Genomic DNA, 57,671 nt, shown 5'->3' on the forward strand with positions numbered 1-57,671 from the left:
CGACTGACCCGGGATCTCGTCCTCAAGCCGCCGTCTTGCCCGACAGGCGCTTGAGGCGCTCCAGCGCGCTCTCGCCGGCCGTTTCCGGCTGGCTGACGGACTTGCGGATCGCATCCAGTTCCGCCTGCTGGTCCAGCGGCTTCTGGCCGATGTCGGCGACGATGCGCAGGCCCGACGCTTCGTTCGTCACGGCCTGGGCGCGGCGGGTCAGCGCCGACAGCGCCGTCGAGTTGCCGCGCATGCTCGTGAGGCCATTCAGCTGTTCCTGGCGCTCGATGCGCAGTTGCTGCAGCTCTTTCTGCGCGTTGGCGGCCGCCAGCGCCTGCATCGCCTTCTTGGCCTGGGCGTCGAATTCGGCCAGCTGCTTCGACAGCGCATCGACGATCTTCTGCAGCTCGTCCATGTAGGCCTTCGCATCCGCCTCTTCCTGGATTTCCTGCGGCAGGCGGGCCTTGTTCGCTTCCAGCTCGTCGCAGAACATGGTCACGGTCGCTTCCGAGATCGTGCCGGCGGCCAGGCGCTCGGCCAGCTTCTCGGCGGCGCGTTCGTCGTTGGCGATCAGGTTCTGCAGGTTCACCACGTCGCCATGCTCCTTGTCGAACGACGCGCGCGACGTCGCCAGCAGTTGCGCCGTTTCGCGCAGCGTGGCGACCAGGCGGTCACGGTCGGCCTCGGTCGCGGTTTCGGGGTCGAAGTTGGCGATGGCCTCGGCGATGCGGTTGCCCAGTGCGCCGAAATGCTTCGTGACCAGTCGTGCGGTCAGGCCCCATCCACTAGCGTTGCTCATTGTTGTTCCTTTCTGCGGTGAAGAAAACGGTTACTACAGTTATTGGATGACGATGCGTTCCTGCTCGACGGGGATGCCGATCACGAAGTCGACGTGGATTCCCCGCCTGCCGGCGTCGCCATCGACGCTTTCCACGATCTCCGTCGTGATCAATAGATATTCGCGGCCGCCATCCGCCAGCTGGCGCACGTACGGCATGAAATACATTTCCTGGCGCAGGCCGTGCTGCCCTTGCGCATCGTCGATGCGCGTCTCGCGGCCCTTGAACGGGTTGACGAACTGCGCATCCCGCGCACCGGCATCGCGGGTGTAGTCGAGACGGTCGGATTCCCCGAACACGGTCGCCAGTTCTTGCGCCCCCACCATGTCGGCCAACTGTTCGCGCCACAGCGTGTAGCCCGCGTCGCCCAGGCCGTAGCCGGCCACGCCCGTGTACGCATCCTGGTCGTCGGCCGTCTCCGGAATCACGCGCGCCAGCTGGGTGCAGTACAGCACTTCGGCCACCTTGCCGTCGTCGCCGCAGAACACCTGCAGGAATTTCTCGTCGGCCGCGTCGTCGCCCTTGTCCAGGTACAGGCGGTACAACTCCACCGGGTTTAGCTCCATACCCGGCTGCAGGCGGATCTGCGACACGGCGAGAATGCGCGTGTCCGCGGCGGCCGGCATCGCGATCAGCGAGCCGTTCGTCTGCGCCCGGATGATCGGCGACATCTGGATCTGCACGACGCTGCCGATGCGCGCGCCCAGCGGCACGTCGTCGTCGGCGCGCGTCGCGCCCTTCGTCACACCCTTGTTGGCGGCCACCGCACGCACATAGCTGAAGACATCCTTCCAGGCCATTCTCGTCAATTCCTTTCGAACGAATAATTCGGTTTCTTTGCTTCCCGGCCGCGGCGCAGGCGACGCCACGCGAAGTACACCCCCCAGCCGATCAGCGCCAGCACGCACAAGGTCAGGAACACGCCGAGGAACGACGTGCCGCCGCCGGACGCGGACGACGCCCCGCCCGCGCTTGCGCCCCCATATCCGCCCGGATAGCCGTTGTTGTTCGCATGCGCGCCGCGCGAGGCGTTCGCGATCATGGCACCCGCGATCACGTGACCGAGGCCGCTGTCCTGGCGCACGATCACCGGCGGCTGCTGTTGCTGCACGGGCGGCGGTGCATACGTCGGCGCGCTCCCTCCCTGCTCGTATCCAGGCACCGGCCGGGTGTCCCGCGCCGCATCGGCCTGCGCCTGCCGGCGCGCGTCCAGCGTGCGCAGCGCGTTCGCTTCCGACGTGTTCCTGTCCAGCTTCCGCGACAGCGCCGAATCCGATTTCCGCGGCGTGGCCGACCCGCCCCCGAACGAGCCGAAACCGCCCGACGATCTGCCCGGTTGCGGCGCGGCGTCGGGCGGCGCCGAACGCCGGCTGAACGCGCCGAAGCTGGTGCCGCTCGACTTCGCCGACGAATACGACGGCCGCGGTGGCGACGACGAGCGCTGCGACGAAAAGCCGCTCTTGAAGGAGCTCGACGAGGACGGCTTCGCGTCGACGGCGCCGACATGCGCCAGCGGGAGCAGCAGGGCCAGCACGAGCGCGACGTTATAAGACTTCAACATGGTCATGGAAGCGATCGAAAGTTAGAATCAGCATAACGACCGCGATGGTCGCACGCACCGGTAAAATTAGCAAAGGAATACCATGACCCGCCGTTACCTCGACATGAACCAGCACGATGCCCTGTACACGGTGGCGCGCAAATACCCCGGCGGCATCGACGCGCTGGCACGCGAACTGGACATGTCCGCCAATGTCTTGCGCAACAAGCTGTCGCCCACGATCGCATCGCACTATCCGTCGTTCGAGGAGGTGTCGCAGATCGTCGAGTGCTGCCACAAGGCCGGCGTGCAGGAAGCGCACCTGCCGCTGCACGCGCTGCTGGTGCGCCACGGGATGGCGGCGTTCGTCGTGCCGCAACCGGAGCAGGCGCGCCAGGACGACTTGTCGCAAACGGTCTGCCGCGTGATGAGCGACGTGGGCGCCGTGGCCGAGGCGGTGTCGACCGCCCTGCTCGACGGCACCGTCACCCCGGTCGAGGCCGACCTGATCGAACGTAAATTCCATGCCGCGCTGTCCGCCCTGGGCGCCTGGCGCGCACGTCTGCGCCAGGAGACCGAGGCGGGCATCCGCTGATCAGGAACGCAGGCGGCGTTCGGGCGCCGCCGCCGCTTCTTCGCGGGCTGCGCCGCGCAGCGAGCGCAGGAACAGCCCGAGGCCGCCGAACGCCAGCGCGAGGATGCAGATAAGCTCAAACGCCGACATCGTGCGCAGCGACATGTTCACGGACGCGATCACGCCGAACACGAGCGCGGCGAACGCGCAGATCGCCAGCAGCCAGCCCAGCACGTTGCGCGCGTTGTAGAAGATCATGGCGATGCCGATCACGAGGGGAATGAGGACGATCCCGCCCGTGATGCCGTAGCCGACCACGCCGAACAGGCGCGTGCCGAGGCCGAAGCTGGAACTCACCACCACGCTGTTGAGGAGCAGGTAGAAGCCCCCGCACATCAGCACCAGCCCCAGGAAGAACTGGCCCGTTCCTCCGCCCGTACCGCCCGCACCGCTCATTGTGTCCTCCGTCTTGTTTTTTGTTGCGACGGCGACAACAATACCAGACTTTCCGGTCACATTGCCAGTGTGCCGGGCGGTAAAGCAACGGTTAAATTACCGGGGAGCGTCGGCGACCGGTTCGCCGAAATCCGGCATCCCGTCCGCGCGCCAGCGGATGGCCTGCGCGCGCGTGTGGCGGTTCGGGTCGTGCAGCGAATCGCCCTGGATCTCGCGGTAGTTGCGCGCGTGGTAGACCAGCACGTCGGTCTTGCCGTCCGGCGTCGTCGTGAACGCGTTGTGGCCGGGGCCCCACTGGCCGTTCTTCTCGCTGCTCCTGAAGACGGGCTCCGGCAGCTTGGTCCACGACTTCGCATCGAGCAGGTCGGCGTCCGCCGGCGCGCTGACCAAGCCGAGGCAGTAGTTCGCATCCGTGGCGCTGGCCGAGAACGTGACGAACACGCGGCCGTGGCTCACCAGCACGGCCGGGCCCTCGTCGACGGCGAACTTGACCTTCTCCCACGCGTACTCCGGCTTCGTCAGCAGCACGGCCGGACCCTTGATCGACAGCGGCGTGTCCATCTTCGCCAGGTAGATGTTGGTGCCCTTGCTGCCGTCCGGCGCGGTCTGTGTCCACACGAGGTAGCGCTGGCCGCGGTGTTCGAACGTGGTGGCGTCCAGCGAGAACGATTCCCAGCCCGTCTTGACCTGGCCGCGCTCGACCCACTCGCCCGCGAACGGATCGGCGGATGCGTTTTCCAGCGCGTACAGGCGGATTTCCCACGGATGCTCGGCGCTGCCGGCCGTGAAATAGATGTACCACTTGCCGTCGATACGGTGCATTTCCGGCGCCCAGATGTGCGCGCCCATCGCGCCGGTGGCGTGCCTGCGCCACACGGTCTTCGCCGGCGCGGCGCCCAGGTCGTCGAGGGAACGGGCGCGGCGGATCTCGATGCGGTCGTATTCCGGCACGGTCGCCGTGTAGTAGTACCAGCCGTCCGGTTGCAGGCTCACCTGCGGGTCGGCGCGCTGCTGCACGAGCGGATTGTGGAACACGGGTTCGGCGGCGTGGGCCGGCGCGAACGCGACGGCGAGGCACAGGGCCAGCGCCGGCAAGGCGCGTACGGTCAAGCGATACATCGGAGCTCCAAAAAGAACGCAGGCTGGCGGCGATGATCGGATGATAGTCGGGTGGCGTCCACCCGACCAATGAATTTTTTCGCGCCACCGATACGAATTCACCGGGTCCGGCGGCGCGGCCTGTCGTCCATCCCCGCCTCGTCCACGTCGGCCGACGTCGACCGCGAGCGCCTGTATTCCAGTTCGCCCGCTTCGTCCGGCAGCGCCGGGCCGGCGTACAGCACCGCGACGTCGGCCAGCGCACTGGCCCGGTCCGCACCGAATCCGGACAGGGGCGTCAGCCGCAGCCAGCGCGCCGTGACGGTGTGCCCGAAACGCACGGTCTGCGGATCGAACGTCGACGCGAGCGTCGGCCGGGCCACGTCGCGCCACGTCGTGCCGTCGTCGCTGGCCTGGATGGACCACTCGCGCACGTCGCCCTCGTGGTCGCGGTGATTCTGGCGCGGCATCAGCACCAGCCCGTCGAACGGCACGGCCTGCGCGAACGCGATCGTCAACACCGGCTGCGGCCGCGGCCCATCGCCCTTCACCGCGACGAGACTGACCGTATTGGGGTCGCCGTCCACGACGTTCGCCGCCTCGGGCCATCCGCTTGCTGTCGCGCCGAGTTTTTTCATCACGCGCGTGTCGAACAGGCTGGCGCGCAGCGCGGCGGGATCGACGGCCGTCGCGGGCGCGAAGCGTGGGCCGGCCATGTAGTCCAGCAGCGAGCGGCGTAACTGGCGCGCGGCCGGACGTTCGTCCAGGCGGGTCTCGAGGTCGAACGTCGCCACCATCAAGCGGCCGCCGCCCACCTTCGCCTCGAACACGGCGCCGAGACGGTAGTTGCGGTTCCAGTCGTCGATGGGCTGGACGATGGGCCGCAATCCGGCCGGCAGGCGTTCGAGATTGAACGCGCGGGCGCCGGCCACCAGGCCGCTCCACTGCCAGTCCATGTGATCGGCCGACGGGAAGCCGGCGAGCGCGGGATGCGCGCGATCGATCCACAGGCCCAGCATGCGCGACCATGCGGGATTCATCAACCGGTTCCAGAACACGGGGACGTCCGCGAGCGGCGGCGAGGTCCAGTCCAGGTCCGCCTTGCGCGGCAGATACAGCACCTTGCCGCCCTGCGCCAGCCGCGCTTCGGCTTCCGGCCACGCATGCGTCACGAGCACCCCGCCTGGAACGGCCGCGTCGACCTGGTCCGGATACAGCCAGACATTCCAGTCGTTGGCGATATCGGTTCCGCCCAGCCCCACGACGAGCCGGTAGTGCGCGGGCGCAGGCAGATGCGCGAGGTCCGCGCTGACGCGGCCCAGCGGGATGTTCTTGCCGATCGGGATATCGAGGTCGGCGAAGCGCCCTTGCAGCACCGCACGCCCGGCATCGTCCTCGATGCGCCACCACGGCCGCGCACCGGCCAGCGGCCGCGCGCCGTAGTGCGCGATCTCCACCGGCACGTCGAACGCGTCGCGCGTCGTGAACACGGAACGCGTCAGGCGGGCCAGCGGCACCGTCGCGCCGTTGAAGCGGCGGAACGCGTCGGGCGTCGCATAGCCTTTCGACGCCCAGAACGTATCGAGGATGCCGACGAGCGCCGTACCCTGGCCCAGATAGTCGTGCAGGTCCAGCAGCTGGTAGCCACTGAGGCCGCGCGTGCGCAGCGCCGCCTCGATCTCTTCCTTGTAGCACGCCAGCTGCCAGCGGCCGGACGCCAGCGCGAACTCGCGGTTGCGGTCCAATACGCCGTGACTGCGGGCGGATTCGCGGAAGATCTCGTAGTTCCCCGGCTGCAGATAGCCCGTGAACTTGTCGATGATGGAGAAATCCGGATACGCCACCCATTGGCCCACCTCGTGCGACACGACGGGCACGCGGATGCCGTCCAGCGACGCCGCGTAGTCGCGCCCGAACCAGCCCGTCTTGTTGCGCAGCGGTTTCGGGCCGATGCGCTGCACGGCCAGGTAGTCGACGTCCTTGTCGAGATCCGGTACGACCGGCTCCGTGTGGCCCGTGCCGTTCGTGTACAGGCGGCGCGGGTCTTCGGCGCGGAAGCGCGCGGTCCACTTCGCGAACACGTCCTTCCAGTGCCCCGACGGTTCGTTGCTGGGACTGAGGAGCAGGAACGACGGATGATTGCCGTACGCGCGGATCAGGCGCTCGGTCTCGTCGTACAGCGCCTGTTCGATGGGCGTGCCGGGCTCGAACCGGTTCCACATCCCCGGCTCCGGCTGCAGGTAGATACCCACTTCGTCCGCCGCCTGGAAGGCCGCTTCCGGCGGCGTGAACGAGTGGAAGCGCACGTGGTTGATGCCCCACGCCTTGTTGATGGCGAAGATCTTCTTCCAGTACGCGACGTCCGTGGGCGGATAGCCGGTGAGCGGGAAGTCGCCGCCGTGGTGCGTCCCGCGCAGGAACACGGGGCGGCCGTTGACGAGGATGTCCGTGCCGCGCGCCGCCACCTGCACGAAGCCGAACGACACGTCGCGCGCGTCGTCGGCGCCCGGCCCCGCGAGGCGCAGCTGCAGCGCTTGCAGCACCGGATGGAACTCGTCCCATGTCGCCGCCTCCTTCGGATACTGCACGCGGAATTCGGCATGGCCGCCGTCCGCCGTCCAGCGCACGGGAATGCGCCGGCCATTGGCCGCGACGGTCCCCGCCCCGGCCTTGCCGCCGCCATTGCCGACCTCGAGCTTCACGAGCACGCTGCGGCTGGCCACGTCCGGGAACACCTGCGCATCCGCGATGTAGACGGGCGACGTCGCGCGCAACTCGGCCTTGCCGACGATGCCGTTCCAGCTCATGCCCAGCGAATCGGAGATGCTGTGCGAGTCCGGCCGGTACGCCATCAGCACGCGCGAATCCACGCGCACCGTGATGCGGTGCCGGCCCGGCGCGAGGGGGCCGATGTCGTACTCGTGCGGCGCCACGAGGGAAAGGTCGGTACCCAGCGCACGGTCGTCGATCCACGCGCCGGAACCCCAGCGGGGCCGCTCCAGGTGCAGCACGACGCGCTTGCCGCGCCAGGCGGCCGGCACCTCGACGTCGCGCTGGTACCATGCCGCGCCGAGGTAGTGACGCGGCGGCTGGCTCAGGAACGGCACCTTCACCTGGCCCGGCTTCGTGAATGCCGCATAGTCCGCGCGCAGGTTCCAGTTCTTGTCGTACAGGGACAGCACCCACGGCGTCTGCACCGTGATGGCGTCGCCGTAGCCCTGTGCGTTCAGGATGCCGGGGATGCGGATGCGGTCCGCCAGCGTGCGGCTTTCCCAGTGGCCCGCCACGCCGGCGTCGTCGCGGTCGAGCGCGAAACGCCAGTCGCCGGCCAGGTCGATGGTGTCCGCCGCGCCGGCCGAAGCGGCCCAGGCCAGCGCGGCGATACCCAGCAGGTTCCTCATGCGTCAGCCGCCGAAGCGGTAGTTCGCGCCCACCATGATGCGGCGGCCGGCGTAGCTGTAGTCCAGGATGCTCGGGGTGCCGTTCTCGAACGGTACGTACGAACCCTGGCTGTTGCTGGTTGCCGCGTTGTTCAGGTTGCGTCCCTCGATGAACACGTCGAGTTCCGGCGTGATGCGGTACTGGATCTTCGCATCGACGTAGCGCGTCGCGTCCTTGAAGTTCGGCGAACCCGGGTTGTAGGCCGGCGGACGGGCGTTGCCGCTCGCGTTCGGGTAGTTGTTCAGGTAGTTGGAGGACGAACCCGCGATATTGTTGAAGTAGCTGCCCACGCCCTGCACCGCGACGCGCGCCGACAGGCGGCCGTCGTCATACCAGATCGCCCAGTTGTACTGGAACTTCGATTCGCGCAGCGGCGGCAGCGGCGTCCCGGTCAGCAGGTCGACGATGTTCTGGGTCGACGTGACCGAAGCCAGTTTCGTGTAGTTCCCGTCGAAGCCGAGGTAGCGCAGGCGCCACGGCAGGAACGTGAAGGCGGTCTTGGTATTGAATTCCCAGCCCTTGCGGGTGGTCGGGACGCCGTTCTCGTAGGTCGGGAACGAGAACGGCAGTTCCGCCAGCGATCTGCCCGTCGTCGGGTCGACCAGGGCCAGGCCCAGCGTGCCGTTCTCGGTCTGCACGATCGACGGGCCCACGATGCCGCGCTGGTTGAAGTAGGACAGCGAGAACATCGTGTCCTTGCTCGGGTAATATTCCGCACTCCAGTTCTGGTTCAGGTTCTTCTGCGCCTGCAGGGCCGGGTTGCCGACGGTCTTGGTGCAGGTCTGGGTGCCCTGCGCGTCGACGCGCTCGTCGTAGCGGCACAGGCCCGACGGCAGGAGATTGGTCACCGGCGGACGGGCGACGGTGCGGGCGCGGTTGTAGCGCACGACGAACGTGTCCGGCACGAGCCACATCGCGAGGTTATAGATCGGCAGGAAGTCGTGCGTGGTGGCGTCCACCGCCGTGTTGGTCGACACCGTGACGTCGTTGATGCCGCCGGCCGCGTTGGGGCTGGCCGGATCGAACGCGGGCGTGCGCGTGATCGACTGGAATTGCATGTTGCCGATGCCGTGGATCTTGGTGCGGATGTAGCGGTAGCCCAGGTTGCCTTCGACCTGCCAGTCGAACGGCAGCGCGCGGCCGGTGAACGGGATGCGGTCGATGTTGAAATCGCCCATCACGTACAGGGCCTCGGAACGCTCGCTCATCCTCGTCACGGGTGCTTCGTGCGGCTTGCCGTCCGTGCCCGTGCAGCTGGTGACGCAGTCCAGGTTCGCGTTCGTGATGCCGGCCAGCTGGAACACCTTCTGCACATCGATGTTCGGCCAGTTGGTCACGGCGCCGCCGAACTGGCCGTTGGCGCCGTTGAACAGCTGGGTATTGGTGATGTTCCCGTTGAGCGACTTGGCGATGATGTCCTGGAACTGCTGCGGCGTCACGGTCACGATGCCCGAGCTCTGGCTGTCCCAGCGATTGCTCTTCACATAGCCGTACTGGCACTTGTTCCCGCCCGCGCCCAGCGAACCGGCGGTGTCCTGGCAGCCCACGAGGGTGCTGCGGACAAGGCCCGGGATCGCATAGACGATCGGGTCCGTGCTCACCTGGTAGCCGTTGCCGCCGCGGGTGTCGTAGCGCGTGTCGCGGAAGTTGAAGCCGGTCTTGAAGCGGGTGAAGAACGGAATGGATTCCGGGACCTGGAACGTGAAGTCGGCCTTCGCCGTGCGTTCCTCCGTCGCCGTGATCCCCGGCGTGTAGGTCAGCTGCGGCTGCGAATACGTAAGCAGCGGCTGCTGGTTCGCCGTGTAGGCCGGCACGCTGTTGATGTAGGTGTTCCCGCTGGTGACGGCCGCCGCGGCGGCCGGCTGCACGAGGCGCGCATAGTTCGCGGGGTTGTACAGGTCGAAGGTCGACCCCTGCGGGAAGTTGTACGTCCACAGGCCGTTCGGGGTCACCGACATCTGTGCCGCCCCGTAGTAGGAACTGAACGTCGTGCGGAAGGTCTCTGTCGTGTAGTTGGATTTGGCGTCGCCGACCAGCCACTCCGCCTTCATGCCGCCGTGGTTCCATTCGCCGCCGGTCTGGAAATACTTGGTGATCGTATCGGACTTCTGGAAGATCTGGTCGACACCGGCCGCGCCGTCGCTGATGCTGAAGCTGGTCACGTGGTGGCTCGCGTCCACCGTGACGGTCGACGGGTCGACGTTCGTCACGGCGCCCTGCACGGCCGGTCCGCCGCTCAGGTAGCTCACATTACCCGGGTACAGGTAGTAGCCGGCGCCGCTCGCACCCGGCGCGACCGAACGCACGCCGCTCGCGTCCACGAACGTCTTCGCCGTATTCACGTTCATGCCGCCCAGGTTGAGGAATGACGTCTTGTTGTCGGTATGGCGCTTGGAATAGCTGCCCTTGGCGTACACCACCAGGTCCCGGTTGACCTTGAAGTCGGCGCGCAGGTCGAGGTCCTGGCGGCGGTCGATCTCGGTCTGGATCTTGTTGCGGACCAGCGAAGGCGTATAGTCGTTCCACTGGTTCAGGCAACTGATCAATTCGTTCTGGCGCTCGTTCACCGCATTCGTCCGGTTCGACGCGCTCAGGTTCTTCAGCGTCCCGTCCGTGGTGGCCAGTTGCGGGAACGCGCTGTAGCAGTCCGCCTTGGTCTGCGCCGCGGCCGACCTGGTCAGGATCTCGTACGGCGAATACGTGTTGTAATTGCCGGTGCCGTTCGTGTACGGATAGATGCCCGTGGAGCCGGCCGCGGGACCTGCAGGCGTCGTCGACGCCGGGTCCGCCATGTTCAGCGTGGACGGGTTGTACGTGAAGGTCTTCTGCGGCGAGTTGTCGAAGTCGATCAGGCGCGCGTAGCCCGCGGCCGCGCTGGTCGCGACCTGCATCTGGTGCTGCTCGTTGGCCGTCGTCGACTTCGACGCATTCAGGATCACGCCGAGGCGGTCGTCCATGAATTTGCGCGACAGGATGACGTTGGTGTCCGGCTCCCACTTCTTGTTCAGGTTATTGGTGGTGCCCGCCACGCGCACCGACGCGAACGGCTCCTTGAAATCGAGGCCCGTGCGCGTCTTGATGATGATGCCGCCGCCGAGCGAACCCTCGACCATGTCGGCCGTCGAGCCCTTGACCACGTCCACGCTCTTGATCAGGTCAGCCGAAAGCTGGCGGAATTCGCTGCCACGACCGCTGGCCGCGTTGTTGGCCGACTGCACCGCCATGCCGTCGATCTCGACACGCGTCAGGTCCGGTCCGTTGCCGCGTACGGCCACGGTGACGCCCTCGCCGAAATCGCCGCGGTCGAGCGCGATACCGGCCATGCGCGAGATCGCCTCGCCGATGTTCCGGTCCGGCAGCGAGCCCACGTCTTCCGCGACGATGGAATCGAGCGCGGTGGCCGCGTTCTTCTTGCGGGCGATCGACGATTGCTGCGATTTGCGGGTCGAGACGACGACGGTGGCGATGCCGCTCGCGATCTCCTGGTTGCCCTGCGGCGCGGCCGTTGCGGCGCTGCCCTCGCCCGCGCCGCTGGCCGGCGCCTGCGCGTTGGTGGCGCCCTGCGGCGGCGTGGCGTCCTGCGCGAACGCGGCCTGGCCCGCCATCAGGGATGCGACCGCCAGCGAGACGGCGTAGGCGAGGCGGGTGGGGCGAATGACCTGTCGGATGTCGTGCATTTTTCTGTCTCCTTGTTAGACCACTGCGCGGTCTGTTTTTGTCTGGGTCGGCTTGAAAACAGTGTAGGGTCGTGTGCAGCCGCCGTGATATATCAGCAGGAAATACTCATCCGCTTGAGCGAAGTGCGTGCGCAAACACCACACGAACCGATCAACGCCGCGATTGCGATTCCTTTTTGGCGTCGATTCGCGCATTTGCCGCATCGATGGTTATCGCAACGCGCCGCCCGCGTGCCGCCCCGGCCGAATCGCTCAATCCGGTGAGCGATTCGGCCGCGCGCGCTGCGCTATCCTTGACCTCATAACGAGGAGACTCGATGAAGCCAACCATCATCCCTGCCCTGCTCTCGGTCGCGCTGGCGTCTTCCGTCCAGGCACAGACGGACACCGTGACCGTGAACGGTCCCCGCGCGCGGGCCGGCGATCCCCATGCGATCAACGCCGCGAAGGACCGCATCCTGAACGGCCGGTCCGCGTCGTCGTGCGCGTTCATGGACCCGTACAATCCCGCCTACGATCCGGTCACGACCGCGTACATGCGCGACTTCGGCCTGGACGACAGCCTGTCGAACGACGTCCCGCGCGCTTCGGACCTGGCGCCGGACGGCGACGTGTCGAACCTGTCTTCCGCCGTCGCGCGGGTCTCCGGCTGCCGCGGCGCCGACTGGCACTTTGCGGCGGGCCGCAACCGCATCGTCCGCAACGACAGGACGCTCGCGCTGGGCTACGAAGCCTTCGACAACAAGGACTACGCGCGCGCACTGGACATGTTCGGCACCGCATGGACGAAGATCGGCTACGACGACGCGGCGCTGATGCTGGCGCGGATGCACCTGTACGGACTCGGGACGGCGAAGAATGGCGCGCAGGCTGTCGCGTGGCTGGAAAAGGTGGACCACAAGCCGTACGACCCCGCCCGCTCCGACCTGCTGGCGCCCCGCATCGACGCCGCCTTCATGCTGGCACGCATGTACGACCGCGGCATCGGCGTCGCACGCGCTCCGGACAAGGCCCGCGCGTGGTACGAAAAGGCGGCCGGCTATGGCTACGCCCCGGCGCAATACGTGCTGGGGCTCGCGTACTACACGGCCGACGGCGTCCCGCGCGACCTGAAACTGGCGGGCGCGTATTTCGAAGCGGCCGCGCGCGCCGGCATTCCCGCCGCCCTGTTCGCGGCCGGACGGATGCACGACCTGGGCGAAGGCGTGCCGGCCGATCCCGCGAAGGCCATCGTGTACTACAAGGAGGCGGCCCTGAAGGGCGACCCCGATGCCCGGTTCGCGCTCGGCACCTATTTCTACAGCGGCGAGGTCGTCGGCAAGGACCTCGCCACCGCGCGCCGCTGGTTCGCGGCGGCGGCGCGCCAGGGCCAGCCCGACGCCATGTTCAACCTGGGCGCGATGGCCGCGCACGGCGAAGGCGGCGCCAGGGATCCGGCCACCGCATACGTGATGTTCGACCTGGCACGCCAGGCCGGCCACGATCGCGCGGCGGCCGCGCTGCAGGCACTGGCGCCCACGCTGACGGCCGACGAACGCAAGCGCGCCGACACCGTGCTGCACCCGCCGCACGGTCAGGCCGGCTCGTAGTCCACCGGCAGCATCATGCAGGGGAAGCGGGCGCGCAGCACGTCCAGCGCCTGCAGGGTGCCCGCGAGGTGCTGGCGCACGGCCCGCCGGGCGCCGGCCGCGTCGCCCAGCCCGATGCAGCGCGCGATCTGGCCGTGCTGCCGCAGGATCGACCGTGCCTTGCCGTTCAACGGCAGGTGCAGGCGCCGCAGCCGATCCAGGTTGCCGCTGCAGCGGCGCATCATGGACCACAGGTCGGGCAGCTCGGACACTTCGTACATGCGCAGGTGGAAATCCATGTCGATGCGTGTGAAGCTCTCCAGGTCGTCCGCTTCGAGGCAGCCGCGCTGGCGCGCGACGAGGTCCTGCAGGGCCTTGCCCAGGTCCGGGCGGGGCTGGCGCGCCAGCACCCACGCGATTTCCAGTTCCACCGACAGGCGGAAGAAATGCGCCTGGCGCGCGGCCGCGAGGTCGATGGGCCGCACACGCGTCTGGTGCTGCGGGTAGATGTCGACGAGACGCTCTTCTTCCAGCCGCAGCAGCGCTTCGCGGATGGGGCTTTGCGACAGCTGGAAGTACTCGCACAACGCAGGCCGCGCCAGCACGGCGCCGGGTTTCAGGGCGAGGCTCACGATCTGCGCGCGCAGGTGCTCGAACACCTGCACGGTCGCGTTGCGCGAGCGGTCCAGGCGGAACGGGATGTCGAGGGCGCTCATCGCTCAGGGCCTTTCGTAGAATTCCGCCTCGACGATGGACAGCACGGCCGTCGACACGCCTTTCGTTCCCGTCGCCGTATTCGCCTGGTGGGCGACCTCCGTCAGCTTGATGCCGCCGCCCTCTTCCGCCCGGCCGGCCAGCTCGATGCGCACGGTGCGGCCCCGCACGGGTTGCAACGGCAGCGTGACATAGCCGAGGCTCTTCGGCGTCAGGCCGCTCCATGCTTCCCGGCCGTCGACATAGACCTTGAGCGGATAGCCGCGCTCGCGCCAGCCCGTCAGTTTCAGCACGACTTGCGCGAGCCGCGCGGGCCGCGCGAGCGTGTACGTGATCGCGGGCGTGGCGCCGGCCTGGCTCGTCCACGCGGTGGTCTCGTCGTCATCGTAGGACTTGATCCCGTCCGGCGCATCGCTGGCGGTCACCGGCACGGCCACGCGCGACACCGTGAACGAGGGCGTGGCGGGCGTCGGTCCGCGGTCCAGGTGAACGGGCGGCATGGGCGGCAAGGCCGCAAGGCCATCCTTCGATCTCACCGGCTTCGACTCCAGCGCCACTTCGGCCGGCGCCAGGCCTTGCGCGCGGGCCCGGACGACGATGCGCCCCGCCTGCGGTGTCGTGCGCAGCAACACCCGATTGACGCCGCCCTCCACCGGCAGCGCGCGCGCGAGAATGTAGTTGTCCGGCCCCTGGGCGATGCCGCCGCGCCATTCGGCCGGGCCCTGCACGTCGAAGTCGACCATGTCCTGCGCGAGCGGATGGCGGCGCCCCGCGGCGTCGACCACTTCCACCTGCACGAGGGCCATGTCGGCGCCGTCGGCACGCAGGCCTTGCGGCGACACGATGGGCGTCAGTTTCAACGCGACGGGCGCACCGGCGGTGGCCAGCGTCGTCTCGCACACGGGTTTGCCCTGCGCGTCGTAGCCGACCGCTTTCAGTTCGCCCGCCGCCCACGCCACCTTGTCTTGCGCGACCCGGTCGAACGTGAACAGGAAGCGCGCGCTCTGTACGGCCGGCCCGACCTCCTTCCCGTTCAGGAACAGTTTTACGTGGTCCGCACTGGAGACGACCGTGACCGGCTTGACGGTGCCCGCCGGGTAGTTCCAGTGCCCGGCGATGTGTGCGCGCGGATGCTCCACGTCGACCCAGCCGTCCCACATGACCTGGTGAGCGTAGAACGCGTCCTTCGCGATACGCATGGCGTCGACCTCGCCGCTGCGGCGGTAGTTCTCGGCGCCGCGGTGGTGCGTGTTCGAATCGGAGAACACGATGTTCACGCCGCCGCTCGACACGCGCGTGCCGGTGCCGGGACGCTCGCGCCAGTAGTCGTACCAGCGCTGGACGTCCTCGATGGCGAAGGTGTCCTGGTTGCGGTTGTAGACGCTCGCGTCCTGGCCCTTGTGCGGCGGCCCGTCGCCGTCCCTGTGGTACGGCGGAGAGAGCTCATCCCAGTACTTGCGCAGCGCCTCGTCGCGCGAATACTCCATCGCCCACATCGGCATGCCCGCGCTCTTGTTTATGTACAGCATCTCGCCGCCGTATTCCGCGACGTGCTGCAACTCCTGGCTCAGCATCTCGCGGCTGCCGGCCGCGCGGCCGCCATACGGGTCGAATTCGTCGCGCAGCGCCTTCATCGCGCGCATGTGGTCCGCACTGACGCCCTTGTTGCCGCTTTCGTAGAACACGATGCTCGGGTTGTTGCGGTTGTAGACGATGGCATCGCGCATGACGTCGAGGCGCTGCTCCCAGCGGCGGTCCTTCACGTCCCCTTCCGAGTCGCCCGCCGGCATCGCCTCCATCATCCCGAGGCGGTCGAGCGATTCCACGTCCTGCTTCCACGGCGTCACGTGCATCCAGCGGATCAGGTTCGCATTGCTGGCCAGCGCCAGGCCATTGCTGTAATCCGACAGCCACGCCGGCACGGCGCTGCCCACCGCCGGCCATTCGTTCGTCGTGCGCTGCGCATAGCCGTGAACCTGGATCACGCGGTCGTTCAATTCGATCATCCCGTTGCGGAACGCGGTCTTGCGAAAGCCCGTGCGGGTCGTGACCGCATCGAGCGGCTTGCCGTCGACCGTCAGGGTCGTCACGACGTCGTACAGGTAGCCGTAGCCCCAGCTCCAGAAATTCAGGCCCGCGACCGGCGCGCCGGCTTTCAACGTGACGGTGGCGCCGGGCGCGATCGTCTGCGCGGGCGCGCCGAAGCGCGCGACGCGCTTGCCGTCCTTGTCGCGCAGCTCGACCTCGTACGCGACCCGGTGCGCCTTCGGGGAATCGTTGCGCACCTGCGATTCGGCCGTGATGGCGGCCTTGCGGTGCGGGATGTCGAAGTCGCGCGCATACACGTATACGCCGGTCGTGCCGAGGCTCCCGTACAGGGGCAAGGTCTGGTACACGGGTTCCGTGACGTGCAGGCGCACGTTCTTCGGCAGGCCGCCGTAGTTCGCGAAGAAGTTCTTGTCGTTCCACTGGTAGCGCTGGCCCGTCGCCTGCTCGCGATAGTCCCAGCTGTTGTCCGTGCGGACGGCCACGACGTTGTCGCCGTCGACGAGCGCCGCCGCGATCTCGACGCCGAACGCATTGATGCCGTTCTCGTGCAGCGCCACGCGCCTGCCGTTGACGAAGATTTCGGCGGCCTGCCGCGCGCCTTCGAATTCGAGGAACACCTTCTGGCCGGGCTTCAGGCCGGGCACCCTGAAATGCTTGCGATACCAGGCGATCCCCGTCGACAGGTCGGCGATGTCCTTGCGGAAGGCATCGTCCTCGTTCCAGGCGTGCGGGAGGCTGACGGCCTTCCAGCCGCTGTCGTCGAAGGCGGGGCGCGCGGCGTCCGCCGGGTCCCCGACCGTGAGCTTCCAGCCGGGATTGAAATCGTACAGGGCGCGCGCGGCATGCGCGGGGACGGCGGCGGCGAGCACCAGCAGCAAGGCAAGACGTAGGTTCATGAAGGTCGGTATCGGGGTGGATGTCGCTAAAATACTAGCAGTCCAGTATTCGACTTTTTCGTACCCTGGCCAATTACTCACCACGATGAGCGTTGGTCCGGACTGGCCAACGGGCCGGGAACGCTGTTAGCATTGCGGCACGCGGGCTTGTCCCCGTGCCGCTTTTCCCTTCCCGTATCAACGACTACAAATGACGAAACCATTCAAACGCATCCTGTTCACCGGCGCCGCCGGTAACCTGGGCCGCCGCCTGCGCGAGCGCCTGCACGAATTCGCCGACATCGTGCGCCTGTCCGACGTGGCCGACTTCGGCCCGGCCGCGCCGCACGAGGAAATCGTCCTGTGCGACCTGGGCGACCGCGACGCCGTCATGCGCATGTGCGAAGGCGTCGACGCCATCCTGCACTTCGGCGGCATCTCCACCGAAGAGGAATGGGCGCCGATCATGCAGGCCAACATCCTCGGCATGGTCAACCTGTACGAAGCCGTGCACAAGCTGGGCATCCGCCGCGTCGTCTTCGCCAGCACGAACCACACGATGGGTATGTACAAGACGACGGACCTCGTCGACGCCACGATGCCCCCGCGCGCGGACGGCTATTACGGCGTATCGAAAGTGTTCGGCGAGACGCTGTCGCGCTATTACTGGGACCGTTTCGGCGTGGAGACCGTCTGCATCCGCATCGGCTACTGCTGGCCGGAGGCGACGAACTACCGCCAGCTGGTCACCTGGCTGTCGCTCGACGACCTGGTGCAACTGCTGCACCGCTCGCTGACCACGCCGCGCGTGGGCCACACGATCACGTTCGGCATCTCGGACAACGAGGGCCGCTGGTGGGACGACCGCCACGCTGCCTTCCTGCGCTACAAGCCGAAGGACAGCTCGCAGCAGTTCGCGGACAAGCTCCCGGCGGAAGTCCAGTATCCGCCTGCGGACGACATCGCGACCTTCTACCAGGGCGGCGTGTTCCTGCACAACGGGCCGAAATACCGTCCGTAACAGGCCGCCAGCGCGCGTCGGCACGCCGGATGTCGTCTGACGTCCGACCACACCGTCGCCCCTGCGCAGGCAGGGGCCCAAGTTCCGGCTGCGCGGAAAACTTGGGTCCCCGCGTGCGCGGGGACGACGGTTGTTTATTTTTTCGCAGACTTGTCAGACAAGTGAGTCCGCACGGCTATAATCGTAGCCTGGACCCCACTGTATACAACGCCCGCATGAACTCGCCGACCGCCCTGCTGCCCGCCCGCAAAAAATACCGCAACCTCGCCCAGGGCGTCGTGGAAGAATTGAGCGCGCGCATCCGCCGCTCCGAGTTCAATCCGGGCGACAAGCTGCCGCCGGAAGCGGCGATCATGGAAGAGTACGGCGTGAGCCGCACGGTGGTGCGCGAGGCGATCTCGCAGCTGCAGGCGGGGGGCCTCGTGCAGACGCGCCACGGCATCGGCACCTTCGTGCTGGAACCGCCCGCGACCACGCTCGGCATCGGCACGGACAGCGTGGTGACGGTGCGCGACGTGCTCGCGATCCTGGAACTGCGCATCAGCATGGAGACGGAAGCCGCGTGGCTGGCCGCGTCGCGCCGCACCGAGGAACAGGTGGCGCAGATGGGCCAGGCGCTGGGCGAGATGCAGCGCGCGCTCGAGAATGGCCGCACCTCGGTCGAGGCCGACGTGCGCTTCCACCAGCTCATCGCGGAGGCGACGGACAACCGCTATTTCGTCGAGCTGCTGGGCCAGCTGGGCAGCGCGATCATTCCGCGCGCCCGCCTCAACACCCCGGGTCTCGGCGAAGACAAGCCGGCCGACTACCTCGAACGCGTGAACCGCGAGCACGAGGACATCTATAAAGCGATCCTGCGGCGCGACCCGGAAGCGGCCCGCGCCGCGATGCGCACCCACCTCTCGAACAGCCGCGAACGGCTGCGGGAAGCGCAGCAGCGGCTGCAGGACCAGCCGCGTACCTGATCAGCGGTACTGCAGCGCCACCACCTGCGCGCTGCGGCGCGGCGCGCCGACCAGCGCCGGACGGACGGACGCGGCCGCCGGCACCCGTTCCAGCGTGAAGATGCTCACGGCCTCCAGCAGTGCCTGCGCCTGCTCCTTCAGGCTTTGCGCCGCCGCCGCGGCCTCTTCGACGAGCGCCGCATTCTGCTGCGTGATGCCGTCCATCTGGTGCACGGCGCTGCTCACTTCCGCGATGCCTTGACCCTGCTTCGCGCTGGCGCGGGCGATGTCGCCGAGGATGCCGGACACCTGGCGGATGGCATCCATGATCTCGTCCATCGTGCTGCCCGCTTCGTCGACGAGGCGGCTGCCCGTGTCCACGCTGTGCACGGACGCGTTGATCAGGTCCTTGATCTCCTTGGCCGCGCCGGCGCTGCGCTGCGCCAGCGCGCGCACTTCCGCCGCCACCACCGCGAAGCCGCGCCCCTGTTCCCCGGCCCGTGCCGCTTCCACGGCCGCGTTCAGCGCGAGGATGTTGGTCTGGAACGCGATGCTGTCGATGACGCCGATGATGTCGGCGATGCGTGCCGAGCCATCCTTGATGTGACCCATCGTCGACACCACCTGCGCCATCACGTCGCCGCCCTTGACGGCGACCGTGGAGGCGCGCGCCGCCAGGTCGTTGGCGTTCTGCGCATTCGCCGCGTTGCGCTGGACGGTCCCGGTCAGCGTCTCCATCGCGCTGGCGCTCTCCTCCAGCGATCCGGCCTGCGCTTCCGTGCGCGCCGACAGGTCGGCATTGCCGGTCGCGATTTCATCCGTCGCCGTCGCCATGTTTTCCGTGCTCGTGCGGATCCTGGCCAGCATGTCGTGCAGGTTGCCGTTGATGGTGGCGATGGCCCCCAGCAGCCGGCCCACCTCGTCGTCGAACTCCACGACGACCTCGCCCGACAGGTCGCCGGCGGCGATGCGGTCGGCCGCGGCGACGGCCTTGTTCAGGTTGCGCATGATGTAGCGGTAGACCATGTACAGGGCGGCGGTCGTCGACACGAGCGACAGCACCATCAGCGCGATGGCGGCCGTCATCGCGCTGCCGGTGGCCTGGTGCGCGTCGGCGACGGCGGCGCCGGTGCGCTCGTCCAGCAGGCGCAGGAAGTCGTTCAGCGGCACCATGATGCGCGCCTTGTTGCGGTGGTATGCGGCGTCGTGCATGATCGCCCGTGCGAATTCCGCGTTCGGTTCGTCCTTGCGGGTAAAACCGCCGCGGCCGTCGTCGAACAGGCCTTTCACGGCGTTCATCGCGGCGACTTCGGTCTTGACCAGGGCGTCGGACACGTCCTGCGCCTCCTGCAGCTTGGCGAATTCCTGTTCGCTGAAGCCGGCCTTGCGCATCAGTTCCTGCAGCGGGACCGCCTGGCCGCTCGCCGGCGGCACCGCGACGCCGCCCGCGACGAGATCCCAGTAGATGCGCTCGTAATGCGCGGGCCGCGGCCTGGTGCCGTTGCGGATGGCGAGGATGTCCTGGTATTGCTGTTCGTAGCGGCTGTCGCCCGTGACCACGTAGGTGCGGGCGAGGCGCGTGAGGTCGTCGGAGCTCTGGCGCAATTCGTCCGCCAGCAGATAAGACCGGTAGCGCGACTCGCTCGCCTCCGTCGCGCGGCTTTGCGCGACGGACACACGCTGCAGCGCGGCCAGCATGAGGCCGGCCATGAGCAGGGTCAGGGCCAGCAGGGTGATGAATGTTTGTTTGATCGTAAGATGCCGCATGGTTGTCTCCTCCTCGACATTTACAATCTATCCAAAACTCACCTTACAAAATAGTGGGAAAGCATAAAATTCGGAAATATGTTCTTTATGCGCAACATTAATTCCCAATAAGCAATCGCGTCGTTCCCGCGCAGGCGGGAACCCATACCGAGCATCCTGATCACTTCAGCATGGATTCCCGCTTTCGCGGGAACGACGTGCCGTCAGAAGGCCATCCGCACGCCCGCGCGATAGGTGCGGCCGATCACGTCATACAGCGCCGGATTGATACCGATACTGAGGTTCGTCTGCGGCACGAGCACCGGCCCGCGGTCGGCCAGGTTGTCGATCTTGAAGTACAACATCGAGTCCTTCGCGAACGTGTACGTCGCACCGAAGTCGACGTACGTGGCGCCCGGGAGGTGGTTGTCGTAGATCGTCGGATGCGCCGCGGTCGGCACCGGGCAGTTGGTCTGGCACTCGATGAACTCATTGCTGAACACACCGGCGCTGACCCAGCGCTCCGTCAGGCTGAGACCCAGCTTGCCGTTGTCCCACGACTGGGTCACGAGCGCCTTCCACTTCGGCGTGCTGCCCGCCATGTTGCCCGCGCCCTCGCTCGGCGTCGTGCCCGGCACGCCCGGGTCGGACAGCGAGTGGATCGTGCGCGTCGCCATGCCGCGCAACGTGAACATGCCCGGCAGGCCGTAATCACGCAGGTTCGTGCGGTACGCCGTCTCGACGTCGACGCCGCGCGTGTGCAGCGACGCGAAGTTGAAGCTCTGCGCCAGCACGTAGTTGGTGCCGGCCGCACCGTTGATCGACACGGCGCTGCACACGTTCTGGTAGCCCGCGTAGCACAGGTCGACCTCCTGCTGGGGGCCCAGCGAGTTGATCACGTTCTTGACCTTGATGTCGTAGTAGTCGACCGACAGGTTGAAGCCGCGCGCCCAGCTGGGTTGCGAGAGCACGATGCCGAACGAGTTGTTCCGGGCCACTTCCGGCTTCAGGTCCGGGTTGCCCACGTTGCGCTGCTGGATCTGGATGGACGAACCCTGGTTGTTGTTGACGGCCTGGTTCGTCACCGTCATCGCGGCATACAGCTCGGACAGGTTCGGCGCGCGCACGTCCTTCGAACTCACGGCGCGCAGGCGCAGGCCGTCGACGGGCGTCTTCCACGTCGCGCCGATCTTCCACGCGCTCGCATGGCCGGCGGTGCTGTATTTCTCTTCGCGGTCGGCGAGGTTCAGGTTCGCCTCGCCCCACGTGGCCGACTTCAGGAACGGGATGTTGAGCTCGAGGTAGGCTTCCTTCACGTTGAACGCCCCGCGGCCGTTGTGGTAGTTCCCCGCGAACCAGTTGTCGCCGCCGGTCGACAGCGTGGTGTCGAGCGGATAGCTCGGGCCGTAGCGCGACTGCAGGTCCACGCCGGCGCCGTACGGGTCGCCGACCACCGAATAGTCCTCGCGGCGCCATTCGAAACCGGTGGCCATCGAGATCGGCCCGGCCCAGCCCTCGGCCACGTCGCCGTGCACGTTGGCGCTGACGACGTTCTGGCTCGAATCCGTATGCTGCATCGGCCCGTTCTGCGGCGCGATGTACGACCAGCCGGCCATGTTGATCGGCACGTCGCCGAAGATGTTGATCGGCTGGCAGCCGTTGGCGCGCGCGTTGGCATCGCGGCAGACGATGTTGCCGCTGGCGTCGCGCACGGCGTCGATCGCGTAGTTGTAGCGGCGGTTCAGGGTGATGTCCTGCACGTGGATGACGGTTGTGTTCTCGCCATGTTCCGCGTACGCGTCGTACGACCAGTCCTTGCCGAACAGCGTGAAGCGGCCGTCCGCGCCGACCACGAAGCGGCGCTGCGTGCGCGTCGGGAGCACGGAGATATTGGCGGGGAATTCCGCGTTCGCCGTACCGACCTGCATCACGCCGTTCGCATAGCCGGATGCGCAGCCTGCCGCGATCGACGCCGGCAGGTACGCGTTGTCGCACTTGATGCCGAGGTTGGCCTGCTTGGCCGCGCCCGGATTCGGCGAGAACACGGATTTCACTTGCGCCCAGTTGCCCGTCACGTAGATCTCGTTATCCGCGTCGAGATCCCAGGAGACGCGCGTGTACGCGACCTGGCGCTTGAAATTCATCGCCAGGTTCGTGCCCGCGCCCACGCTGCCCGCCAGGTCGCCGCCCACGCAGAAGTTGCCGACGCAGTTCGACCCGTACTGGAACGGGTACGGCGTGCCGCCCGGACCGAATGCCGTGCCTTTCAGCGGGCCGTCCGTGATCAGGCCGTACTTCGCATACTGGATGTGCTGCGCGTGCTGGATGCTTTTATAGCGCGGCGCGCCGGCGGCCTGCATCGCCTTCGTCGATTCCTGCAGCGCCGGGTTCTTGTACCAGCTGCGGCCGTTCGCGCCGACTTCGCCGAAGCCCGGCGAATCGATGCCGTTCTCCTTCGTGAACTCACCGCTCGCCGTCACGTGCAGGCGGTCGTTCATGAAGCCCTTGCCCCACGCGGCCTGCAGGGTGCCGTTCTTGTCGTCGTGGTACTTCGTCATGCCGCCTTCGGCATTGAACTTGAAGCCGCTGAATTTTTTGTCGGTGATGAAGTTCACCACGCCGCCCACGGCATCGGAACCGTACGAGGCCGACGCGCCGCCCGTCACGACGTCCACGCGTTTTACCAGCAGTTGCGGGAACTGGCTGACGTCCGTGACGCCGGTGACGTTCGCGCCGACGACGCGCTGGCCATCCAGCAGGGTCAGGGTGCGGATCGTGCCGAGGCCGCGCAGCGACAGCGACGACAGGCCCTGCACGCCGCTCGACGTGCTGTACGTGAACGTGGTGCGGCCCGTGCTGCCCTGCAGCGCCGGCAATTCGGCCAGCGTGTTGAACAGGTTCGGCTTGGCGGATTTCGCCAGGTCGTCGGCCGTCAGCGTCGTCGTCGGCGTCGGCTGGCTGAAGCCGCGCGCGGCGATGCGCGAGCCGGAGACGACGACGGTGTTGACGCCCTCCTGGGGGGCGGCCGCCGCCGGCGCGGGTGCGGGTGCCGATGCGGGATCGGCGGGGGCGGCGGCGGTCTCCTGGGCATGGCCCGGGAGCGCGAGTACGCCGCAGGCACTGGCGACGGCGAGGTGGATCAGGGTCTTGCGGAACTGCTTTGGCATGGTGTCTCCGTTTTTGTTTTATCGGTGTGGTCCGGTTGCGAACCGCGATGCCCGGCAGGGTGCTCTCTTCACCTCATCCCGGTCCGCTGCCTCTGCTCTACGCGGTGGTAACGCTATCTGTTACCGCTATCATTGCGTAAAATGCATTTTGGACCGCATCGTAAATATGCGTCCAATAACTTTTTTTAATCGCTCGATGCCAAAATCGATATCACTCTATATGCAGCCCCGACAATTTTGTGCTTGCCCTTTTTCTGTCTCACTTGTACGATGACTGACAATTGTTGACACATCATCGCGCCCGCGCGTCCTTCCCTGGAGACCCAATGAATCCGCAAGAACTCAAGCAAGTCATGTCGTCCGGCCTGCTGTCCTTCCCCATCACCGACTTCGATGCAGAAGGCAACTTCCGCCCCAGCACCTACATCGAACGCCTGGAATGGCTCGCCCCGTACGGCGCCACCGCGCTGTTCGCGGCCGGCGGCACCGGCGAATTCTTTTCGCTGACGCATGACGAGTACTCGCAGGTGATCAAGACTGCCGTCGACACGTGCGCCGGCAAGGTGCCCATCCTCGCCGGCGCCGGCGGCCCGACCCGCGCCGCGATCGCGTTCGCGCAGGAAGCCGAGCGCCTCGGCGCGAAAGGCGTGCTGCTGCTGCCGCACTACCTGACGGAAGCGAGCCAGGACGGCCTCGTCGCGCACGTGGAAGCCGTCTGCAACTCGGTCAAGATCGGCGTCGTGGTGTACAACCGCGCGCAATGCCGCCTCACGCCGGACTCGCTGGAAAAGCTGGCCGACCGCTGCCCGAACCTGATCGGCTTCAAGGACGGCATCGGCGACATCGAACTGATGGTCTCGATCTGGCGCCGCATGGGCGACCGCTTCAGCTACCTGGGCGGCCTGCCGACCGCGGAAGTCTACGCCGCGGCCTACAAGGCGCTGGGCGTGCCGGTGTACTCGTCGGCCGTCTTCAACTTCATGCCGAAGCTCGCGATGGATTTCTACCACGCGATCGCCAAGGACGACCATGCGACGACGAACCGCCTGCTGGACGAATTCTTCCTGCCCTACCTGGCGATCCGCAACCGCAAGGCCGGCTACGCCGTGTCGATCGTCAAGGCTGGTGCCCGCCTCGTCGGCCACGACGGCGGCCCGGTACGCGCACCGCTGACCGACCTGACGGCGGAAGAATCCGACATGCTGCACAAGCTGATCGTCGCCCAGGGCGCCCAATAACAACAGGGAACCTCGAAAAACCGTCGCGAGCGGCGGCAATGTTGTTCGAGAAGCGCAGCTGTACGAGAGTACAGCGAGCATCGCAGGACTCGCCGTCCGCAACGACAGTGCAACGCGCAGCAGGTTTGTCTACGTTCCCGAAACCAGCAAGGAGAAAACATGACGATTCAAGGTGAAATGATCATCGGCCGCCGCGTCGTGCGCGGCAGCGCCGGCACCACGCGCGCCTTCAACCCGGCCACGCGCGCCCAGATGGAACCGGAATTCGGCCTCGCGACGGAAGACGACGTCGCCGCCGCCTGCAATCTCGCCGAACAGGCCTTCGACACCTACCGCAACCTGCCGCTGGAACTGCGCGCGCGCTTCCTCGAAGCCATCGCCGACCGCATCATGGACATCGGCCCCGCGCTGATCGAACGCGCCTCCGCCGAATCGGGCCTGCCGACGGCGCGCCTGGAAGGCGAGCGCGGACGCACGTGCAACCAGCTGCGCCTGTTCGCCAAGGTCGTGCGCGACGGGAACTTCCTCGACGCGACGCTCGATTCCGCCCTGCCCCAGCGCACGCCGCCCCGTTCGGACCTGCGCATGCGCAAGATTCCGCTGGGCCCCGTCGCCGTGTTCGGCGCATCCAACTTCCCGCTCGCGTTCTCCGTCGCCGGCGGCGACACCGCATCCGCGCTGGCGGCCGGCTGCCCGGTCGTCGTGAAGGCGCACAGCGCCCACCTCGGCACGTCGGAACTGGTCGGTAAGGCGGTGCGCCAGGCGGCCGAAGACTGCGGCATGCCGGACGGCGTGTTCTCGATGCTGATCGGCGAAGGCCGCGTGGCCGGCCAGGCGCTGGCGGCGCATCCGGCCATCAAGGCCGTCGGCTTCACCGGTTCGCGCCAGGGCGGCCTCGCCCTCGTGCGCACGGCGAACGCCCGCAAGGAACCGATCCCCGTCTACGCCGAAATGAGCAGCATCAATCCGGTCTTCATGCTGCCGGGCGCCCTCGCCGCGGGCGGCGCGAAACTGGCCGGCGCGTTCGTCGACTCGCTCACCATGGGCGTGGGCCAGTTCTGCACGAACCCGGGCCTCGTCATCGCCCTCGCCGGCGCTGACCTGGACGCCTTCAGCGCGTCGGCCGCCGCAGCGCTGGCGGCCAAGGGCGCCGGCACGATGCTGACGGCCGGCATCCACCAGGCCTATGTCGACGCCGTCGGCCGCCGCTCCGGCATCGAGGGCGTGCAGCTGGTCGGCCAGGGCAGCGCCGAAGGCACCGGCTGCGCCGCGCAGGCCGCGCTGTACGCCTGCGACGCCGCCACGTACATCGCCAGCCCGGCGCTGGACGAAGAGATCTTCGGCCCGGCGTCGCTGGTCATCGCCTGCCGCGACGAAGCGGAGATGCTGGCCGTGGCGCGCCACCTGGAAGGCCAGCTGACGGCCACCGTCCATGCGACGGCCGCCGACCGCGAGCTGGCCGGCAGCCTGCTGCCGACGCTGGAGCGCAAGGCCGGCCGCGTGCTGTTCAACGGTTTCCCGACCGGCGTCGAAGTGTCGCACGCGATGGTGCACGGCGGCCCGTTCCCGGCCACGTCGGACAGCCGCTCGACGTCCGTCGGCGCCACCGCCATCGAGCGCTTCCTGCGCCCGGTGTGCTACCAGGACGTGCCGCCGGAACTGCTGCCGGAATCCCTGCGCGACGACAATCCCCTGGGTCTCGCGCGCATGGTCGACGGCACGTTGCAGCTCGCGAAATGATCATGAAGTAGACCGCAGTGCCCCATGGGCGGCTGGTACGATGTGCCGGCCGCCCGCAATGGCCGGAGGAGACGCCGGCCAGCGATCGTCAGCAAAAACCATAGACAAGGCCTGACCATGACCCGCAACCGCACCGGCGACGCCGCAGTCGCCAGCCCCGCCGCCCGGCCCGCCGGCGGCAACTACCGGTGGACCATCTGCGCGCTGCTGTTCTTCGCCACCACCGTCAACTACCTCGACCGCCAGGTGCTGAGCCTTCTCGCGCCGTCGCTGTCGAAGGAATTCGGCTGGTCCAACACGGACTACGCCAACATCGCCGCCGCCTTCCAGTTCATCTACGCGATCGCCCTGCTGTTCGCGGGCCGGGTCGTGGACCGCCTCGGCACCAAGACCGCGTACGTCCTCGCTATCGTCATCTGGTCGGCCGGCGCCATCGCCCATGCGTATTCGATCGAGCTGGGCAACGGCCTGAAATCGCTGCTCGGGCTTGCCGTGCCGGCCTCCGTCCTCGGCTTCATCATCGCCCGCACCATCCTCGCGATCGGCGAAGCGGGGAACTTCCCGGCCGCGATCCGCGCCACGGCGGAATACTTTCCCAAGTCCGAGCGTTCGTTCGCGACCGGCATCTTCAATTCCGGCGCCAACATCGGCGCGATCCTGGCGCCGCTGACGGTGCCGGTGATCGCGGCCATCTGGGGCTGGCAGGCCGCATTCGTCTGGATCGGCGCCGTCGGCTTCCTGTGGGTCGTGTTCTGGGCGGTCCTGTTCGACGAACCCGCACGCCAGCGCCGCCTGTCGCGCGCGGAACTCGAGTACATCCGCAGCGATGACGCGGGGTCGGCCCCGGTGGCGGCGACCGGCCCCGCCCCCAGCTGGCGCACCCTGCTCGGCCTGCGCCAGACGTGGGCCTTCATCGTCGGCAAATTCATGACGGACGGCGTCTGGTGGTTCTTCCTGTTCTGGCTCCCGAAATACCTGACCGACAAATACGGCATGGCGACGTCGGACCTCGTGCTGCCGCTGGCCGTCCTGTACAGCATGACGATGGTCGGCAGCATCGGCGGCGGCGCGCTGCCGTCGCGCTTCATGCGCCGGGGCAGCGCGCCGTACGACAGCCGCATGAAGGCCATGCTCCTGATCGCGTTCTTCCCGCTCGTCGTGCTGCTGGCGCAGCCGCTGGGCCACCTGGGCTACTGGGTGCCCGTGATCCTGATCGGCGTCGGCGCATCCGCCCACCAGGCGTGGTCCGCCAACGTGCTGACGATCACGTCGGACCTGTTCCCGCGCCATTGCGTCGCCTCCGTGGTCGGTATCGGCGGCCTGGCGGGCGGCATCGGCGGCGTGCTCGTGACGAAGATCGGCGGCATGCTGTTCGACTACTACGGCGCGCAAGGCCAGATCCAGACGGGCTACATGATCATGTTCACGTTCTGCGCGCTGGCCTACCTCGCCGCGTGGGGCATCATGAAGGTGCTCGTGCCGACCCAGGACATGGTCCGCCTGCCCGAGGAGCTGGCGCATGCCTGACGCGATCGTGGAAAGCGTGCGCGGCGTCAGCTGCGCCGTGGGCGAAAGCCCCGTCTGGCACGCCGAGGAGCAGGCGTGGTACTGGGTCGACATCCCCGCCCGCCGCATCTGGCGCCTGGACCATGCATCCGGCGCGACGCGCCACTGGACCGCGGCCGAGATGGTCGCCTGCATCGCGCCGCGCGCCGCGGGCGGCCTGATCGCCGGCATGGAGACGGGCATCTTCGCCGTCGACCTGCAGGACGACGGCACGGTAGGGGCGGAGCGCCTGGCCGCGCCGCCCGAACTGGCGCCCGGCATGCGCTTCAACGACGGCCGCACGGACCGCCAGGGCCGCTTCTGGAGCGGCACGATGTGGATGGACATGGCGGCCGCGCTGCCGCTCGGGCGTCTGTACCGCTACGACGGCGCGGGCCTGTCGGCGCCGCTCGTCTCCGGCCTCGTCACCCAGAACGGCCTCGCGTGGTCGCCGGACGGGCGCACGATGTACCTGTCCGATTCGCACCCGACGCGCCGGCGCGTGTGGACGTTCGACTACGACGTCGACGCGGGCGTGCCGCACAACCGCCGGCTGCTCGTGGACATGGCCGCGTACGCGGGCCGGCCGGATGGGGCGGCGATGGACAGCGACGGCTGTTACTGGGTCGCGGGCAATGATGGGGCGAGCCTGCTGCGATTCACGCCGGTCGGGAAGCTGGATCGGGAACTGAAGCTGCCGGTCGCGAAGCCGTCGATGCCCTGCTTTGGCGGGCCGGACCTGGATACCCTGCTGATCACGTCGATCGTGCAGCCGGGGCATGAAGACGACGCATTGGCGGGCGCAGTGCTGCTCGTGCGGCCGGGAGTTGCCGGCGTGCCGGAAATCGCATTTGCTGGTTGAACGCGTGGGCACGGGGCGTCGCGAACGCCCCGCGCCTGCACGGATGACGCCGATGCGGTATCGTGCTTGTATGAACGACATTCATTTCTACGAACCACGCGCCGGCCACGGCCTGCCGCACGATCCTTTCAATGCCATCGTCGGCCCCCGCCCCATCGGCTGGATCTCCACGAAAAGCCGCGCCGGCATCCCGAACCTCGCCCCGTACAGCTTCTTCAACGCATTCAACTACACGCCGCCGATCGTGGGCTTCGCCAGCATCGGCTACAAGGACACCGTCCGCAATGTCGAGGAAACGGGCCAGTTCTGCTGGAACCTGGCCACGCGCGCCCTCGCCGACCGCATGAATGCCAGCTGCGCGATGGTGCCGCCCGAGGTCGACGAATTCGCGCTGGCCGGCCTCACGCCCGCCCCGTCGCGCCTCGTGGACGTGCCGCGCGTGGCGGAAACCCCGGTCTCGTTCGAATGCAAGCTCACCCAAGTCGTCCGGCTGCAGGACGCCGACGGGCAGCCGGCGCCGAGCTGGCTCGTGCTGGGCGAAGTCGTCGGCGTGCACATCGACCGCGCGCTGCTGAAGGATGGTGTGTACGACACCGCGCACGCCGGCCACATCCTGCGCGGCGGCGGGCCGGCCGACTATTTCGAGGTCGGTCCCGAGCAACTGTTCCGGATGTTCAGGCCACAGTGATATACGGAATATCTGGCGAAGTAGGCAACATCGCCCGCGATCACGTATGATCGCGTATCGCCGTGGACACGGCGCCCCGTCCGCGCCCGCGCCAGGAGCGCGCGCACTGCCCCGGCCACCACGCCGTGCGGGCAACGGCGGCGCACCACCACCCGCCGCCGGATCGGGCGCGGCGGATGTCCCGGCCTGCCTCCCCGCACGGTCCCTGCCGTGCGCCGGATGGCCGCAACGCATCCATAACATCGTCCGCGCAAAGCGGCATAGGAGAAATCATGAGTACCGAAAGCAGCCTGAACGAGGCTAAAGACACCCAGTTGCGCGCCGACGCGCTCGAGTACCACCGCAGTCCGGTACGCGGGAAGATCGAGGTCGTCGCCACGAAACCCCTGTCGAACCAGCGCGACCTGTCGCTCGCCTATTCGCCCGGCGTCGCCTACGCCTGCGAGGAAATCGCCGCGGACCCCGCCACCGCCGCCGATTACACCTCGCGCGGCAACCTCGTCGCCGTGATCTCGAACGGCACCGCGGTCCTCGGCCTCGGCAACATCGGCCCGCTGGCCTCGAAGCCCGTCATGGAAGGCAAAGGCTGTCTGTTCAAGAAATTCGCCGGCGTCGACGTGTTCGACCTGGAACTGGCCGAGAACGATCCCGATAAACTGGTCGATGCGATCGCGATGCTGGAGCCGACCGTCGGCGGCATCAACCTGGAAGACATCAAGGCGCCCGAGTGCTTCTACATCGAGAAGAAGCTGCGCGAACGGATGAACATCCCCGTCTTCCACGACGACCAGCACGGCACCGCCATCATCTCCAGCGCCGCGCTCCTCAACGCGCTGAAGGTCGTCGGCAAGGACATCGGATCGGTGAAACTCGTGGCGTCCGGCGCCGGCGCGGCGGCCATCGCCTGCCTCGACATGATGGTGAGCCTGGGCGTGAAGCAGCAGAACGTCTACGTCGCCGACTCGAAGGGCGTGATCTGGCAGGGCCGCGAAGCGAACATGGAAGCGAACAAGGCCCGCTACGCGCAGGCGACCGACGCGCGCACGCTGGCGGACATCGTCGACGGCGCCGACGTGTTCCTCGGCTGCTCGACCGCGGGTGTGCTGACCGGCGACATGGTCAAGACGATGGCCGCCAGCCCGATCATCCTGGCCCTCGCGAACCCGGAACCGGAGATCCGTCCGGAAGTGGCGAAGGCCGCGCGTCCGGACTGCATCATCGCGACCGGCCGTTCGGACTACCCGAACCAGGTCAACAACGTGCTGTGCTTCCCGTACATCTTCCGCGGCGCGCTCGATTGCGGCGCCACCCGCATCACGGAAGAGATGAAGCTCGCCTGCGTGAGCGCGATCGCCGACCTGGCCGAGGCGGAAGCCAACGACGCCGTCGCCGCCGCCTACGCCGGCCAGGACCTGAACTTCGGTCCCGACTACATCATCCCGAAACCGTTCGACCCGCGCCTGATCGCCGCCATCGCGCCGGCCGTCGCCAAGGCCGCGGAAGCGTCGGGCGTCGCCACCCGTCCGATCGCCGACATGGACGCCTACCGCGACAAGCTGGGCGAAATGATCTACCACACTGGCTTCTTCATGAAGCCCGTGTTCGCGAAGGCCAAGGCCGCGCCGAAGCGCGTCGCGTTCGCGGACGGCAGCGAGCCGCGCGTGCTGCGCGCCGTGCAGACCCTCGTCGACGAAGGCATCGCCAAGCCGGTGCTGATCGGCCGCGCGGGCGACGTCGAGAAGGCGATCAAGCAGTCCGGCCTCCGCCTGAAGGCGGGCGTCGACTACACGCTGGTCGAGGCGGAAGGCGACACGACGCTGCAAGGCGCGCGCCTGCTGAACGCCGGCCAGGTCGACTCGCTCATCTGCGGCATGACGGGCAGCTACGACACCCACCTCGCGCACGTGAAGAACGAGATCGGCCTCGCGCCGGGCGCCGACGTGCTGGCCGCGATGAACGCACTCGTGCTGGACAAGATGACCCTGTTCATCACCGACACGTACGTCAACGACAACCCGTCGGCGCAGGAACTCGCCGCGATCACGAAGCTGGCCGCGCAGGAGATGCGCCATTTCGGCCTGGAGCCGAAGGCGGCGCTCGTGTCGCATTCGATCTTCGGCTCGTCGCAGCGCCCGTCCGCGCAGCGCATGCGCGACGCGCGCGCCCTGCTCGCGCAATCGGCGCCGGAACTGCCGGTGCTGGGCGAAGTCCATGGCGACGCCGCGCTGTCGGAAGACATCCGCCGCATCTATCAGTCGAAGGACGATTTCGGCGGCAGCGCCAACCTGCTCGTGATGCCGTCGCTGGATGCCGCCAACATCCTGTTCAACGTGCTGAAGGTCACGTCGGGCAAGGGCGTGACGGTGGGGCCGATCCTGCTGGGCGCGGCGAAGTCCGTGCACATCCTGAGCCCCAGCGCGACCGTGCGCCGCATCGTCAACATGACGGCGCTCGCAGTGGCCGAGGCCTGACAGGATGAACTTCGCGCCGGGCGGCAAGCTGCGTGCCGCGATCAATCTGGGCAACCCGATCCTCGCGCACGCGGCCGGCGACGGCGGCGCGGGCGGCGTCTCCGTCGACCTCGCCCGCGAGTTCGCGCGGCGGCTCGGCGTGGACCTCGAGCTCGTGGTCGTCGACACGGCCGGCAAGTCGGTCGACGCCGTCGCAACCGAGCGCGCGGACATCGGCTTCTTCGCCATCGATCCCGCGCGCGGCGCCGCCATCGCGTTCACGGCGCCGTACGTGCTGATCGAGGGCAGCTACCTCGTGAAGGCCGAGTCGCCGATCCGCGCCAACGAGGACGTCGACCGGGCGGCGCACCGCGTCGTCGTCGGCAAAGGAAGTGCGTACGACCTGTTCCTGACCCGGGAGCTCCGGCAGGCGCAGATCGTGCGCGCGCCCTCGTCGCCCGCCGTGGTGCCCACGTTCCTCGAACTGGACGCGGACGTCGCGGCGGGCGTGCGCCAGCAGCTGGAAGCGGACGCGCGCGACCGCCCCGGCCTGCGCCTGCTGGACGGCCGCTTCATGGTCATCCGCCAGGCGATGGGCGTGCCGAAATCGCGCGGCGAGCACGCGGCGGCCGCGCTCGCCGCGTTCGTCGAAGAGATGAAGGCGGGCGGCTTCGTGGCGGACGCGTTGAGGCGCCACGGCATCGAAGGCGCATCGGTCGCCCCGGCGGGGTGATTCTTTGCTAAGCTGTCGGGCTGAAACCGATTTCACACACAGCCCGACAGCTTATGCCCACACCTTCGAAAACCGCAACAGCGCTGGTCCTGTCCTGCGCCCTCACGGCCGCAGCACAAGCGGCCGATATTCCCGTCCACACCCTCGACAACGGCAGCGTACGCGCGACCGTCACCGACGCCATCGGCGGCCGGCTGCTGTCGTTCGGGCTGGCGGGCCAACCCAGCTTCATCAAGAGCGACCTCGCCGCCGGCGATCCGCATGCCGCCATCGGCGGAACGACGGACAACGTCGGCTGGCTCGGCCACGAGATCTGGGTCGGTCCGCAAAAGGAATGGTGGTCGCACCAGGACGTGAACCCGGCGCGCGCCGGCGCGCCGTGGCCGCCCGATCCGTGGCTGAGCCTCGCCCGCTACAAGATCGAGGAGAAGCGGCCCGACGCCATCACGCTCGCGAGCCCCGCCAGTCCCGTGAACGGCCTGCAGCTGGTAAAACGCTACGGCCTCGTGGCGGGCAAGCCGCACAGCCTGCGAATGGACGTCGACGCGGCCAACGCGCGCAAGACGCAGGTGGCGTGGGACATCTGGTTCAACACGCGCGCCCACGGGGACACGCGCGTGTACGTGCCCGTCGCGCGCCGCGAAGACGTGCGCCAGCAGGCCATCGAGCCGAAGCCGGACATGGTGCCGCTGACGTGGACGCTGGCGGACGGGCTGTTCTCGCTGGACGCCTACCCCGCGGGCAAGGGCCAGCCGCACCGCAACGGCAAGATGCTGCTGCAGCCGTCGGCCGGCTGGATGGCGGGTTTTCATCGGGGCCAGGTGCTGGTGATCCAGTTCGCGCACCAGCCGCGCGCGGCCATCCATCCGGACCAGGGCCAGATCGAGTTGTACAACGACTGGCAGCCGGAAGCGCCCGAGAAGGGATTGATGGAGATGGAGGTGCACGCGCCGTACGTGACGCTGGCACCGGGCCGGCACATGCAGGCGTCCGAGCAGTGGACCCTGCTGCCCTACGGCGGGCCGGATACGCGTGGGGCGCAGGTGGCGTTCCTGCGGGCGCATGCGAAGGAACTGGGCCTCGACGGACTCTGAATAACGTCGCCCCCCGCGGAGGCGGGGGCCCAATCTTGCATGCGCTGACGAGATGCCTGCAGAACTTGGGCCCCTGCCTTCGCAGGGGCGACGGATCTTGCGTTACCTACGCTACGCGGTTAGAAGCTGTAACGCATCTTCGCGGTGTAGCGCGGACCCGACACGAACCATGCGCGGCCCATGAAGCCGGTGCTCTGCTGCATGAGCTGGCGTGCCTTGGAGTCGGTCAGGTTCTGCGCTTCCAGGCCGATCGACAGGCGGTCCGACACGTTGTAGAAGATCGAGCCGTCCAGCTGGCCGTAACCGTCCGCCCACGTCGGCAGCGCCCAGGCCACGTTGTGCTGGCCGAAGGTCGGGCTGGCCGGGTTGCTGTCGGTGCCGTCGCCGCCGTTGGTGCCGTTGACGTTCACGTTCTGCAGGTTCTTCGAGCGCCAGTTCCAGGCCAGGCGCGCCGAGATCTTGCCCTGGTCGTACATCAGCGCAAGGTTGTACGACTGGCGCGACAGGCCGATCAGCGGCAGGTCGCTGAACGTGGTGCCGTTCGTGTCGCAGCCGTTCAGGTTCAGGTTGAAGTTCGCCGCCGAGTTGCTGCCCGTGCAGTACACGGAGTGGACCGGCTGGTGCAGCGACGTCTTGCTGTCGACGTACGTGTAGTTCGCCTGGACGCCAAAGCCCGACAGCCAGCCCGGCAGGAAGTCGAAGTACTGCTGGAACGCGATCTCCGCGCCGCGCGCATGGCCGTCCGCGCCGTTCACCGGACCGGTCGTCGTGAAGGTGTACGATTTGCCGGTGCTGTCCGCCAGGTCGTAGCCGTACGACTGCTTGATGATGACGTCCTTCAGCTGCTTGTTGAACACGCCGAACGTCAACGAGCCGGTCTTCGCGAAATACCATTCGGCCGTCAGGTCGACCTGGTGCGAACGGACCGGACGCAGGTTCGGGTTGCCGGTGCCGTTACCCGTGTACGTGACCAGGCCGCTGGAATTGTCCACGTTCTGCGACAGCGTCGTGTAGCCCTGCAGGTCGCTGAAGTCCGGACGCGAGATGCCGGTCGACAGGCCCATGCGGAACTGCAGCGCGTCGCTGGCCTTCATGCGCAGGTTCAGGCTGGGCAGCACGTTGTTATAGCTGTTGCTGAAGTCCTGCTTCTTGGAGAACGCGGCAAACTGCGGGATGCCGGCACCCGTCGACGTGCTCGGGGTAAACACGGTGTAGCCGTGCGCCGTCATGTCGGTCTTCACGTAACGCAGGCCGATGTTGCCGTCGACCGGGTACTTCAGGTCGTCGAAGCCGAAGCGCAGTTGCGAGTACAGCGCGCCGGTCTTCTCCTTCTGGTCGTTGACGCCGGCCGGATCGGTGCCGAACGTGGCCGGGTTCCACGACGTGCACTTGCCGCTGCCGTCGTTGCACAGCATGTTCGGATACGTGTGCAGCTGGGCATACGAGGCCGGATAGCCGGTGGTGAGCGCGACGGCCGGGAAGACCAGTGCCGGCACCGACGTGTTGTTGTTGAAGAAATTGTTGAACGAGTGGACCTGCACCTGGTTGTTGAAGCGCGGATCGCCCAGGTAGGCGAGGCTCGACAGCGTGCTGGTCGGGCCGACCTGCCACGTCTGGGTGATGGCCGCCCAGTTGTAGCTCGGGTTGGAGTTCTCGTTGCGCGAGTCGCGGTCCGTCAGGCGCACGCCGAAACGGATGTCGCGCAGCACCGGGTGGTCGAAGTCGTACTTCGCGTCGGTGCGCCACGCCCATTCGCCGGCCTTGCTGCGGTCCTGGTGTTCCATCGTGAACGCCCAATAGTAATTGTTGGGGTTCGCGAGGTAGGCGCGGTCGGCGTCCGTGAACGACAGGGACGGCACGTCGCCGCGCAGGTCGATCGTCTCGCTCGGCATCTGCACGCCGGTCGCAACGGTCGAGTCGAAGCTGCTGGTCGTGGCGCGGATGCGCTGCAGGTCCGTGCTGATGGTCCAGCGGTCGTTCGGACGCCAGCGCAGGTTCCACGACACGTCCGTCGTTTCCGACGTGCGGTCGGCCGAACGCGTGTCGCCGCCGAAGTTGATGCCGCCGTCGGCCGGATCGGTCAGCGTGCCGGTCAGCAGCGCGCCCTTCGAATTGAACGTCGCATCCTTGCTGACCTGGATGTTGTAGGGGCTCGACTGGGCGAAGATCGCCTGCTCGTCCCAGTGCATCTTGTAGCGCGACTTGAAGAACGTCAGCGAGGAGCTCAGCGTGCTGTCCTTCTTCCACTGCAGCGCGCCGTAGGTACCCCTGCGCTTGCGGTCGAATTCCAGCGTGCGCCATTGCGAGCCCTTCGGGATCCACACGGTCTTGCCGGAGACCACGTCGGAGCGCGGATAGTACGGCTCGACCTGGAAGGCGTCGGTACGCGTGCCGCTTTCCGAATACGCGAAGTCGACCAGGGCGCCGATTTCGCCGAAGCCGGTCTTCCAGCGGTCCGAGAACATGAACGAGGCGGACGGCTGGCGCTTGCCGCGCTTCAGTTCCGAATACGTGTCTTCCAGCGACACGGCCAGCTTGCGGCCCTTGAAGTCGAACGGCATCGCCGTGCGCAGGTTGACGAGACCGCCGACCGCGCCTTCGATCTGTTCGGCCGACGGGTTCTTGTAGACGTCGACGCCGGCCATCAGCTCGGGCGGCACGTCTTCGAAGTTGAGCGAGCGGCCGCCGTTCGCGGAGAACGAGTCGCGGCCGTTCAATTCCGAGCGCACGTACGACAGGCCGCGCACGTTCACGCCCGAGCCTTCGACCGAATAGTGTTCCGGGTCGCCCTTGGACATGGTGCGGTCGATGGTCACGCCGACCACGCGCTGCAGCACCTCGGTGACCGAACGGTCCGGCAGCTTGCCGATGTCGTCGGCGACGATCGAATCGACGATCTCGTCCGAATTCTGCTTGAGCTTCTGTGCGGACTGCAGCGCGGCGCGCTGGCCCGTCACGACGACGACGTTGGAACCGGAAGCGTTTTGTGGCGCTTCGGTCTGCGCCAGCGCGACGCCGCTGGCGAGCAGTGCGATCTGGCCGGCTGCCACGGCGATCGCGGTTCTCTTGAATCGAATCATGGTGTCTCCTGTGCTCTCTGTTTGATGCTCCGCTTCACGGCGGAGCTGGTTACGACGGCGGATGAAGCGGCCGCCCTGCGGCGGCCGCGAAAACGGTATGGGAATTACGCTGCGCGGTAACGCGGCGCTGCCGGAACGACGGTCGGAACGGATCGGGAATGGCGCCCGGATCGGAAGGAATGAGGACGGCTGGATGAGGTCGGCATTCTTGTCTCCACGCTTTATTGATTGCGTTGGCGATGTAGTCGTTATGGTCTTGTAATCGTTTTCATGAGTGTAGATATTTACTGTGATTTTTGTCAAACCCCATAACATCACTGTTGCACGCTAACATCGCAGGTATTCTTTATTTACAGAAAAGTATGCTGAAAGTTTATAGCTCAGCAATTCGTCCTGAATTCGCAACAGCCATGCAGGCCGCGCACGATTAAATCGCATTCCATCAAGGGCGCAATCGAGGGGCACACCAGACATAAGCCGGCGCGGCCCCGTGATGCCGCCATCAGGCCGCACCCGCCCCCGGCCAATGCGATGTTGATGCACGCAGATGAGAACAAGATTCAAGAGGTTCAGCACATGAACTCGGCCGTATGATTCGAGGGTAACAACGGTAGCGCTATCATGGAAGTCAAACTTGCGCATGACATGCCCTGTTTTTCCTATATATCGCTTTATTGCAACAAACCCCATCAGCGATACAATCTGGTAGCGCAATCAATTAAATTTTTGAATCGTTGATGAAAACATTTATCCGTCCCCATTTCGCATCGGTAACGGAATGCAGTGGTATCTTGTCGCCATCCAGCCGAGCATTTAGAGTCGCTGCTATTTATTTCGATATGCGATCCAATTCAACGAGAAGATCGCAATTAAAGACATGATCGATTTTCAGAAGTTCCAGAATCGTATTCGCGGCGGCGCCCTGTCGGGCTGCCCGGAGGCCGCATGAACGCGCCGGTCGAACCGCCCAAGCGGACCCGGCGCACGAAAGGCGGCCTCACGCTCGTCGACGTGGCGCGCGTGGCCGGCGTGGCGCCGATCACGGTGTCGCGCGTGCTGAACTCGCCGGAGAAGGTGTCGCCCGACCTCGTGCAGAAAGTGCGCGCCGCGATCGAGCGGACGGGCTATGTGCCGAACCTGCTGGCGGGCAGCCTGGCGTCGACGAAGAGCCGGATGGTCGCCGCGATCCTGCCGACCATCGCGGGCTCCGTGTTCATCGACACGGTCCAGGCGCTGACGGAGAACCTCGCCGCGGCCGGCTACCAGCTGATCCTGGGCCAGTCGGGCTACGAGAATTCGCGCGAGGACGAGCTGCTGGAAGCGATCATCGGGCGCCGCCCGGACGGCATCGTCCTGGCCGGCATCATGCGCTCGGCGCAGGGCCGGCGCCGGCTGCAGGCGAGCGCCATTCCGCTCGTCGAGACATGGGACCTGACGCCCACGCCGGCCGACATGCTGGTCGGTTTTTCGCACGAGGACATCGGCCAGGCGGTGGCCGAATTCCTGTACCAGCGCGGACGGCGCCGCGTCGCCGTGATCAGTGCGTCGGACGAACGCGCGCAGCGCCGCAACCGCGCGTACGTGCAGGCGGCCGTGCGGCTCGACATGCAGGGGCCGGACGGCTCGGTCCCCTTCCACACGATCTCCGCGCCGGGCACGGCGGCAGGGGGCCGCGCGGGCCTGCGCGCGCTGCTGGCGGACCATCCCGACATCGACGCCGTGTTCTGCAGCTCGGACATGGTCGCGCTGGGCGTGCTCACGGAAGCGCACAAGCTCGGCATCGACATCCCCGGCAAGCTGGCCGTCGTCGGCCTCGGCGACCAACCGTTCGCGGCCGAGACCTATCCTGCCCTCACGACGGTCCACCTGGACGGCCGCAAGATGGGCCAGATCGCAGCGCAATTCATCATCGACCGCATCGCGGGCACACCCATTCCCGAGGTCGTGCGCGACATCGGCTTCACCATCGTCGAGCGCGAGAGCGCCTGAGGCAGACACCGGGGTCAGAGCCCGTTTTTTGGCAATGTCCCGGCAGCATTTCTGCAAATGCGCATCGCGGTAGGCGCTTCCCGTGAGACCTTTCCCGAAACCGGGCTCTGACCCCGGTTTTGGGAAATTGACTAAAAAAAAGGGCGCCACGCGGGCGCCCTGAAGTGATATCGAGAGTAAGTAAGTCGAGGCCGTGCTGATGGCCACCACGCCACCGCACGAGCTCTCATCGTAACGCGCCGCGGCATGCCCCGCCCATCATTTATTCGCCATTTGCTATCGGTTTTTGATATAGGCGATGAGGCCCCCGCCGGCCCTCCGGGACCCATTCCCGGCACGGGCGCCGGCCCGGTGTACAATCCTCTGTTCCAGGAACACCTGCATGGCCGCAATCCGCGCCACTGCCGGGTTCCGGATACCGATCGTGCATCGACTACGAGCTGACATGGCCACCACCGGGACACCACAACGCCGCCACGCGGACCGCGACCGCAGCGCCAGACGCGCGCGGACGGCCTTTGGCGCGCCCTCGTCGACGCCATCCCCGACGGCGCCGCCGCCCGGCCACAAGCCGGCGCGCCCGGCGCCCACCCGCCGCACGCAGGCCGCCCCGACCGCGGGAGCTGCGCTGCGCAACCGTACCGCCCTGCCCGGCCCGGCCGCGTCCCCACCGGGATGACGCCGCACGCGCCGCCGGCAACCACCTCAACTTCCAAGATCCAGAACAACATGCAGACCCACTCGACAGAAGCAGACAACGGCCTCCCCCTCGACATGATCATCTTCGGCGGCATGGGCGACCTTGCCATGCGCAAGCTGCTGCCGGCCCTGTACATGGCCTTCCTGCACGGCAATCTGCCGCCGACGACGCGCATCCTGTCCACCGGCCGCCAGGACTTCAACCGCGAAGCCTACCTCGCCCACATCGAGGCGAACTCGCGCTCGTTCATCGCGGCCAGCAACTTCAACGAAAAGACGTGGGACGGCTTCCTCAAACTGCTCGAGTACGTCCGCCTGGACGTGCAGGCCGCACCGGACTTCTCGGCCCTCGCGCAAGCCTCGCGCGCCGCCGCACAGCGCGTGTTCTACCTGTCGACGGCGCCGTCGCTGTTCACGACCATCTGCGACAAGCTCGCCGCGAGCAACCTCGTCGACGCCAATGCCCGTGTCGTGCTGGAAAAGCCGCTGGGCACGGACCTCGCGTCCGCGATCGCGATCAACGAAGACGTCGGCCGCCATTTCGCCGAGTCGCAGATCTACCGCATCGACCACTACCTGGGCAAGGAAACCGTGCAGAACCTGATGGTGCTGCGCTTCGGTAACTCGATCCTGGAACCGCTGTGGCGCGCGCCGAACATTTCCAGCGTGCAGATCACCGTGGCCGAGGAAGTGGGCGTGGGCAGCCGCGCCGGCTTCTACGACGGCGCCGGCGCGATGCGCGACATGGTGCAGAACCACCTGCTGCAACTGCTGTGCATCGTCGCGATGGAACCGCCGACCTCGCTGTCGCCGGATGCCGTGCGCGACGAAAAACTAAAGGTGCTGCGCTCGCTGCGCCGCCTGTCGCTGGCCGACATCGCGCGCGACACCATCCGCGGCCAGTACATCCGCGGCGTCTCCGGCAACCAGGAAGTGCCCGGCTACCACGAAGAAAAGAATGTCCCGCAGGACAGCAAGACGGAAACCTTCGTCGCCCTGCGCGCCTTCATCGACACGTGGCGCTGGTCCAAAGTGCCGTTCTACCTGCGCACCGGCAAGCGCATGGCGCGCCGCTCGTCGAAGATCGTCGTCGAATTCGCCAACCCGCCGTTCCCTCTGTTCCCGCAGACTGCCGGCGCCGTCGCCAACCGCCTCGTCATCGAACTGCAGCCGGAAGAAGCGATCAAGCTGCAGCTCATGGCCAAGCAGCCCGGCAGCGGCATGGAGATGCAGCAGGTCGCGCTGAACCTCGACCTGCAATCGGCCTTCCAGCAGCGCCGCGCCGAAGCGTACGAGCGCCTGCTGATCGACGTCGTGCGCGGCCGCCTCACCCACTTCATGCGCCGCGACGAACTGGAAGCGGCGTGGCAATGGGCCGACCCGATCATCGAAGGCTGGCAGACGCTGGACGAGAAGCCGCATCCGTACGCGGCCGGCTCGTGGGGTCCGGCGGAGTCGTTCGCGCTGCTCGCGCGCGACGGCCACAGCTGGGTCGAGTAAGCCGTACCCGGGCGGCGGCGTCCGTGCGCCGCCCCCTGTTTTAATCGTGCACAATAGCCCGCTGGCATCGTGCACGTTTCCAGTTTAACGCTCCGCAAACGCGTGTGACTTTCCCGTCGTGCGCGATTGGAGCCTGCGGATTGGAGGCGTAGAGTGCGGTGTCTTCCACTCTGACCTCGGACGAATCGCCATGCAGGCAAGCAACTGGAACACCGCGATGGGCGCGCTCGGTGCGCAGGCCCTCAAGAACATGGACCGCAGCCGCAAGGCGCGCGGCGAGATGCTGGAACGGGTGGGCTACGGCCCGCAGCAGACGCCGTCGACGGTCCTGCACACGGAACCCGGCCTGAACGTGCGCCGCTACGGCGCCCCGGCCGACATCACCCCGAACGGCGGCCCGGCCGTGCTGATCGTGCCGGCCCCCATCAAGCGCCCCTACATCTGGGACCTGGCGCCCGACATCAGCGTCGTGCGGCGCTTCCTGGAGCGCGGCTACCGCGTCTACCTGGCCGAATGGGTCGCGCTGCCCGACACGCACGACCACTTCGGCCTCGACGACTACGGCGACCACCTGCTGGAAGCCTGCCGCGGCGCCATCGCGGCCGACGGCGGACCGGACCAGGTCGTCGTCGCGGGCCACTCGCTGGGCGGCATCCTGGCCGCCATCCACAGCGGCCTGCACCCGGACGCCATGCGCGCGACGATCCTGCTGGAATCGCCGCTGCACTTCACGCCGGCCTCGAGCTGCTTCGCGCGCCTGATCGACGCGACGCCGCACGCCCGCCCCATCGCGGACACGTTCCGCCAGGTGCCCGGCGTGTTCCTCAACATGATGAGCGCGATGGCCGAGCCGCAGGCCTTCCAGTGGGAGCGCTGGACGGACCGCATGCTGTCGATGACGGACCCGCAGGCGCTCGTCACGCACATGCGCGTGGAACGCTGGACGCACGACGAATTCCCGCTGCCGGGCCGGCTGTTTACGGAGATCGTCGAGTCGCTGTACCGGCACGACGCCTTCATGCAGGGCAAGCTCGCGCTCGGCAACCGCACGATCGGCCCGCGCGACCTGACGGCGCCGCTGCTGTCCGTCGTCGACCCGCGCAGCAAGCTGATCCCGCCGGAGGCGCTGGTGCCGTTCCACGACGCAACGGCCAGCCCGCGCAAGCAACTGCTGCACTACGAGGGCGACGTGGGCGTCAACCTGCAGCACGTGGGCGTGCTGGTGGGGCGCAGCGCGCATGCGCGCCTCTGGCCCCGGATCTTCGACTGGCTGGACGGGATGGACGCCGCGCAGACCTGACGACACGCAGGGCGGGCTCCCCCCGAGCCCATCGGACCGGACGGACAGTCGGGCCAATCACCAGCTCTTGGTCAGCGAAATCGACACGAGCCGCCCGATCGCCGACGCGTTCTGCGAGTCCCACGAGCTGGTGCCGTTCAGCACCACCGGCGGCGCGCGGTCGAACAGGTTCTGCGCGCTCAACGCCAGCACGGTGCCGCCGAAGCCGTAGCCCACGCCCTTGTCGACGGCATAGGTCAAGGTGGCGTCGAACGTGGTCATGCTCGGCACCTCGGTGTTCGGCGAGAGAGCCGTGTTGGTGTAGCTGCCGATGTAGTTGGCGAACACGTTCGCCGACATGGCCCCGAGCTTCCAGCCTGCCGACGCCCGCATGCGCAGGCTGACCGGATTGCCGAACGTGTCGAGCACGTCCGTGTACGGCAAGCCCGGCGCGCTGGAGCGCTCCAGCTTCAGGATCTTGGCGACGTTGAGGCCGACCATCCAGTCGCCCGATCCCGTCTTCATGACGTAGCGGCTGTCGAGGTCGATGCCCTGCTGCCTGAGCGAGCCGAGATTGCTGCGCCGGCCGTCGATGATGACGCCGATATTGGCCGGATTCTCCGGCGGGCTTTGCAGGTTCGGGCTGCCGAAATAGGAATTGACGAGGGTCGCGGACGGATTGCGGATGATGTAGTTCGCGTACAGCGCTTCGTTCGCCAGGGCGCTGTTGGCCTGGATCGTGTCGATGCGGTCCGTGTAGTCGATCTTGTAGTAGCTGGCCGAGATGGTCATGCCGCGCACCGGCTTGATGTCGGCGCCGAACGACCAGGTGCGCGCCTTCTCGGGCTTCAGCGCCGGGTTCCCGCCGTTGACGTAGATACCGTGGCGCACGCCGCCCGGCGCGGTCGGATCGCTGATGTCCTGGACGAAGATGTTGGTGAGCGACAGGTTCGTATAGGAGCCGAGGTTGTCGACCAGCGACGGCGCGCGGAACGACGTGCCGTAGGTGGTGTTGAAGCTGACCTTGTCGTTCACCGCCCAGGTCAGGCCGACCTTCGGATTGGTGGTGCTGCCGAAATCGGAATAGCGCTCGTAGCGGCCGGCCACCGACAGTTCGAGCCGCTTCACCCACGGCATGGCGGTAGGACCGCCGACCAGCGGCACGTACAGCTCGGAATACAGCGACTTCACGCTGCGGCTGTTCCGGAGTTCCGAATGGCGCGCCGCGGTCGTCGGCGTCGTCACGTTCTGCCACAGGCCCTGGTCGAAGCTGACGTGGCGCAGTTCGCTGCCCACCGCGATACGGGCGTTGCCGGCATTCAGGCGGGCGATCGGGCCGTCGACCTTGAACATCAGCGTGCTGTCCTTGTTGGTCGCGGTCTGGTCGCGGTGCGCGGCGAAATCGGCGAAGCCCGGGTTGGCGCCCGCCAGGGCGCTGAACGGATTGATGGTGCCGGCGGCGATGGCGCGGCCGACGTTGCCCGTGTTGATCAGGCCATTGCGGTGGACCCAGGCGTCGTTCTTCCCGTACGAGTAGGCACTGTTGATCTCCCAGCCGTTGTCGAAGTCGTAGGTCAGGCCGATCGCGTTCTGGCTGTTGTTCTCGCGCCCGCCGATGTTCAGGTCCTGGTCGTCGAACAGGAAGCGGTAGGCCACCGTTTCGCCCGTGCCGGCCGGCGCCCCGGCCGGGCGCACGTAGTACGGGCTGGTGGCCGGCACGTTCAGGTTGGCGCCCAGCGGCGCGGTGCGCTGGCGGTAGTCGCGCTGCGAGTACAGGCCCTCGTAGAACACTTCCAGCCGGTCGTTGACCTTGTGGTAGGCGTTGGCATACAGCGTGTCGCGCTTCTGGTTCGGCAGGAAGTCGCCCACCGTGCCCGCATCGTAGCGGTTGCCGCTGCCCTGGCCCAGCTGCGCCGGCGTCAGGCCGATGCCGTTCTGGCCCGCAGGGATCGCATAGATGTTCCGCCCGATCAGCACGTTGCCCGGCACGGCCTGGGTGGAGCGCTGGTCGGTGCCGCCGTAGGGACGCAGGTCGTTCGAGAAGAACGGCCGCGCGTTCGCGGCCAGGCTGCCGCGGTCGTTGTGCTCGTAGGCGACGAACACGCTGCCCGCGTCCCACGTCTTGCCCAGCGTCTGGCTGAAGATCTTCTGGTTCATGCCGTCCGCCCTGCCGTAGCGCAGCATGGTCTCGATCGCGTCCACGTTGCTGCGCGTGATGATGTTCACCACGCCAGCCACGGCGTCCGAGCCGTAGATCGCCGACGCGCCGTCCAGCACCACTTCCATGCGCTGGATCGCGGCCGCCGGGATCTGGTTCGGATCCGCCAGCGACTTGATCACGCCGCTCGACGCAACGCGGCGCCCGTTCACGAGCAGCAGCGTCGCCTCGTTGCCGATGCCGCGCAGGTTGATGCCGGACGTGCGCGTCGTGTTGGCCGCCGCGTCCTGCGCGCCGCCCAGGCGGCTCTCGTCCGCGCCCAGGTTGATCACCTGGGGCAGCAGGCGGGCGATCTCGCTGCTGTCCTTCGCGCCGCTGGCGGAGATGGCTTCGCGGTTCATCGACAGCGACGGCGAACCGACGGCGCCGACGCCGCGGATGCTGGTGCCGGTGACGACGATCTGCTGCACCTTTTCCGGCGCAGCGGCGGCCGGCGCCTCTTGCGCGAGCGCGGCCTCCGGGATGCCGGCGGCCAGGCAGAAGGTCGCGAACGCGACGGCGGTCATGCGGAACTGACGGGTCTTGCGGTACGAGCGGGTCATGATGTCTCCGTTTAGTTATGTTCTATATTCGTTATACTATAAAACCATTTTGTCGGGAAAGTAAACACCGGGGCGCAAAATTTCTGCGTCGCGCAGATACGTGCGCCGGACGTCGGGCGGGATCGGGAATGGAATGACGGCGCCGTCAGCGCGAAGCCGACGGCGCCGTCGAGGACGCGGCGCTCAGGGCGCCGGGCAATGCGGCAGGGTCTGGCCCGGCAGCGCGAACGGCTGCAGGCCTGCGGACTTCAGGGTGGCCTGCAGCGTGCAGGCCGTGTAGGGGCGCAGGAAAGTCGGCGGCGCGTACGGGATGAAGCGCGCCTCGCCGAGACCGGTCGCGCGCGCCAGCGCCGTCATGCCCGGCGCCGACGTATCCGGCCAGCGCCCGCTCTTGATGCGCGTGACCAGCGCATGCACGCCCGCCACTGTCTCCGCCGGCGTGAAACCGCAATGGCCGGCGCTGTGCGTGTACGTCTGCCGTAGAAGTTCGCCCTTCCCCGCGCTGTCGACCGCGTCCTGGTAGGCCTGCTGCGCCGCCGTCGGGGAAATGGCGTCGCCGATCCCGGTCATGGTCAGCACCGGCATGGCGATGTCGCCGTCGAACGTCCCCGTCGCGAAATACGCGAGCGCCTTCGGATCGGCCGTCAGCCGCGGCGTCTTCGCGAGCGCGGCCAGGTCGGCGTCCAGCGACAGGCCGGCGTCGCGGTACAGCCCGCGCACGAGGCCATCCGCGTCGGCCGCCGCCAGCAACGCGCCGTAGTCGACGCCCGCGTTGGCGCTGATGTTCCCCCCTGAAAGCTTCTCGATCTGGTTGCGGCTGCCGAGCGCCTGGCGCACCAGGCCGCGCACGAGGCTGTCCGCGAGGCCGCGCGCACGTGCCTGCGGATCGTCCGGCGCGGGTTCCGCGTTGGCGGGAATCGACCACGCCGGCAGTTGCGCCACGCGCGCCGCCAGCGCGATGCGCGCGCGCCCGGCCGGCGTCTTCTCGGCTTGCGCGAGCATCGCGGTCCATGCCGGCAGCGCGGTCGTCTGCCAGTCGTCGGGAATGCCGGTCACCGGCAGGCTGGAATCCGGCGCCAGCAGCGCCTTGGCGACGAACAGCCCATCCAGCTTGCCCTGCCACTGGCCGATCGCCCCCGACAGGCCGCCGCACTGCACGAGCGCGCCGCGCCAGCGCTGCGGATAGGCCTGCACCGAGACGGCCGCCGTGTGGCCGCCCTGCGACTGGCCGAACTCGATCGGCAGGGCGGCCCGGCCATATCTGGCCTCGACCAGGTCGAGCGTCTCGACCGCGTTGGCGGCGGCGCGGTGGATGGCCCAGCCGCTGATCTGGCGCGTGGTGCCGGCGAGCGCATAGCCCTCCGCCAGCAGCGCGTCGGCGTCCGGTCCGGGCGGGCGGCTCGCGTAATCGAGGCCGATCAGCACCGCGCCGTTCCAGTGTTGCGGCATGTCGATGCGGTACGGGGTGCCGTCCTTCAGCTTGCCCCCGATGCTCGTGTGCGGCGTGGCGGCATGGGCGGCGCAGGCCAGCGCCACGCAGGTTGAAAGGAGAATGCGCTTCATACGGTCACCTCCCGTGCCGCGTGCGCCGCGAGGCGGGCATTGTTGCGGTCCGCGTAGTTTTTCAGGAACAGCATCAGGCAGGTGGAGAAGGCGGCCACGCTGGCCAGCGTCCACCAGCCGGCCGTGAAACCGCCCGACCAGTCGCGCAGCCAGCCCAGCGCCTGCGGGCCCAGGTAGCCGAAGATGCCGCCGCCGAGCGCCGTGATGCCCATCAGCGGGCCCACGTCGCGGCCCCGCATCAGTTCCGCCACCGTCGGGTACAGCTGGTTGGTCGTGGCGAGGCCGCAGGCGATCAGCGTGGCCGCCGCGACCTCGAACACCAGCACGTCATCCGACATCATCGCGAGCGACGCCGGGATGCTCACCGCCATCATGCCGGCCAGGACGAGCCAGCGGTTCAGACGGTCGGACAGCCAGCCGCACAGCGGGTTCACGACGATCGCACAGATGTAGGCGATGCTGATCACCTGGGCCGATCCGGCCGCATCCATGCCGAACTGCGCCTTCAGCGCGGCCGGCAGGAAAAACGTGGCGGCGAACCCGCCCATGTTCGACAGCCCGAGCAGCGGAATGGTCCAGACGATGGGGATGCGGAAGGCCGAGAATGCGCCCTGGCGGTCACCCTGGGCGGCGCGCCCCGCTTGCACCACCTCGGGACGCTGGTGGTAGAAGCCCGCGAACACCAGGAGGCCGAGCAGCGCCATGCCGCCGAAGGCCATGATCGCGTGGCGCCAGCCGAGGCTCACGGCGATCTCCGCGCAGAACGGCGCGCCGAGCACCGTCGCGAGCGAGGACATGGCGCCCAGCACGCCCATCGCCCTGCCCTTCAGGTGCGCCGGCGCGGTCAGCGCGATCGCCGTCATCACGCAGACGAACGCGAGACGGTAGCCGAAGATCCACACGGCGCGCGCCGTGATCGCCTCGCCGAAGTTCCCGGCCAGCGACAGGCCGAGCAGACCCAGGGCGAGGATGGCGAGACCGGCGCACATCACGCGTTTTTCGCCGTAGTGCTTGGCCAGCATGCCGGCCGGGATGCTGACGACCAGCGCCACCAGGCCGTACACGCCGGTAAACGTGCCGACCTGGCTGAAACTCATCGCGAAGTCCTTCTGGATCGCGGGCAGCAGGGGCGCGAAGCCCAGGCTGGACATCTGCATCGTCATCATCGCGAAGACGACGGCAAGGTAGAACACGACCCAGCGCGCCTGCGGGGCGAGCCTGGGTACGGTATCGTCGGCCATCATGGTGTGTCTCCTCCGTATTTATTCATCAGATCACGCCGTCGCGCGCCAGCGCGGCGATGCGTTCGGCGTCCAGGCCCAGCATCTGCCCGTACACGTCGTCGTTGCTGGCGCCGAGCGTCACGGCCGGCTTGTCGAACCCGGTGAACGCGCCCGACATGCGAATCGGCAGGCCGCCGACGACGATGTCCTCGACGGCGCCGTACACCGGATGCTGCAGCTTCGCCGTTTCGCCGCGCGCCAGCAGGGTGGGATCGCGCAGGGCCTCGGCCGGTTCGCGCACGGGGCCGTTCGGCACGTCGAAATCGGTCAGGCGTTCAGCCGCCGCGTCGGTCGTCATGGTGCGGGTGAAGGCGCTCACCATGTCGTGCAGCTCGACGTGGTTGCGCACGCGCGCGTCGCGGGTGGCGAAGCGCGCATCCTGCATCAGGTCCGGCCGGTCCATCGCGCGGAATAGCCCGGACACGAAGTCGTCCTTCGGCGCGCAGATCGCGATATAGCCGTCGGACGTGGGGAACACGCCGAACGGGGCGAGGCGCGCCATGAAATTGCCGGCGCGGGTCGGGTGCCCGAGTTTCGCCATGATCTCGAACGGCTCGGCGGCCACCAGTGACGACAGGGCGCCCAGCAGCGACACGTCGACGTGCTGGCCGCGGCCCGTGGCGCGCGCCTGCATCAGGGCGGCCAGGGTGCCGATCGCGGCGAACAGCGGTGCGGACAGGTCGCCGAACGGGATGCCCGTGCGGACCGGCGGATCGCCCGGATTCCCCGACGCCAGCATCATGCCGCTCATCGCCTGCACGATATTGTCCATGGCCTTGTTCTGGCGCGGCTGCACGTTCGCGCCGAACCCACTGATCGACGTGAACACGATGCGCGGATTGACTTCCGCGCACGCCCGGTAGCCGATGCCGAGCCGGTCGGCCACGCCGGCGCTGTAGTTCTCGACCACCGCGTCGGCATGTTTCACCAGGTCGAGGAACAGCGCGCGGCCCTCGGGGTGCTTCATGTTCAGGGTCACCGCTTCCTTGTTGCGGCCGCGCTCGAGCATCGCCAGCGACAGGTCGTCGTCGTGCTCGCGCGTGACTTTCAGGCCTTCGCGTCCCAGATAGGGCGAATTGGTGCGCGCCGAATCCGGGTTGCGCGGGTTCTCCACCTTGATCACGCGGGCGCCGAGGCCGGCCAGGATCAGGGTCGCGTACGGCCCCGCCAGCGCGGTCGTCAGGTCCAGGATCGTGATGCCCTCGAGCGGGCGGGGGAGCGTCGTGTCTTCGCTCATGCTGTCTCCGTTGTTGTTGAACCGCGCAACAGGCGCTGTTCGATGAATTCTTCAACCTTTTTTCGCATGGCCGCGTCGTCCCACATGCGGGCGTCGACCATGTTGGCGTGCAGCTCCACCACCGGGATGCCGGCCCGTTCGAGCGCGACCTTCGTCATTCGCGAGCCGAGGGACCCCATGCGGTCGTGCTTCGGCACCAGCATCACGGCGCCGTCGGCCCCGTAGGCACGGGCCTGTTCGACGATCCAGTCGCCCATCCAGGGCGGCACGTGCAGCTGCTCGTTCATGCTGATGTGGCGCGAGGCCAGCGCGCGCAGCGCGTGTGCGGGGTCGTCGCGGAAGTAGCGGCGGTAGCCGTCCGACAGGAAGTTCGAATACATGGTCCACACGAACACGGCGCCGTACTTTTCTTCGAAGGCGCGGTAGAAACCGGTGTTGAACCACAGCCCGTTGCCGACCCAGAGCAGGCGCAGGCGCTCGTTCGGGCACGCCGCGGCGCCCTGCCCGATCAGTGTGCGCAACTCTGCGCGGAACGCCTTCAGGTGGGCGACCGACCATGCGCTGCCGCGGTCCCACGTCGGCGCCATCACGTTGGCCAGCTGTTCGGTCAGCGGCACCGGCAGCGGACGCGCGCGGGCCAGCATGTCGCGGATGTCGGCCACGATCTCGCCGGCCTCGTTAATACGGTGCATCTGGCGCATGAATTCGCGCGGTTCGAAGCTGCGGCCGGACAGCGTCTCGGCAGTCCGGATGAGCCCTTCCAGCTGCTCGACCTGGAAATCCAGGCGGTGCGGCTCGTACAGGGTTTCCCAGTCGCGCAGGCCGCGCTCCCACCAGTGCGGGCCCAGCGCCGTGCTGGAGCTGGCGTCCAGGCCGAACACCGGCACGCCCCCGTACGCGCGCGACCACAGTTCGCTGATGCGCTGGCCATAGTCGTCGCGAAAGCGCGAGAGGATCATCATCGGCTTCGGCAGGCCGCCGTACGGCGCCCGCTGCGGATCGCCGTCCAGGGTGCTCATCAGCGGCAGGCTCGTATAGCGCGGCAGGCGGTCGTGGAAACCGCGGGCATCCATCTGCTCGAAGTAATACGGCGACAGCTGCTTGGCCGCGATGATGGCCGAGTACCAGACGACCGGCGTCACGTGGATGTCCATCGCGTGCAGGATCTCGGCCGGCGCCACCGCGTCCGAGATGACGTACGGTTCGCCGTCTTCGAGCACGCGGCGGCGGAACGCCTGGAATTCTTCCTTCTGGTGGGCGTTGGCCGCCAGCGTCGACGCGAGGCGGGTGGGGACGGGACGGCTCATGTGGGCAGGCTTTCGATCAGGCCGGCCAGGACGGCGCGCTGCGCGTCCCGGTCCGGCGCGTGGTAGGACTGGCGCGCCAGCAGCGCGTGCGGCAGGCCGGGCGCGGCGAGACGATCGACCTGGGCCGGCACGTCCCAGCCGAAGGTGTCGTCGAATTCCTCGTGGTAGAACAGCACGCCCTGCGCCCTGCTCTCCCCCAGCAACGCCAGCCACGCGGCGTCCTCCGCCCCCTGCGGATACGAACGGATGGTGGGCACGCGCGACTGGTAGTGCCCGGCCAGCGCGGCCAGCGGTTCCGCCGTCTCGTCGACGAGCCATTGCACGGTGCGCTCGCCGCCGAGGTGGTCGTCGGCCACGATGTTCGCCCCGAGCGATTCCGCCAGCGCGTACAGGGCCGGCGTATCCTGGCCATAGCCCTTCAGCAGCAGGCGCCGCGCCGGCGCCGCCTCGTCCACCAGCGCGCGCACCGCGTCGAGCCAGGCCTGCGGTTCCATCACGCGCGACGCGCGCAACGCCGTCCACCACGTGCTGCCGCGCAGCCGACCGGCGCGCCGGCGGGCGTTCAGCGCGTGCAGCGCGCGCCGCTGTTCGTTGCCGAGGGCGATCGCCGCGCGCACGTCGTCGACAGAACCGCCCAGCCGCGCATGCAGCGCGCGGGTGCGGTCCAGCACATAACGCGCCGTCGCCCAGTTCGGCGTGTTCAGCACGTCGTACAGCAGCAGCTCGGGAAAGCGCCGCCGCGGCTCCAGCCGGCGCAGTTCGAGCAGGCTGTAATACAGGTACAGCAGGCCGTTCGACGCGCGCGGGATCACGATCAGGTCGGCGACGTCGCACGCGCCGCCCCCGATCCGGTCGAACAGCGAGCGGATCTCGCCGTCGTATTCGTCGTCCAGGTACAGGTCGGACAACGGCGCGGGCAGCGACGGATCGCCGGCCAGCTGGAACGCGAACGCGCCGCCGGAGCGGATCAGTTCCACCGGGACCGAGGTGCCGAGGTAGGCGACGACGCGCCGGCCCGCTTCCCTCGCCGCATGCGCCGCGGCGAACGGCTGCGCGCACGCCTTCTGCAAAATCTCGAGCGCGCTCATGCCATCGCTCCCATCGGATCCTTGCCGCCCGGCGCGACGACGACGCGTTCTCCCTCCCAGCGGGACACCGTGTCCATGCCGGCCGCGCGGCCGATATCGGCCAGGTAGCCGGCCACTGCCCGCCCTTGCGCGTCGTTGCCGAGCACACGGGGCGCGCCGTCGTCGCCGATCCAGCACGGCCGGAAGCCCGCACTGACCCGGCCGTCCGGCGCGATGCGGCAATCCGCGATCATGGTGTTGCGCGACTCCGGATGGAACGGATAGCAAGGCATGTCCGGATCGGGCACGAAGCCGAACAGCTTGCGCCGCCGCTCGGCCCACGCGAGGCGCGCCGGGTGGTCGTTGCCTTCCACGTTCAGCGCGCGCGTCACGGTGACGAAGTTGCCCAGGCCGTGGAAGATCGGCCGCCCTTTGTAGAATTCGATGCCGCGCGCGATGTGCGGATGGTGGCCGACCACGATGTCGGCGCCCGCCTCGATCGCGGCGCGCGCCACCGGGCGTTCGTACATCGCCAGCTGCGCGGGCGTGTGCACGAGCCCCTTGTGCAGCGAGACCACCACGATGTCGACCTGCCGGCGCAGCGCCACGATGTCGGCCTGCATGGCATCCAGCGTCGCGGGGACCGGGAACGTGAATGCCTGCGGCGGACCGCCCGGATTGGCGCCTTCCGGTTCGTAGTGCGAGATCACCTGGACGTACGCGCAGCCGCCCTTGTCCGGGCCGGCCCACGACAGGCGCGGTCCGACGCAGTTATAGCCCAGGAAGCCGACACGCAGGCCGCCCCGTTCGAGGATGGCCGGGAGGCGCGCGCCCGCGAGATCCACGCCGGCGCCGAACGGCGCGATGCCGTGCGCGTACAGGCCGGCGATGGTGTCGGCCACGCCCTCCTCGCCCTGGTCGTACACGTGGTTGCCGGCCAGGCTGGCGGCGTGAAAGCCCGCCCGGGCGAGGCTCGCGAGCTTCGCCGGGTCGGCCGCTTCCGCCGGCACGTCGCCGGATTGTTCTTTGCCGCGCAGCGTGTACGGCGTCTCCACGTGCCCGACCACGAGGTCCGCGCCGCGCAGCACGGCGCGGGCGTCGTCGAAGAAGCGGTCCGGATCGGGTTCGTCGAGCACGAGGTCGCCGACCATCAGGAGGGAAAGGTCATTCATGACGACGCCCCCACCAGCGGCAGCACCAGCTGCGACGGATGCGCGCGGTCGAACCACACGGTCCACGTCGGGGCCGGCGCGTACGTCTTGCGCAGTTTTTCGCGCGGGTCGGCGCCGGTAATGGTCAGGCGGTAGCGGTGTCCGGCCTTGAATACCCACGACACTGGCAGCAGGTCGAACGCGAAGCGCGCGGCCCGTCCCGGCACGAGGTTTTCCACGTCGTCCTTGTCGAAGCTGTGCCAGGGAATGCCCGGCAGCGCGAACGGCGCCGGCGCCAGCCTGCGGTGACGCGCCTGCAGCCGGCCTTCGCTGACCATGGCGATGGCGCCGCCGGGCGCGATGTCCTCGAGGTAGGCGAACACGGGACCGTCCTCCACGCTGGACGACAGCCACAGGTCGGCGACCGGGTGGCCCGTCAGTTCCATGTCGGCGGCCAGCGGCGCGCTCGTGAACGTCAGGCCCTTGTCGTCCTGCGGGCAGGTCGGACCGAGGCCCGTGCCGCGCGCGCAGACGGGCTGGTAGTCGACCTTGAACGACTGTTTGCCCGGTTCCGGCTCGCCCATGCCCAGGCTGCCCGCGCCGAGGAAAGCCTTGACGGGATGGCTGGCCGGGACCGGCCATGCATCGGCCGTGCGCCACCCCGCGTTCACCGTCTCGTAATGGATGCGCGGCTCCTGCATGATGCCGTTGTCGGCGCCCTTGAGCCAGTGGTCGAACCAGCGCAGTGCCTCGGCCGCCATCGAGAAATCCTTGCTATAGCAATGGCCCCAGTCGCCGACGATCAGTTTCGTCGGCTGCGTCAGGTTGGCCAGCGTGATGAACGCCTGGGCCCGGAAGTCGTCCTGCCAGCCGGCCTGGATGTAGACCGGCACGCCGGATTTGCGCACCGTGTCGCCATACGTGGCGATGCTGCCCTCCTCCCAGAACGGCGTACCGGTCAGCGGCGAAACGTCGCCGCGGTTCGGCATGCCCGACCACAGGTCCAGCAGCGGCGTGTTGCGCGCATGGTCCTGGACCGCCTGGCGCAGCAGGGTGCGCGCGTCGTCACCGTCGACCGGGATCGCGGTGCGCAGGTCCTGCTCGACGCTGGACTGCGGCCCGGTGCCCCAGTTGGCCAGCACGCCGCCGCGCCGCCCGCCGCTGTATTTATCCCAGTTGAAGCAGCCCGCGAACACGGCCTTCAGGGCCGGGTGGGTCGTCGTGGTCAGGAAGTGCATCGCGGCGTCGCCCGTATTCGAGCAGCCGAACACACCGACCGCGCCCTGCGACCACGGTTGGGTGGCGGCCCAGGCGGTCAGGTCGTAGGCGTCGCGCGCCTCGGTGCGGTCGTGGTAGCCGCGCCGCGTGCCGAACGAGGCGCCCAGGCCGCGCCGCTCGACCACCACGAACACGTAGCCGTAGCGGGCCAGGTTGATCATCTGCGTGGAGAACCCGCCGGCGCCCGACCGGTCGTCCGTGTCGGACGGGCGGCTGCGCGCCGCGCTGGCGTGCAGGATGACCGGGTAGCGCCCCGGCGCCTTCGGCCGGTAGACGTCGGCGGCCAGCCGGGTGCCGTCCGACATCGGGATGTAGAACGAGCTGCGCTCGATCTCATGGACGGCGGCCGGCAGCGGCGCGCCAAACCCGGTGGGCCCGGTGGCGTTGGCCGTCCCGGCTGTCAGTACCAGCGCGCAGAACATCCCCTGCAGTGCGCGGCGCATCGTCGATGCCATTGTAGTCTCCTACTGCTTTTGAGTTTTAATGCTTATACTTTATAAGTAATATGCCGGAAAGGCAAGCATGTTTTTCCAGGCTCCTGCGACGCGGCTTAAGGTGTACTCTATGTCTTGTTTATCTATCCAATTTATTCATAAATATGATCGATAGTAAAGCGGAAACCGGCTGCAGCACGAACCTGACGATCCGCCAGCTGGAGGTATTCGCGATGGCAAGCCGTTGTGCGAGTTTTTCCGCGGCCGCGAGGCGGCTCGGGATCTCGCAGCCGTCGCTGTCGGCGACCGTGGCCAAGATCGAACAGCAACTGGGCCTGTCCCTGTTCGACCGCAGCAGCCGCTCGCTGCGCCTGACCGTCCAGGGCGAGCGCCTCGCCGTGGTGGCGGAAGACCTGGTGCGCAATTTCGAGCATGCGATGCGCGGCATCGGGGACGCCGCCGATACGCATCGCGGCAGCACGTCGCTGGCCGTCGTGCCATCGGTGGCGGCCGGTCTCGCGGCCCAGGCGCTCACGCTGTTCTACCGCGACTATCCGGACTTCCAGGTGAGCCTGCACGACATCCCCAGCGCGAAGGCGGCGGCCTGGGTGCAGGACCGGGTGGTCGATTTCGGCGTGGCCGCGCGGCCCACCGAGCCAGGGGACCTGGTGACGGAATCGCTGCTGCACGATCCGTTCGTGGTGGTGTGCCGGCCCGACAGCGCGCTGGCGGCGCGCAAATCGGCCGGCTGGGGCGACCTCGCGGACGTGCCGCTGATCCTGGGCGGCACCGGCCGGCTGCAGCGGGACGTGGAACACGCGGCCCTGCAGGCCGGCGTGACCTTGCGCCCGCGTTTCGTCGTCGAGCAGATCCGCACCGCGCTGGCCCTCGTGGGCGCGGGCCTCGGCGTGACGCTGGTGCCGCGGCTGCACCGCGAGGAAGCGCTCCAGGCCGGCCTGGCGGCGCTGCCGGCCCGCATGCCGCTGGCGCGCGAGCTGGTGATCGTGCGGCGCGCCGACCGGGTGCTGTCCGCCCCGGTCGAGCACCTGATCGAATGTTTTCGCCGCGCGGCGCTCAGCGTGGCGGCAGACGCAGCGCCCCGTCGAGGCGGATCACCTCGCCGTTGAGCGACAGGTTCGTGACGACGTGGGCGGCGAGGCGCGCATATTCGTCCGCCTTGCCCAGCCGCTTCGGGAAGGGAATGGATGCGGCCAGCGACTGCTGCACCTCTTCCGGCAGCTTGTACAGCAAGGGCGTCATGAACAGGCCCGGGGCGATGGTCACCACGCGCACCCCGAACTGCGCGAGGTCGCGCGCCAGCGGCAGGGTCAGCGACGTCAGGCCGCCCTTCGATGCCGCGTAGGCTTCCTGGCCGACCTGGCCGTCGTACGCGGCCACCGACGAGGTGAGGATGATGACGCCACGCTCGCCGTCTTCCAGCGGTTCCTCCGCGACCATCGCGGCCGCGGCCAGGCGCACCACGTTGAAGGTGCCGATCAGGTTGACCTGGACGATGCGGCTGAAGTCCTCCAGCGGCATCGGGGTGCCGTCGCGCCCGACGAGGCGGCGCGCGCCGCCGATGCCCGCGCAGTTGACCAGGATGCGCGCGCCGCCATGCGCGTCGGCCGCCGCCCGCAGGGCCGCTTCCACGCTGGCGCTGTCGCAGATGTCGCAGTGCAGCGCGAGTCCGCCGACCTCCTGCGCCAGCGCCTGCGCGGCCTCCAGGTTGACGTCGAGGATCGCCACCCGCGCGCCCTGCGCCGCCAGTTCGCGCACGGTCTGGGCGCCGAGGCCCGATGCGCCGCCCGTCACCAGGGCGGCCTGTCCTGCCAGTTGCATAGTCTCTCCTTCAGTTGTCCGAATCCGGGTTCTCGAGCAGCAGCGCGATGCCCTGGCCGCCGCCGATGCAGGCCGACGCCACGCCGTAGCGGCGGCCGGTCTCGCGCAGTGCGCGCGCGAGCGTGATGGTCAGGCGCATGCCGGTGGCGGCGAGCGGGTGGCCGAGCGCGATCGCGCCGCCGTTCACGTTCAGGCGCTCCTCGTCGAGCCCGAGCTCGCGCGCGACCGCGAGCACCTGCGCGCCCTGCGCCTCGTTGATCTCGAACAGCCCGACCTGGTCCAGGCGCAGGCCGCTCCGTTCCAGCAGCAGGCGGATCGCCGGCGCGGGGCCGATGCCCATGATCTCAGGCGGCACGCCGGCGACGCCGCAGGCCAGCAGGCGCGCCAGCGGCGGACGGCTGCGGCCGCGCATGACCTCCCCGCTGGCGACGATGGCTGCACCGGCGCCGTCGACCAGCGCCGCGCTGTTGCCCGCGGTCTGCACGCCGCCCGGGTAGAGCGGGCGCAGGCCCGCCAGCACCTCGACCGGCGATGGCCGGACGTGTGTGTCGGTGGTCAGTTCCTTCTGCTTGCCGGTCAGGCGGAGGGTGCGCCGCGCATACCCTTCCAGCTCGAAGGTCTCGTTGGCGACCGGGACGATCTCGCCGGCGTGAAAACCGCGCGCCTGGGCGGCGACCGCACGCGCGAAGCTGCGCGAGGCGTAGGCGTCCACTTGCTCGCGCTTGACGTCGTAGCGCACCGCGAGGTTTTCCGCCGTCTGCGGCATCGTGATGCCGGGCGCCGGATCGATCAGCGCCTCCCACATATAATCCTGGAACTCGACGGGCGCGCCCAGCCTGAAGCCGGTGCGGTGGCCGAAGGCCGCGATCGGGTTGCGCGTCATGTTTTCGGTGCCGACCACCAGCGCGGTGTCGGCGTAGCCCAGCTTGACCTGGTCCGCGGCCTGGCGGAACAGCTCGAAGCCGGTGCCGCAGATGCGCTGCACGTTCAGCGCCGTGACCTGCTGGGGCACGCCGGCGTACAGGCCGATGTGGCGCGCGATCATGTATTGGAAGCAGTCTCCGGGCGCCATGTTCCCGGACAGGACGGAGCCGACCTGCGCCGCGTCCATACCCGCGCGTTCCAGCACGGCGCGCGCGACCTTGATGCCGAGATCGG

The 57,671-nt window shown here is 68.0% G+C and carries 42 protein-coding genes (2 of these 42 running past the window's edge); 18 read left to right on the forward strand and 24 right to left on the reverse strand.

From position 1 onward, the window contains the following. On the forward strand, positions 1 to 7 hold the 3' end of the coding sequence (locus QPK29_RS00515; RefSeq protein WP_371769262.1) for a family 43 glycosylhydrolase. 965 nt of this gene lie to the left of the window's left edge; only the last 7 of its 972 coding nucleotides appear in the window; its start codon lies off the left edge, out of view; the stop codon is at positions 5 to 7. Between the two features lie 15 nt (positions 8 to 22). Here the strand turns inward: QPK29_RS00515 and QPK29_RS00520 are convergent, their stop codons facing one another. The 3 genes from QPK29_RS00520 to QPK29_RS00530 are packed head-to-tail and all read right to left on the reverse strand — an operon-like array spanning position 23 to position 2,388. After that, positions 23 to 787 (reverse strand): coiled-coil domain-containing protein, encoded by a 765-nt coding sequence (locus tag QPK29_RS00520; RefSeq protein ID WP_160408124.1) that lies wholly within the window; start codon positions 785 to 787, stop codon positions 23 to 25. A gap of 39 nt (positions 788 to 826) precedes the next feature. Continuing rightward, positions 827 to 1,627: a DUF2491 family protein gene (locus QPK29_RS00525; RefSeq protein WP_371769263.1), complete on the reverse strand. Its 801-nt coding sequence runs from the start codon at positions 1,625 to 1,627 to the stop codon at positions 827 to 829. A 5-nt stretch (positions 1,628 to 1,632) separates the two neighbouring features. Beyond that, complete coding sequence (locus tag QPK29_RS00530) at positions 1,633 to 2,388, reverse strand: hypothetical protein (RefSeq protein ID WP_400189709.1); 756 nt, start codon at positions 2,386 to 2,388, stop codon at positions 1,633 to 1,635. A gap of 82 nt (positions 2,389 to 2,470) precedes the next feature. Between QPK29_RS00530 and QPK29_RS00535 the strand changes: the two genes are divergently transcribed. Next, positions 2,471 to 2,962 (forward strand): phage regulatory CII family protein, encoded by a 492-nt coding sequence (locus QPK29_RS00535; RefSeq protein ID WP_056125469.1) that lies wholly within the window; start codon positions 2,471 to 2,473, stop codon positions 2,960 to 2,962. On the opposite strand, the gene QPK29_RS00540 is transcribed toward QPK29_RS00535, so the two are convergent. The 5 genes from QPK29_RS00540 to QPK29_RS00560 form a co-directional block, all read right to left on the reverse strand. Further along, a complete protein-coding gene (locus QPK29_RS00540) occupies positions 2,963 to 3,397 on the reverse strand; it encodes a hypothetical protein (protein WP_371769265.1) in 435 nt (144 codons plus the stop codon). It abuts the gene before it with no gap. Positions 3,398 to 3,493: 96 nt separating this feature from the next. Continuing rightward, a complete protein-coding gene (locus QPK29_RS00545; protein ID WP_371769266.1) occupies positions 3,494 to 4,516 on the reverse strand; it encodes a glycoside hydrolase family 43 protein in 1,023 nt (340 codons plus the stop codon). A 98-nt stretch (positions 4,517 to 4,614) separates the two neighbouring features. Next, a complete protein-coding gene (locus QPK29_RS00550; protein WP_371769267.1) occupies positions 4,615 to 7,896 on the reverse strand; it encodes a discoidin domain-containing protein in 3,282 nt (1,093 codons plus the stop codon). A gap of 3 nt (positions 7,897 to 7,899) precedes the next feature. Beyond that, a complete protein-coding gene (locus tag QPK29_RS00555) occupies positions 7,900 to 11,613 on the reverse strand; it encodes a TonB-dependent receptor (protein ID WP_371769268.1) in 3,714 nt (1,237 codons plus the stop codon). A gap of 151 nt (positions 11,614 to 11,764) precedes the next feature. Continuing rightward, positions 11,765 to 11,947, reverse strand: a complete 183-nt coding sequence (locus QPK29_RS00560; protein WP_371769269.1) for a hypothetical protein — start codon at positions 11,945 to 11,947, stop codon at positions 11,765 to 11,767. Here QPK29_RS00560 and QPK29_RS00565 point away from each other — a divergent pair. Then, positions 11,931 to 13,202, forward strand: coding sequence for a tetratricopeptide repeat protein (locus tag QPK29_RS00565; protein WP_371769270.1), 1,272 nt, complete (start codon positions 11,931 to 11,933; stop codon positions 13,200 to 13,202). The genes QPK29_RS00560 and QPK29_RS00565 overlap by 17 nt on opposite strands. On the opposite strand, the gene QPK29_RS00570 is transcribed toward QPK29_RS00565, so the two are convergent. Together QPK29_RS00570 and QPK29_RS00575 are read right to left on the reverse strand one after the other, a co-directional pair. Then, on the reverse strand, positions 13,187 to 13,897 hold the full coding sequence (locus tag QPK29_RS00570; protein ID WP_371769271.1) for a GntR family transcriptional regulator: 711 nt from the start codon (positions 13,895 to 13,897) through the stop codon (positions 13,187 to 13,189). The two genes, QPK29_RS00565 and QPK29_RS00570, sit on opposite strands and share 16 nt — an antisense overlap. Before the next feature lie 3 nt (positions 13,898 to 13,900). Next, positions 13,901 to 16,840 (reverse strand): glycoside hydrolase family 2 protein, encoded by a 2,940-nt coding sequence (locus QPK29_RS00575; protein ID WP_371769272.1) that lies wholly within the window; start codon positions 16,838 to 16,840, stop codon positions 13,901 to 13,903. Between the two features lie 190 nt (positions 16,841 to 17,030). Between QPK29_RS00575 and QPK29_RS00580 the strand changes: the two genes are divergently transcribed. Next, complete coding sequence (locus QPK29_RS00580; protein ID WP_371769273.1) at positions 17,031 to 17,840, forward strand: NAD-dependent epimerase/dehydratase family protein; 810 nt, start codon at positions 17,031 to 17,033, stop codon at positions 17,838 to 17,840. 215 nt (positions 17,841 to 18,055) lie between these two features. Next, positions 18,056 to 18,805 (forward strand): FadR/GntR family transcriptional regulator, encoded by a 750-nt coding sequence (locus QPK29_RS00585; protein ID WP_056125448.1) that lies wholly within the window; start codon positions 18,056 to 18,058, stop codon positions 18,803 to 18,805. Here QPK29_RS00585 and QPK29_RS00590 read toward each other — a convergent pair whose 3' ends face one another. Next, positions 18,806 to 20,551: a methyl-accepting chemotaxis protein gene (locus QPK29_RS00590; RefSeq protein WP_371769274.1), complete on the reverse strand. Its 1,746-nt coding sequence runs from the start codon at positions 20,549 to 20,551 to the stop codon at positions 18,806 to 18,808. 203 nt (positions 20,552 to 20,754) lie between these two features. Next, entirely contained in the window at positions 20,755 to 23,697 is a 2,943-nt protein-coding gene (locus QPK29_RS00595; RefSeq protein WP_371769275.1) for a TonB-dependent receptor plug domain-containing protein, read from the reverse strand. 326 nt (positions 23,698 to 24,023) lie between these two features. On the opposite strand from QPK29_RS00595, the gene kdgD reads away from it, so the two are divergent. From kdgD to QPK29_RS00635, 8 genes are all read left to right on the forward strand, one after another. Beyond that, positions 24,024 to 24,935, forward strand: a complete 912-nt coding sequence (kdgD, locus tag QPK29_RS00600) for a 5-dehydro-4-deoxyglucarate dehydratase (RefSeq protein WP_371769276.1) — start codon at positions 24,024 to 24,026, stop codon at positions 24,933 to 24,935. Positions 24,936 to 25,094: 159 nt separating this feature from the next. After that, positions 25,095 to 26,675 (forward strand): aldehyde dehydrogenase (NADP(+)), encoded by a 1,581-nt coding sequence (locus QPK29_RS00605; RefSeq protein WP_056125442.1) that lies wholly within the window; start codon positions 25,095 to 25,097, stop codon positions 26,673 to 26,675. A 117-nt stretch (positions 26,676 to 26,792) separates the two neighbouring features. Then, on the forward strand, positions 26,793 to 28,202 hold the full coding sequence (locus QPK29_RS00610; protein WP_371769277.1) for an MFS transporter: 1,410 nt from the start codon (positions 26,793 to 26,795) through the stop codon (positions 28,200 to 28,202). Continuing rightward, a complete protein-coding gene (locus QPK29_RS00615) occupies positions 28,195 to 29,082 on the forward strand; it encodes an SMP-30/gluconolactonase/LRE family protein (RefSeq protein WP_371769278.1) in 888 nt (295 codons plus the stop codon). Before QPK29_RS00610 ends, QPK29_RS00615 begins: the two co-directional genes overlap by 8 nt. 70 nt (positions 29,083 to 29,152) lie before the next feature. Then, positions 29,153 to 29,770 carry a flavin reductase family protein gene (locus QPK29_RS00620; protein WP_371769279.1) on the forward strand — a complete coding sequence of 206 codons (618 nt, stop codon included), beginning with the start codon at positions 29,153 to 29,155 and terminating at the stop codon, positions 29,768 to 29,770. A 272-nt stretch (positions 29,771 to 30,042) separates the two neighbouring features. Further along, on the forward strand, positions 30,043 to 32,241 hold the full coding sequence (locus tag QPK29_RS00625) for an NADP-dependent malic enzyme (RefSeq protein WP_056125437.1): 2,199 nt from the start codon (positions 30,043 to 30,045) through the stop codon (positions 32,239 to 32,241). 4 nt (positions 32,242 to 32,245) lie between these two features. Next, positions 32,246 to 32,953, forward strand: coding sequence for an ABC transporter substrate-binding protein (locus tag QPK29_RS00630; RefSeq protein WP_371769280.1), 708 nt, complete (start codon positions 32,246 to 32,248; stop codon positions 32,951 to 32,953). 53 nt (positions 32,954 to 33,006) lie between these two features. Then, positions 33,007 to 34,047 carry a DUF4380 domain-containing protein gene (locus QPK29_RS00635; RefSeq protein WP_371769281.1) on the forward strand — a complete coding sequence of 347 codons (1,041 nt, stop codon included), beginning with the start codon at positions 33,007 to 33,009 and terminating at the stop codon, positions 34,045 to 34,047. A gap of 119 nt (positions 34,048 to 34,166) precedes the next feature. Here QPK29_RS00635 and QPK29_RS00640 read toward each other — a convergent pair whose 3' ends face one another. Continuing rightward, positions 34,167 to 37,127, reverse strand: a complete 2,961-nt coding sequence (locus QPK29_RS00640) for a TonB-dependent receptor (protein ID WP_371769282.1) — start codon at positions 37,125 to 37,127, stop codon at positions 34,167 to 34,169. A 327-nt stretch (positions 37,128 to 37,454) separates the two neighbouring features. Beyond that, entirely contained in the window at positions 37,455 to 37,769 is a 315-nt protein-coding gene (locus QPK29_RS00645) for a hypothetical protein (RefSeq protein ID WP_371769283.1), read from the reverse strand. Between the two features lie 303 nt (positions 37,770 to 38,072). Here QPK29_RS00645 and QPK29_RS00650 point away from each other — a divergent pair, with 303 nt between their 5' ends. The 4 genes from QPK29_RS00650 to QPK29_RS00665 all read left to right on the forward strand — a co-directional run bounded on the left by QPK29_RS00650 (position 38,073) and on the right by QPK29_RS00665 (position 42,615). Continuing rightward, entirely contained in the window at positions 38,073 to 39,116 is a 1,044-nt protein-coding gene (locus tag QPK29_RS00650; protein ID WP_056125430.1) for a LacI family DNA-binding transcriptional regulator, read from the forward strand. A 424-nt stretch (positions 39,117 to 39,540) separates the two neighbouring features. Then, a complete protein-coding gene (locus QPK29_RS00655) occupies positions 39,541 to 39,795 on the forward strand; it encodes a hypothetical protein (protein WP_156403904.1) in 255 nt (84 codons plus the stop codon). 50 nt (positions 39,796 to 39,845) lie between these two features. Further along, complete coding sequence (gene zwf, locus QPK29_RS00660; protein ID WP_371769284.1) at positions 39,846 to 41,315, forward strand: glucose-6-phosphate dehydrogenase; 1,470 nt, start codon at positions 39,846 to 39,848, stop codon at positions 41,313 to 41,315. 190 nt (positions 41,316 to 41,505) lie between these two features. Continuing rightward, on the forward strand, positions 41,506 to 42,615 hold the full coding sequence (locus QPK29_RS00665; RefSeq protein WP_371769285.1) for an alpha/beta fold hydrolase: 1,110 nt from the start codon (positions 41,506 to 41,508) through the stop codon (positions 42,613 to 42,615). Between the two features lie 57 nt (positions 42,616 to 42,672). Here the strand turns inward: QPK29_RS00665 and QPK29_RS00670 are convergent, their stop codons facing one another. The 8 genes from QPK29_RS00670 to QPK29_RS00705 form a co-directional block, all read right to left on the reverse strand. Further along, positions 42,673 to 45,354 (reverse strand): TonB-dependent receptor plug domain-containing protein, encoded by a 2,682-nt coding sequence (locus QPK29_RS00670; protein WP_371769286.1) that lies wholly within the window; start codon positions 45,352 to 45,354, stop codon positions 42,673 to 42,675. A gap of 183 nt (positions 45,355 to 45,537) precedes the next feature. Further along, entirely contained in the window at positions 45,538 to 46,917 is a 1,380-nt protein-coding gene (locus QPK29_RS00675) for a hypothetical protein (RefSeq protein ID WP_371769287.1), read from the reverse strand. Then, the gene (locus QPK29_RS00680) at positions 46,914 to 48,161 is read right to left on the reverse strand and encodes an MFS transporter (RefSeq protein WP_371769288.1); all 1,248 of its coding nucleotides are present in this window, start codon (positions 48,159 to 48,161) and stop codon (positions 46,914 to 46,916) included. The genes QPK29_RS00675 and QPK29_RS00680 overlap by 4 nt, the downstream gene beginning before the upstream one ends. A 25-nt stretch (positions 48,162 to 48,186) precedes the next feature. Further along, positions 48,187 to 49,437: a CaiB/BaiF CoA transferase family protein gene (locus tag QPK29_RS00685; RefSeq protein ID WP_371769289.1), complete on the reverse strand. Its 1,251-nt coding sequence runs from the start codon at positions 49,435 to 49,437 to the stop codon at positions 48,187 to 48,189. Beyond that, positions 49,434 to 50,744, reverse strand: a complete 1,311-nt coding sequence (locus QPK29_RS00690; protein WP_371769290.1) for a 2-hydroxyacyl-CoA dehydratase — start codon at positions 50,742 to 50,744, stop codon at positions 49,434 to 49,436. Before QPK29_RS00690 ends, QPK29_RS00685 begins: the two co-directional genes overlap by 4 nt. After that, positions 50,741 to 51,832, reverse strand: coding sequence for a 2-hydroxyacyl-CoA dehydratase (locus tag QPK29_RS00695; RefSeq protein WP_371769291.1), 1,092 nt, complete (start codon positions 51,830 to 51,832; stop codon positions 50,741 to 50,743). The genes QPK29_RS00690 and QPK29_RS00695 overlap by 4 nt, the downstream gene beginning before the upstream one ends. Then, a complete protein-coding gene (locus QPK29_RS00700; RefSeq protein ID WP_371769292.1) occupies positions 51,829 to 52,983 on the reverse strand; it encodes a CapA family protein in 1,155 nt (384 codons plus the stop codon). The genes QPK29_RS00695 and QPK29_RS00700 overlap by 4 nt, the downstream gene beginning before the upstream one ends. Next, a complete protein-coding gene (locus QPK29_RS00705; RefSeq protein ID WP_371769293.1) occupies positions 52,980 to 54,695 on the reverse strand; it encodes a CocE/NonD family hydrolase in 1,716 nt (571 codons plus the stop codon). The genes QPK29_RS00700 and QPK29_RS00705 overlap by 4 nt, the downstream gene beginning before the upstream one ends. Before the next feature lie 143 nt (positions 54,696 to 54,838). Here QPK29_RS00705 and QPK29_RS00710 point away from each other — a divergent pair, with 143 nt between their 5' ends. Further along, entirely contained in the window at positions 54,839 to 55,801 is a 963-nt protein-coding gene (locus QPK29_RS00710; protein WP_056125409.1) for a LysR family transcriptional regulator, read from the forward strand. Here QPK29_RS00710 and QPK29_RS00715 read toward each other — a convergent pair. Both QPK29_RS00715 and QPK29_RS00720 read right to left on the reverse strand, forming a co-directional pair. Continuing rightward, a complete protein-coding gene (locus QPK29_RS00715; RefSeq protein ID WP_371769294.1) occupies positions 55,749 to 56,513 on the reverse strand; it encodes an SDR family NAD(P)-dependent oxidoreductase in 765 nt (254 codons plus the stop codon). The genes QPK29_RS00710 and QPK29_RS00715 overlap by 53 nt on opposite strands. A 10-nt stretch (positions 56,514 to 56,523) precedes the next feature. Then, positions 56,524 to 57,671 carry the 3' portion of a thiolase family protein gene (locus QPK29_RS00720; RefSeq protein WP_371769295.1) on the reverse strand. The gene runs 97 nt beyond the window's last position, so only the last 1,148 of its 1,245 coding nucleotides appear in the window; its start codon lies beyond the right edge, outside the window; the stop codon is at positions 56,524 to 56,526.

This window comes from Massilia orientalis (assembly GCF_030411975.2).
Taxonomy (GTDB): Bacteria; Pseudomonadota; Gammaproteobacteria; order Burkholderiales; family Burkholderiaceae_D; genus Telluria; species Telluria orientalis.

Bases quoted from the DNA above. Each gene is read 5' to 3' on its own strand.
- QPK29_RS00630 (WP_371769280.1), top strand. From the start codon at position 32,246: ATGAACTTCGCGCCGGGCGGCAAGCTGCGTGCCGCGATCAATCTGGGC.
- QPK29_RS00610 (WP_371769277.1), top strand. From the start codon at position 26,793: ATGACCCGCAACCGCACCGGCGACGCCGCAGTCGCCAGCCCCGCCGCC.
- QPK29_RS00555 (WP_371769268.1), bottom strand. From the start codon at position 11,613: ATGCACGACATCCGACAGGTCATTCGCCCCACCCGCCTCGCCTACGCC.
- QPK29_RS00695 (WP_371769291.1), bottom strand. From the start codon at position 51,832: ATGAGCGCGCTCGAGATTTTGCAGAAGGCGTGCGCGCAGCCGTTCGCC.
- QPK29_RS00580 (WP_371769273.1), top strand. From the start codon at position 17,031: ATGACGAAACCATTCAAACGCATCCTGTTCACCGGCGCCGCCGGTAAC.
- QPK29_RS00640 (WP_371769282.1), bottom strand. From the start codon at position 37,127: ATGATTCGATTCAAGAGAACCGCGATCGCCGTGGCAGCCGGCCAGATC.
- QPK29_RS00625 (WP_056125437.1), top strand. From the start codon at position 30,043: ATGAGTACCGAAAGCAGCCTGAACGAGGCTAAAGACACCCAGTTGCGC.
- QPK29_RS00525 (WP_371769263.1), bottom strand. From the start codon at position 1,627: ATGGCCTGGAAGGATGTCTTCAGCTATGTGCGTGCGGTGGCCGCCAAC.
- QPK29_RS00615 (WP_371769278.1), top strand. From the start codon at position 28,195: ATGCCTGACGCGATCGTGGAAAGCGTGCGCGGCGTCAGCTGCGCCGTG.
- QPK29_RS00570 (WP_371769271.1), bottom strand. From the start codon at position 13,897: ATGAGCGCCCTCGACATCCCGTTCCGCCTGGACCGCTCGCGCAACGCG.
- QPK29_RS00585 (WP_056125448.1), top strand. From the start codon at position 18,056: ATGAACTCGCCGACCGCCCTGCTGCCCGCCCGCAAAAAATACCGCAAC.
- QPK29_RS00595 (WP_371769275.1), bottom strand. From the start codon at position 23,697: ATGCCAAAGCAGTTCCGCAAGACCCTGATCCACCTCGCCGTCGCCAGT.
- QPK29_RS00685 (WP_371769289.1), bottom strand. From the start codon at position 49,437: ATGAGCGAAGACACGACGCTCCCCCGCCCGCTCGAGGGCATCACGATC.
- QPK29_RS00705 (WP_371769293.1), bottom strand. From the start codon at position 54,695: ATGGCATCGACGATGCGCCGCGCACTGCAGGGGATGTTCTGCGCGCTG.
- QPK29_RS00620 (WP_371769279.1), top strand. From the start codon at position 29,153: ATGAACGACATTCATTTCTACGAACCACGCGCCGGCCACGGCCTGCCG.
- QPK29_RS00675 (WP_371769287.1), bottom strand. From the start codon at position 46,917: ATGAAGCGCATTCTCCTTTCAACCTGCGTGGCGCTGGCCTGCGCCGCC.
- QPK29_RS00540 (WP_371769265.1), bottom strand. From the start codon at position 3,397: ATGAGCGGTGCGGGCGGTACGGGCGGAGGAACGGGCCAGTTCTTCCTG.
- QPK29_RS00645 (WP_371769283.1), bottom strand. From the start codon at position 37,769: ATGCGCAAGTTTGACTTCCATGATAGCGCTACCGTTGTTACCCTCGAA.
- QPK29_RS00670 (WP_371769286.1), bottom strand. From the start codon at position 45,354: ATGACCCGCTCGTACCGCAAGACCCGTCAGTTCCGCATGACCGCCGTC.
- QPK29_RS00560 (WP_371769269.1), bottom strand. From the start codon at position 11,947: ATGATGGTTGGCTTCATCGAGTCTCCTCGTTATGAGGTCAAGGATAGC.
- QPK29_RS00635 (WP_371769281.1), top strand. From the start codon at position 33,007: ATGCCCACACCTTCGAAAACCGCAACAGCGCTGGTCCTGTCCTGCGCC.
- QPK29_RS00715 (WP_371769294.1), bottom strand. From the start codon at position 56,513: ATGCAACTGGCAGGACAGGCCGCCCTGGTGACGGGCGGCGCATCGGGC.
- QPK29_RS00575 (WP_371769272.1), bottom strand. From the start codon at position 16,840: ATGAACCTACGTCTTGCCTTGCTGCTGGTGCTCGCCGCCGCCGTCCCC.
- QPK29_RS00545 (WP_371769266.1), bottom strand. From the start codon at position 4,516: ATGTATCGCTTGACCGTACGCGCCTTGCCGGCGCTGGCCCTGTGCCTC.
- QPK29_RS00665 (WP_371769285.1), top strand. From the start codon at position 41,506: ATGCAGGCAAGCAACTGGAACACCGCGATGGGCGCGCTCGGTGCGCAG.
- QPK29_RS00605 (WP_056125442.1), top strand. From the start codon at position 25,095: ATGACGATTCAAGGTGAAATGATCATCGGCCGCCGCGTCGTGCGCGGC.
- QPK29_RS00550 (WP_371769267.1), bottom strand. From the start codon at position 7,896: ATGAGGAACCTGCTGGGTATCGCCGCGCTGGCCTGGGCCGCTTCGGCC.
- QPK29_RS00650 (WP_056125430.1), top strand. From the start codon at position 38,073: ATGAACGCGCCGGTCGAACCGCCCAAGCGGACCCGGCGCACGAAAGGC.
- QPK29_RS00590 (WP_371769274.1), bottom strand. From the start codon at position 20,551: ATGCGGCATCTTACGATCAAACAAACATTCATCACCCTGCTGGCCCTG.
- QPK29_RS00690 (WP_371769290.1), bottom strand. From the start codon at position 50,744: ATGAGCCGTCCCGTCCCCACCCGCCTCGCGTCGACGCTGGCGGCCAAC.
- QPK29_RS00700 (WP_371769292.1), bottom strand. From the start codon at position 52,983: ATGAATGACCTTTCCCTCCTGATGGTCGGCGACCTCGTGCTCGACGAA.
- QPK29_RS00680 (WP_371769288.1), bottom strand. From the start codon at position 48,161: ATGATGGCCGACGATACCGTACCCAGGCTCGCCCCGCAGGCGCGCTGG.
- zwf (WP_371769284.1), top strand. From the start codon at position 39,846: ATGCAGACCCACTCGACAGAAGCAGACAACGGCCTCCCCCTCGACATG.
- QPK29_RS00520 (WP_160408124.1), bottom strand. From the start codon at position 787: ATGAGCAACGCTAGTGGATGGGGCCTGACCGCACGACTGGTCACGAAG.
- kdgD (WP_371769276.1), top strand. From the start codon at position 24,024: ATGAATCCGCAAGAACTCAAGCAAGTCATGTCGTCCGGCCTGCTGTCC.
- QPK29_RS00535 (WP_056125469.1), top strand. From the start codon at position 2,471: ATGACCCGCCGTTACCTCGACATGAACCAGCACGATGCCCTGTACACG.
- QPK29_RS00530 (WP_400189709.1), bottom strand. From the start codon at position 2,388: ATGTTGAAGTCTTATAACGTCGCGCTCGTGCTGGCCCTGCTGCTCCCG.
- QPK29_RS00565 (WP_371769270.1), top strand. From the start codon at position 11,931: ATGAAGCCAACCATCATCCCTGCCCTGCTCTCGGTCGCGCTGGCGTCT.
- QPK29_RS00710 (WP_056125409.1), top strand. From the start codon at position 54,839: ATGATCGATAGTAAAGCGGAAACCGGCTGCAGCACGAACCTGACGATC.